This window comes from Mycolicibacterium vinylchloridicum, from assembly GCF_013404075.1.
Lineage (GTDB): Bacteria > Actinomycetota > Actinomycetes > Mycobacteriales > Mycobacteriaceae > Mycobacterium > Mycobacterium vinylchloridicum.
This window is the reverse complement of sequence record NZ_JACBJQ010000010.1, coordinates 113,675-160,535: the sequence shown is the minus strand read 5'-3', so window position 1 is coordinate 160,535 and position 46,861 is coordinate 113,675. Positions and strand designations below refer to the sequence as shown.

The following is a 46,861-nucleotide window of genomic DNA, read 5'->3' as shown; positions in this document are numbered from 1 at the left end:
CAGCAAATCCCGAGCCGATCAGAGCTCACCGACCGAACAGGAGGCCACCCCCGCGGCACTGACCGCCTGAACCATCACATCGAAGAATCACACGACGACGTCGTACACCACGCCCCTGGACTTGACCGCAACGAACTCGGTGTGCTTCATGCGGGTCTATGGCGGGCAGTTCCTGAAGACACACAGCTACTGGTACGACTATCTGGCCAAGCATCCAAAGGCGGGCCGCCCCAATCATCAGGGCATCCCCGAGGGGCCGTCACGCGGCCATTGGGACAACGAGTACGCCCGCAGCGTCGGGGTGCCCGCGGCCTATGACTACGGTCCTGAGCGGATCGCATGGCTGTGCACGCTCGCGACGTACTGGGCTGGTGACCACGGCACCTTGCGGAAGCTGAACGTGACGCTGCGCCGGTTCAATCTGCAAGGCGATCTGACCACATTAGCCGGACACGTCACCAGCAAGGCCGAGGTGGACGGCAAATCGGTGGTGAGGGCTGAGATATCCGCGACCGATCAACGCGGCATTGTCACCGCCGCCGGTGAGGTCGAGATCGAACTACCGCGAAAGACCGACGGAGAGAAGCCGCGATGACCGACACTTCTGTAGAACCAACCACCAACGGCGCCGGCGAACTCGCCGGACCACTGTCCGGAATCCGGATTCTCGATTTCACCCGTGTGCTTGCGGGTCCGTTCGCGACGATGATGCTGGGCGACCTGGGCGCCGAGATCATCAAGATCGAGCGCCCCGGTAAGGGTGATGACTCGCGCTACAGCGGGCCGAAGGCCAACGGGGAGAGCACCCACTTCATCACCGCCAACCGCAATAAGAAGAGCGTCGTTCTCGATCTGAAGAATCCCGAAGGCGTTCGGGTCGCGCGCGAACTGGCGGCCAAGTGCGATGTCGTCATCGAGAACTTCCGTCCCGGCGTGATGGCGAGGCTGGGCCTGGACTACGAAGCGTTGCGTGAGGTGAATCCCGGCATCGTGGTCGCCTCGATCTCCGGCTTCGGTGCGTATGGCCCGCTTCGGGATCGGCCCGCCTTTGACGTGATCGCGCAGGCGATGACCGGCGCCATGTCAGTCACCGGTCATCCGGACCAGCCGCCGTCACGGCTTGGCGTCGCGATGGGAGACCTGGCAGGCGGGCTCTACGCCATCATCGCCATCCTGGCCGCGGTTCGCGAACGGTCGGTCACCGGCCGCGGCGCCGCCATCGATATCGCGATGTACGACTCGATGCTGGGGTTGATGCACTACTACCTGACCGACTATTTCCTGACGGGGAAAGACCCGGGTCCGGTGGGGTCCGGTAATCCCAGCATCGTGCCCTACGGGGCCTATCACGCCAAGGACGGCGACATCATCATCGCCGCGTTCCAGACGCAGTTCTGGCGGCGGCTGTGTGACGTCATCGGGCGCCCGGAGCTGTCGCGGGATGAGCGGTTTGCGACCAACGATCTGCGCGTCGCCAACAAGGCGGAACTCACAGAGATCCTCGAAGAGGTTCTGATCACCAAGACTCGTGCCGAGTGGTCCGCGGCGCTCGATGAGGCGGATATCCCCAACGCGTCGGTGCAGAAGGTCAGCGAGGTGGTGGTGGCACCCCACACTGAAGCCCGGGGGATGATCGAACAGGTCGAGCACCCGATTGCCGGTACCGTCAAGATGACCGGACGTCCGATCAAATTCGTTGGGCGGGAACGGGAACCGCTGCGTCCTTCGCCGATGCTCGGCGAGCACACCGTAGAGGTACTGCACGAGCTGCTCGCGTACACGAATAAGGACATCGACAATCTGGTCGCCTCCGGCGCGACGGAACTCGGCGCAGTCCCGGCGGAGGTCTGAGCCCGCACCGTGGCAGACCAGATGGAAGCGAGTTGGCCCAGAACCGACTGGCGCGACCTGTACCGCAGCCGTGCGGTGGATGCTCGCACGGCGGCAACCAAGGTGCCCGCAGGCAGTCTCCTCGTGTTCACGTCCTATGAGGGAGAGCCAACGGTCCTGATCGATGCCATGATCGCCGAGGGCGTGCTGGGCACGTGCCGGGGTTTCCAATCGGTGCGGGGCACCCGTGGGCTGCTGGCCGATCCGGAGGTGACGGGCGGGTTTCGCCTGCTGACATATTCCCCCGGAGGCTCGGCCAGCAAGGCCGTCGCCAGCGGCGCCGCGAGCTACATGCCCGGATCGATCCACACCATCTGCCGCCTCTTGGAAGACGGCGACATTGCACCCGACGTCGCCGTGCTGAACCTGTCCATGCCCGACGAAGGCGGTTACTGTTCGTTCGGTACTAGTACTGATTTCGCCGCAATGGCGGCCTACCAAGCCCCCGTCGTCATCGCCCAGACCAACGCCGCAATGCCTCGGGTGTGGTCCGAGGCGCGTCTGCACGTTTCAGAGATCGACTGGTTTGTCGAGGTCAACGAGCCGTTGGCGGTCGCCTCGCCGGCAATCGTCGACGAGGTGGCCGAACGCATCGGCGCGTACGTGGCGGAGTTGGTGCCGGACGGGGCGTGTATCGAGGTCGGCATCGGGGCAATTCCGGATGCTGCACTCGGAGCACTCAGCGGCCGTCGTGAACTCGGCATGCACTCGGGACTGTTGACCGATGGGATGCGGCGGCTGCATGAAAAAGGAGTGCTCACCGGTGAACGTAAGGAGATCGATCAGGGGCTGCTGGTAGCCAACCAGCTGCACGGATCCGAGGAACTGTATCGCTTTGCGGCAACGTCTCCCGCGGTCAGCATGCGATTGGCGTCCTACACCCATGACGTCCGGATCATCGGTGCTCTCAGCAACTTCTACGCGCTCAACTCCGCTATCGCGGTGGATCTGCGCGGTCAGGTCAATTCCGAGTTCCTGCGCGGGAGACAGGTCGCCGGCACCGGCGGTTCGCTCGACTTCGCTATTGGAGCATCGGTGTCCCGTGGTGGACGATGCATCGTCGCGCTGCCGTCTACAGCGGGGGGTGGCAAGTACTCGCGAATAGTGCCGACCCTCGAAACTGGAAGTGTCGTAACGCTACCGGCGGTGCTGGTTGATTTCGTAGTCACGGAGTACGGAATCGCGCGGCTGACTGGTCGCACGCTGGAGGAACGCGCCCGCGAACTTATTGCCGTGTGTCATCCCGACTTTCGTGACCGAATGCGTGCGGGATCATGACGGCGTCGTTGTGTGTTACGGCGCCCTCAGCCGGATTTGCCGGCATCGTTACCGTGGGTGGTGGCGTCGAAATCGTGGCTGGCACACAGGTGCGCTTGCATTTGCTTCTCGGCCCGCTCAACGTCGCCGTCGCGAATCGCGCTGACGATTGCCACGTGCTCTTCGATGGTGCGACGCAGGCGCGCAGAGCTGCGTTGGCTGGAGTTGTAGAACCGGTACTGGTCGACGCGGTTATAGACTTGGTCGAGGAATCGCGTCAGCATTTTGTTATGGGTCGCCTCGAAGATCGCCTGATGGAATGCGCGCGCAGACGACAGCGCCATCGCCGTGTCGCCACTCTTGATCTCGTAACGCATTTCGGAGATCGTTCTCTCGAGCTGCGGGACGATCGTGTCGACCGGCTGGCGGGCAATCACCTGACGAACCGCCAGCGTTTCCAGGGCAACCCGGATTTCGTGAACATCTTCGGCCTCGGCAGCCGACAGGCTGGCCACCAAGATTCGTCGGTGATGGCGGGTCAGCAGACCCTGTATCTCAAGCTCGCGCAGGGCTTCCCGCACGGGCGTGCGGCTGACCCCGAGCTGAGTGGCGATCTCGCTTTCGGTGATCGTCTGCCCTGGCGCAAAAGCCCCGGAGAGGATCCCGTCGCGGACCGCGACAAATACATCGCCGACGGCCGACGACGAGCGGTGCTGCGCGGCCGAAGTGGTCGCGAACGGATTCGGTTGCACCGAAGGAGTCCTCTCTCTCGTCCTCCGAGAGGTGGCCGCACGATCAGCCTTCTCGGGCCGCCGGCCCAGTCGGGCCAGGCCTGGTGGCCTGGTGCATGCTTGTATGCGAATGTCCAGCTGGTAGCCCAGAGTAGCAACTCCAGACCCCGAATCAGAAGAGCGGCACACGATGGTGCCATGGCGGAAGGGCGACAGTGTCTGACGAGTTAGCGAATATCTTCTCTGCGGCCGAACGGTTGATCGACCAGCTCGACAACCCTCTGCACATCGCGATCATGGAGAACTACCGCATGCACGCGATGCTGGAGTACTGCGGTCGTTTCGAGGAACTCCTCGCCCCCACGATGACCGTTGAGCATCCGGTGTATCGAATCTGCACTCCCCAGACGGGATATCGCGTCTACGACGGCATGGACGAGGTCAAGAACGACTTCTACGCGCCCCTTGTCGAAAATGGGCAGACCGTGCAGACCAAGGAGCAAGAGCTCATCTCCGTCAACGATTGGGGATTCTCCCAGGAGCAGTTCGTCCACCAGCACCTGCGCGGTCGTGCGGCACGAGCCAAGGGGCACGATATCGCCGATCGGGAACTCGACGGATATTTCATCGAGGATCACTGGACGTCGATGTACTTCGTCTACAACGAGGAGCCGCGGCTCGTCGGCGAACATATTTATCACTCGCCGGCCACCGATCTCCGGGAGATCACTGCTGACGAGTTCTATGAACTCGAACAGCTTCGCGCGGTGCTTGAACCCAAGATTGCAGCGGGACCGCACCGGCGGCTCTCGGTGGGGGGCGCGTCGTGAGCGAAACCACTCTGTCCGACATCCCGACCTTCTTCTCCGACGAAGTCGCTGCTGACCCGTACGCGTTCTATCGAAGGCTGCGTGCCGAGGAGCCTGCGCACTACGACCCCGATCTGAACGGGTATCTGATCAGTCGGCACGCCGACGTGGCGAAGGCCTACCGGGATCCGATCTTCAGCTCACGCAGCTACGAGCGGATTATCGAGCCGGTGTTCGGGCGCTCGCTTCTCCAGATGGACGGCAAAGAGCACGCGCGCAAGCGTGCGCTGGTGACCCCCTACTTCCGCGGTAAGGGCCTGGAGGCGTGGCACGGCGTAATTACACGGAATGCCGTGGCCATCCTGGGGGATGCCACCGCCGGCGCCGCCGAACATCTTGCCAGCCGGTTCGAGCCGGGCCAGACGATCGACATCGTCGAGGAGTTCTGTAACTACCTTCCCGTGTTTGTCATTACCGAGATGCTCGGGCTGCCGCGGTCGGATTACCCGCGCTTCAAAGGGTGGTACACGGCCCATACCAATTTCGTCGGTGCATTCGGCTCTGATCCCGAGATCGATCGGATCGGGCGGGCTGCGACTGCCGAGTTGTGGGAATACCTGACGCCGATCATCGCCGAGCGACGCGCGAATCCCGCTTCCGACCTCATCTCTACCCTGGTGACCGCCGAAGTCGACGGCGAGATGTTCGACGATATCGAGGTCAAGACCCACATCACTCAGCTTCTCAATGCCGGCTCGGAGACCACGGGTAAGGCGCTGGCGAGCATGATCGCATTGGTACTCGAGCGGCGCGAGTATTTCGAGGAGATGCGCCAAGATCGCTCCAAGGTCACCGCGGCGATCAGCGAGGCGCTGCGCTACATCCCGCCGTCGCAGATGAACAGCCGGCAGGTCACCGAGGATGTCGAGCTCCACGGTCAGTTCATTCCGGCTGGGTCATTGGTGGTATTGCTTATCGCGAGCGCGAATCGGGATGAACGGCGTTTCGACCATGCCGACGTATTCGATCCTCGGCGAACGGATTTGGATCACGAGAAGGTATTCAACAACACCGGAGAGCACTTTGCGTTCGGCGGCGGGCGGCACTTCTGCCTCGGCGCGATGCTCGCCCGCAGCGAGATCGAGGTCGGGATGAACCTGTTGATGGACAGGTTCCCCAATATGCGTGTAGCCGAAGGGTTTACGCCGAGCTGGACTGGAGTGAAGGCGCGTTATCAGCCCAAGCTCCTCTTGACTCTCTAGCTGCTGATGGCGGATTCCTACTACGAGCGTATCGACCAAAACGACTTGTTCGGTGAGCGATTCAGCGCGACCGAGTACGTCCGCGGTGGGTGGGATCCGACGATCCAGAACGCAGCGCCGGTGTCGGCGTTACTCGTACGCGCCATGGAGCGATGCAGTCCCCGCCAGGACGTTCGTCTGACCAGGGTGGTGGTAGATCTGCTCGGTCCGGTGCCGATTTCTGACGAGCTGTGGGTGATCGCGCAATTGGAGCGGACGGGTTCGAAGATCGAATTAGTGAGCGCCGAAATGCTCGCTCCGGCCCCCGGTGGTGGATTTCGCACTGTCGCTAAAGCCGCCGCCTGGCGGTTCGCCCGGTTTGATACCGAGGCGCTGACGTTCGCGGCGGATCTGCCGCTGCGCCCGGTCACGGAGGCCGCCCGGTTCGAGGTCGACGGGACCGCCGCACAGAGCTACATCACCAGCCTGGAGTGGCGCATGCTCACTGAGCTGCACGATATTCCCGCCGAATCGTGGGCCAGACCCATCGTCAATCTGGTTGCGGGAGAGGTGATGACGCCACTGGAGCGGCTGTTCACCATGGCCGATATGGCCAATGGGCTGGGTACCCGGATCGAGATGCTCGACTGGATGTTCATGAACACCGATCTGGCAGTGCACATCCACCGGGTTCCTGACGGCGACTGGATCGGTGTGCGGGCCGAAACGAATTATGGTCCCGATGGTGTCGGAGTCTCGGTGGGCACGCTGTTCGATCAGCGCGGCGCGATCGCCAAGATCCAACAGGCACAGCTGCTACGCCCCCGGGTGGCAACGTGAGCGAGCTCCGGTTCGACGACGAGGTAGTTGTCGTCACCGGCGCCGGCCGAGGAGTCGGCCGCAGCCACGCGCTGTCGTTCGCGGCCCGCGGAGCCCGCGTTGTGGTCGCCGACCTTGGCGTCCAGGTCGACGGAAGCGCGCCCTCCTCTGACCCTGCAGATGAGGTGGTGGGGGAGATCAGGGCGCATGGTGGGGAGGCGATCGCGTGCTACGGCTCGGTGGCCGACGAGGAATCAGCCGCCGCGATCGTCGCTGCGGCCGTGGACACCTACGGCCGGATCGATGCGGTGGTGAACAACGCTGGACTCGGTCTCGGCGGCTTATTCGCGGACACCGATCCTGGGCAATTCCGCACTCTGATGGACGTGCACTACTTCGGCACCATCAACGTCACCCGCGCGGCGTGGCCCCACTTCGTGCGGGCGAATCACGGCCGGGTCGTGAACACCGTCTCCGAGGTGATGCTGGGTGGACTGCCCGGGGTCACCCCATACGGATCGGCGAAATGCGCGATATTCGGGTTCACCCGCACCCTGGCGGTGGAAGCCGTCGCACACGGCATCGCCGTGAATGCGATCGCTCCGCGCGCCTACACCCGGATGTCGGCTTCGCAGGCTGACCAGATGGCCGCGAACCTTGCGCCGCCCGACGGTGCGACGGCGAACCTCGCTTCGGCCATGGTTCCGGACCAGTGCGCTCCTGCGGCTGTATTCCTGGCGCACCGCACGTGCCCGCTCAACGGCGAAGTGCTGCAGGTGGGTCTTGGCGGGATCGCACGCATCGCGGTGGTTCGGAGTCCGGGTATTTGGCGGTCGTCGCTGACCGCGGAAGACATTGCCGCCAATCTCGATGAGATTGGCGGGATCGGCGATGCGCAGGAGCTGCCTGCCGTCCCCACCTGGTGAGTCGTCCTACCGCCTGTTGTTCAGCCGGGTGGCCCATGCCATCAATCCGGTATACCGCACGCCGATCAACCGCGGCAGCGCGGCGGCCACCCAGCCGTCGGGCCCGATGACGATTCTCGGCCGGTTTCTGTCGGCCCCGCGCAGGATCAGCTCGGCCGTCTTGTCCGGCGATGTCCGGGCCGCGCGTTCGTACTGCTGCACGGCTTTGCCGCGGTCCTCGGTGTCGGCTGTACGCATGTTCATCCCGAAATTGCTGTGCACGACGCCGGGGTGCACGCTGTGCACGGTCACTGGATGGCGCTCGACGAGCATTTCCTGATGAACGGCTTCGGTGAAGCCCCGCACGGCGAATTTCGAAGCGCTGTAGGCGCTTTGATAGGCGAACGCGATCAGCCCGAACGCGCTGGAGATGTTGACGAGACGCGCGGGCCGCTGCGGGGATCCGGCCTCGATCAGCTGTGGCAGAAATGCCTTGGTGCCGTTGACCACACCGCCGACATTGATCGCCATGAGCCAGTCGAAGTCGGCGAAGGACATGTCTGCTGCGCTGGCGTAGAGGTCGACTCCGGCGTTGTTGAACACCAGTGACGCGCATCCGAGGTCTCGGCGCACGTCGTGTGCGAACGACAGGACTGCCGCCCGGTCGGTGACGTCGAGTGGATAGGCGCTCACCCGATCGGAGCCGGACAGGGCCTGGGTGTCGGCTAGTCCTGAGGAGTCGATATCGGCGGCCGCGACGCGTGCGCCCTCACGCGCGAGGGCGCACGTGAGCGCGCGGCCGATGCCGGAACCTGCACCGGTGACGACGGCGACTCGGTTGAGGTACCGCACGCGATTCCTGCCGTATCAGTCGATTACGAGCGGCAGCTTCGCCCAGCCGCGCACGCTCTGGGTATGTGCCTTTTCGGCGTTGTCGTAGTCGACGCTCCAGTCGGGCCACCGCTTGAGCACTTCCTCGAGTGCCACGCGGGCTTCCATCCGCGCCAACGAGGATCCCAGGCAGAAGTGCAGGCCGACCCCGAAGCTCAAATGGCTCCCCTTGCGATGGACGTCGAAGCGATCAGGATCCGGGTAATGGCGTTCATCTCGATTGGCCGAACCGTTGATCAGCAACATTGCGGACCCTTCCGGCACCTGCTGTCCATAGAATTCGGCGTCACGGGCGACGTAGCGCGCCTGCACCGGCGAGGGTGCTTCGTAACGCAGGACCTCCTCGACAGCGCCGCCGAGGAGAGCCGGGTTGGCCGCGAGTTCGTGGCGCTGGTCGTCGTGGTCGGCGAGCAGCTGCCCGGCGAAACCGATCAGGCGGGTGGTGGTTTCGTTCCCGGCGCCGGCGATCATCACGCTGTAAGCGAGTGCCTCGTCACGGGTCAGCCGACGGACGGTGCCGTCCGCCTCCTCGACATCGGTGTGCAGCAGATCGGTCATCAGATCGTCGGACGGATTGTCAGCGCGCCAGTCGATGTAGTCGGCGAACAGCTGGAACATGTTCGCGAACGGGTCGTCTTTGAACTCGCCGAATCCCTCTTCGGAGATGGCGAGGAAGTCGTCGGCGCCGTCGCGGATGGTGGCCTGACTGCTTTCCGGAATGCCGAGCAACGCCCCGATGACACGCATCGGCATGTGCTTGGCCAGCACGGTCATCAAGTCGAATCCGGACTCACCGACGAGTGGCTCGAGTGCTTCCACGCAGAAGCTGCGCGCCAACGGTTCGATGGCGTTCATCCGTCGCGGAGTGAACACCCGCGACAGCATCTTCCGGTGCAGGTCGTGGATCGGCGGATCTTCGAAGAGCAGGATGCCGGGAGGCACCTCGATGTTGTTGACCAAGAAATCCAGGATCGTGCCCTTGCCCGACCGAAAGGTCTCCCAGTTGTGGAGTTCACGCTGCACGTCGTCGTAACGGGTCAGCGCATAGAAGCCGTATTTTTCGTTGTGGTAGAGCGGCGCCTCGTCGCGCAGGCGCTTCCAATACGGATAGGGATCTGAGTCGATGTCGAAATCGTATGGGTCGTAATAGACGTCGCTCGCTGTGGCTTCAACCATGGCGTAACTCCTGTTCCCGGGTGATCACTGGGGCTGGACTAGGGGTGGCGCGCCGAGTCACGATTGACGGGCCTGACAACGGAACCTTGATGATGCCGGGCGCGGCGGCAACGACGGCCGGTATGGCGTTGACGACCGCCATGGCCGTGGCGGTGACGCCGGGGTTGACGATGTCGCCGATTTCGGCCTCGTCGAATTCGAAGTCGAACCGAAAGCTTGGGCGGCCCGAGATGTGGAACGACATCCCGCCCGTCAGCCGGCCCGGGTCGGGCCAGTGAGACGGCCATGGTGCGTTCGACACCGCGGCGAAGTACTGCACTGCGACGATGGGTTGCTTGTCTATTGTCCCGGCGAGCCGCCACCGGTGCGCACAGATCGTGCCGGCCGGAACCACCCCGATAGCGGTGTCAAGGTCAGTCGGAGTCAGTACTGTCTCCCAGTCGACTTCGAGGCCATCGAGAGTGAGTCCGAGGATGTCGGCGACGTAGCGGACAACGGTTGACCAGTCGGCTTCGACCTTGCCATAGGCGATGCGCGCCGGCACATAACCGTCGGGCTTACCGAAACCCATCGACTCGTGCAAGACATCCCAAATGGGATATTGCTCATCGAGCCGGATGGCGTAGAGGTCCATTCGGTACGCATCGACCCGCCCAGCGCCGGCAAGCAGAGCGGTGGGGACGTTCAGGCTGATGAAGCCCGGCTCGCTGCCCGTCGCGTAAAACGTCGCCCCACCTTGGTCAGCTGCGGACCCGATGGTGTCGAGCCACTCCTGTGGGGCCGCGGGCGGGTAGACCAGCGGGATGGTCGAGATCGCCACGACGTCGATGCCGGATCGCAGGTAACGGGCGATGTCCTCGACCGCCTGCGCCTCGCGCCGGACCGCAGTGGCGCAATAACACACGCAGTCCGGTCGCAATGCGATGACCGCGTCCACGTCGTCGGTTGCCCTCACGCCGACGTCGGCGCGGCCGCAGAGGCTACCGGCGTCGACCCCGGCCTTCTCCGGTGTCGTAACTGCGACGCCGACGAGCTCGAGTGCGGGATCGTCGATGATCGCCCCCAACGCCTCCCGTCCGGTGAGCCCGGTGCCCACGTGCACGACACGAAGTCTGGGCCTCGTGGTACCAGTCATCGTCGTCCCGACCTCAGAGGGCCAACAACGCCGCGGTGCGATCCCACAATTCGCGCGCGGCTTCGCGGTCGCGGGTGATCTTGTGGTTCTTGCCGACCTTCCGTTTGACGTAGTACTCACCGGACGTCCAGCCGCGGCCGGCCGCGGTCGTGGCCAGCCAGACGAGCTGGTCGCATCCCTGCTCGGGTGTCGTGCCGATGAGTCGGCCGATGCCGGTGGCCTGGAAGAGTGCGATCCCACGCGAACTCGACCCCGGCGCAAAGTTGGAGACCACCCAGCCCGGATGGAACGCCGCGCTGGTGAGGCCCTCAGACCGATAGCGCCGATCCAGTTCCAAGATGAACATGTTGATCGCGATCTTGGACAGCGCATAACCTTTCATGCCGCTGGTCCGGCCGTCGTGAAGCAGGTCGTCGACACTGACCTTCCGAATCAGCGGCTGATACGCGCTCGAGGTGTTGACCACTTTGGCGCGCGACTCGATCAGACGATCCAGCAACAGGTTCGTCAGCAGGAATGGCGCGAGGTAGTTGACCTGCAGGACGTTCTCGTGGCCATCCACCGTCGGCCGGTCAGACTCCACCATGCCGCCGGCGTTGTTGGCCAGGACGTCGATGCGCTCATAGCGCTCCTTGAGGTCGTCGGCAAGCTGACGTACCTGGTCGAGCTCGGAGAAGTCGGCGACGAAGAAGTCGGCTCCCGTCTCGGTGGCGACCGCTTTGGTCTTCTGCGGTGAGCGGCCCACAATGACGACGTTCTCGCCATCGGCGATCAGACGGTGGGCCGCCGCTGCTCCAACGCCGTCGCTGGCGCCGGTTATGACGATGGTCTTGCCCGCCACGTCATCAATCCTCTCGTCCCGTCCCGACTGCACGGGCGAACTACACACTATCCATTCTTGGAAGTGAGAATTCTGCTTATCGGCTGAGCAGCCGCGCGGCCCCCGCGGCCGACTGCATTGTTAGCGCAGCTGCTGAGTCGCCGCCTGCAGGACGTCCGCGCCAGCGCCGGTCTTCTCCCGGGTGGACAGGGCTTTGACGGAGACGTCGTGGCCTTCGGCGGCCTTGCGCAACGCGCCGACGGTCGCTTGCTCCTTGGGGACGTGGGTGAACGGGTCCCAGTGATACCAGCGCAAGGCGTTCTCGTAGGTCATCTTGTTGATGTCGTCGTCTGAGACGTTGTGGGCTTTGAGCCCTTCATCGAGCTCTTCGGGCGCAGAGGGCCACATCGAGTCGCTGTGCGGATAGTCGGCTTCCCAGCAGATGTTGTCGATACCGATGTGATGACGCAGTTCCAACCCGATCGGATCGGAGATAAAGCACGTCAGGAAGTGGTCACGGAACACCTCCGAGGGCTTTTGCTTTCCGAAATCCTGGCCCGTCCACGTGGAGTGAAGATCGTAGGTGCGGTCGGCGCGGTCGAGGAAGTAGGGAATCCAGCCGGTGCCGCCCTCGCTCAGTCCGATCTTGAGGTCCTTGTACTCCTTGATGGGCTTGGACCACAACAGATCCGCGGCGGCCTGGACGATGTTCATCGGCTGTAGCGTGATCATCACGTCAAGCGGTGCATCGGCGGCGGTGATGGCCAGCTTGCCGGACGACCCGATGTGCACGTTCATCACGGTGTCGGTGTCGACCAAGGCTTCCCAGACCGGTCGCCAGTAGTCGTCGTGGAACGACGGGTAGCCCATGGCCGCCGGGTTTTCGGTGAACGTCAACGCGTGCACACCGCGGGCGGCGTTGCGCCGGATCTCCTTGGCGCAGGCTTCGGCATCCCAGATGACCGGCAGGCACATGGGGATGAAGCGCGCCGGGTAGGCCCCGCACCATTCCTCGACATGCCAGTCGTTGTAAGCCTGCACGAGTGCGAGAGAAAACTCAGGATCCTCGGTGGCGAACAGGCGGCCGGCGAAGCCGGGGAACGACGGAAAGCAGATCGACCCGAAGATGCCACCGGCGTTCATGTCCTTGATTCGCTCGTCGACTTGGTAGCACCCCGGCCGGATCTCGTCGAGCCCCTGCGGCTCCAGGCCGAATTCCTCCTTGGGGCGCCCTGCCACCGCATTCAGTGCCACGTTCGGAATCGACACGTTGCGGAACTGCCAGCTGTCACTGCCATCGGGATTGTGAACCAGCCGCGGCGCCTCATCGAGGTATTTCTTGGGCAGGTGATTGCGGAACATGTCGGGCGGCTCGACGAGGTGGTCGTCAACGCTGACCAGAATCATGTCGTCTTTGTTCACATCAGACCTTCCTGTTCGCCAGTCAACTGTATGTGAGTATACCGGCATACAAACGGTGGTCCATAGCGGTTGACGATCTCATCTACCGCATCCAATAGGAGACGATGGCAGTCATGGCAGCGGAATCGTCCGAAGCGGCCGACAACACTTACTGGAACCTGGTGGATGACGCCGCGCGGTCGCGACCCAGTCATGTTGTGCTGTCAGACGACTATGGCCGGGAACTCACGACCCGCGACCTACGCGACGCTGGCCTGCAGACCGCGGCGGCGCTCGCCGAACGGGGCGTCACCGGGGGAACTGTCGTCTCGTGGCAGCTGCCCACCACATTGGAGACCATGGTCGTGATGGTTGCATTGTCACGGCTGGGCGCAGTTCAGAACCCCATCCTTCCGATTTGGCGGAAGAACGAAGTCACGCACGCGTTATCGCAGATCGGCGCACAGGTGTACATCGTCCCGCGCGCGTGGCGGGGGTACGACCACGCCGCCCTCGCCCAACAGATGTCGCAATCGCACGGAACACGCGCGGTGGTGCTGGACTTCGATGGGCCGCCGGCCAACCTGAATTTGCGTCTACCCACGGGCGAACCCGACCAGCTAGGCCCCGTCCCGACGTCGTCTCGGGTGGTGCGGTGGATCTACTACTCATCAGGTACTACCTCGGCGCCCAAGGGAATTCAGCACAGCGACGCCACAATCATTGCGGGTACCTCGGGAATCCTGAATCTGGTGGGGACAGTCAGTGACGACATCTATCCGATTGCCTTTCCCGTCTCTCACATCGGGGGCGCGGCGACGTTGGCGGCGGCGTTGATCACCGGAATGCGGCTGGTGCTCTTCGACGCGTTCGATCCGGCAACGACACCGTTTGCGATGGCGGCTCATCGTCCGACACTGTTGGGGTCGGCAACCCCGTTCTTCGCCGCCTATCTGGCCGCGCAGGACCGGCACGGCACACAACCGTTGTTTGGAGAACTTCGCGGCTGTACGGGAGGCGGCGCGCCGATCACTGCCGAACTGGCGCAGCGGGTCCGGGATGGCCTCGGCGTGCCAGGCATCGCGAACGCCTGGGGGCTGACCGAATTCCCGGTCGCGACAACGCCTTCTGCGACGGCGGGTCCGGAGGTGCTCGACCACACAGTCGGACACCCGGTGGCCGGCGTCCACGTGAGAGTGGTCGGTCAGGGAGAATCTGACGCCGAACCCGGTGCGCTGGGCGAGTTGCGGCTCAAGGGTCCGCAGTGCTTCCTTGGCTACGTCGATTCCACCCTTGACACTGATGCATTCGATGCCGACGGTTGGTTCCGAACCGGGGATCAGGGGTGTGTGGATGTTGACGGAAATGTGCGGGTGACCGGAAGGCTCAAGGACGCCATCATCCGCAATGCGGAGAACATCTCGGCGCAGGAGGTGGAAGAGGCCGTGGCGACGCACGCACACGTCGACGACGTCGCCGTCATCGGAGTTCCCGACGAGCGGACTGGCGAGCGGGTGTGCGCGATCGTGGTGCCCACTGCCGGTGCGACGGTCGCGGTCGCGGACCTCGCCGCGCACTGCGATGCGCAGGGTTTGAGCAGGTACAAATGGCCAGAACGCGTCGAGTTGGTTGACGCGCTGCCGCGCAATCTCACCGGAAAGGTATTGAAGGCCGAACTGCGACAGCGCTTCTCCTAGCAAGTGCTCATTCCTGTGGGCGAGAGGAAGACTGCAATGACTGCCACTCCGCCGGACGGTGACTGGTTGGGTACGCCCTACCTCCGGTTCACCCGGCAGGGACCCTTCGGCGTCTGCACAATTGACCGGCCGCGGGCGCGCAACGCGATGACAGGGGCCATGTACTTCGGCGTCCGTTACGCAATCAGGCTCGTCGACGATGATCCCGACCTGGCAGGGTTGCTCATCACGGGTACCGGTGACGTGTTCGCGCCGGGTGGTGACATGGGCGGCGCGGCCGGCAACGACGACGATTGGATAGGTTTCGGCACAATTTTGGGCTTCGACGTCACCCCCTTCGATGCCTTACGCCAATCGGTGAAACCTGTCGTCGCCGCCGTCAACGGCCTCTGCCAGGGTGGTGGGCTTCAAATGGCGCTGTGCGCTGACATGGCCGTGATCAGCGATCGAGCCAGCTTCCGAGTTCCCGAGTTATACCGCGGGATCGCAGACACCTATTACAGCCAGATGCTCGCGCGGCTCATCGGTCCGGCTCGCACACGTGACCTGATGTTCACCGGACGAACGCTCAGTGCCCTTGAGGCACAGGAGTGGGGAATGTTCAGCCGGGTCGTGGCGCACGAGGACCTACTCGAGGGCGCTTACGACGTACTCGCCCAATGCTGTCGGACGGCGCCGAACGCACGGGCATCGATCAAATCTAGTCTCGATGACTTCCTCGGGCTATGTGACCGGATCGGCATGCAGGCCAGTCTCCAAGGTCTGGAGGCTGTCGAAGGATTTCGAGCGTTCAAGGATCGACGCTCACCTCAATGGGTTCATCCCGCGCTTCGCATAGCGGGGCGACTGTAGTCAACGCACGGGGGCGCGGGTCAGCATGAACCGTGTTCACAGAGAATGCCTGTTCTCATCCGACCGCTGACGCCGTACGTTTATCTTATGGCTTGCGATCTGATTATCCGCAACGGCACGATCGTGGACGGCACTGGCGGTGAGCCGTTCGTCGGAGACGTTGCGATCTCGGCGGGAATCATTGTCGGCATCGGGTCGGTTGAGGATGAGGCGTCGCGTGAGATCGACGCCACTGGATTGCTTGTGACTCCGGGCTTTATCGATCTTCACACCCACTACGACGGACAGGCGATCTGGTCTGACCGTCTCACGCCCTCCTCGGCGCACGGTGTGACGACTGCGGTGATGGGGAATTGTGGTGTGGGTTTCGCCCCCTGCCGCGCTGAGGACCACGAGACGCTGGTCGATGTGATGGCCGGCGTGGAGGATATTCCGGGTGTGGTGATGGCCGACGGCCTACCGTGGACGTGGGAGACCTTTCCCGAGTTTCTTGATGCACTCGACGTTCGCGCGCGTGACATCGATGTGGCGGCGTTCTTGCCGCACTCACCGTTGCGCGTCTATGTGATGGGTCAGCGGGGAGTCGACCGTGAACCCGCTACCGCCGGTGACCTTGAGCTCATGAGCACGCTGGCGGCCGAAGCGATGACCGCTGGCGCGCTGGGCTTCGCATCGTCCCAGATGATGGTGCACCGCAGCGAAAGTGGAGTCCCGATACCCAGCTACGGGGCGGCCTATGCCGAGTACGAGGCGATTGCGCGTGGCATCAAAGCCGCGGGCGGTGGACTGCTTCAGTTCGTCCCCGACCTGGTCACCGACGCCTACGAGCCGGTGCTGAAGACGGTGTTCGACGTCGCGGCCGACGTTGGCCTGCCGGTGACGTTCACACTCGTCATCGGCAATGCGGGCGACCCGCAGTTCATCGATGCGCTGGAGATCGTCGACAAGGCCAACGCGGCGGGAGGACAGATCAGCGCGCAGATCTTTCCGCGCCCAATCGGGCTGGTACTGAGTCTGGAATTATCGGGCAATCCGTTCATCTTGTATCCGAGTTACCAGGAACTTGCTGCTTTGCCGCTGGCCGAGCGGGTCGCTGAGATGCGTAAACCCGCGGTGCGCGAACGGATCCTCAATGACGCGCCGACGGCTGAGGGACATCCACTCATGTTGGCCGCCCAGGCGTTCGACTGGATGTTCCCGATGGGCGATCCACCCAACTACGAGCCCGAGCCCGGTGACAGCATTGCGCAGCGGGCGCGCGCGCGTGGCGTGAGCCCGCTGGAGGAGGCTTACGACAGACTGCTCGATGACGACGGTCGCGCCATGCTGCTGGTCGCAATGGCCAATTTCCGCGGCGGATCCCTGGATACGGTCGCCGAGCTGATCCGGCGTCGGGACGTCGTCCTTGGACTCGGCGACGGTGGAGCACACTACGGAATGATCTGCGATGCCAGCTTTCCCACCTACGTGATGACGCACTGGGTCCGTGATCGGCCAGCTGGTCGGATGTCCGTGGCCGAGGCGGTTCGCGAGCTGACGTCGGTGCCGGCCGGGGTTGTCGGGCTGGGTGACCGCGGCCGAATCGCCTTGGGCTTCAAAGCAGACCTGAACGTCATCGACCACGATGCGCTTCGGTTGCGCAGGCCCGTAGTCGCCCACGACCTTCCTTCGGGCGGACGACGGCTTGACCAGACCGCCGACGGCTACGTTCTGACCGTGGTCAGCGGCGAGGTCATCGCCGAATGCGGTGTGCCCACCGCCGCCCGCCCGGGCAAGCTGGTTCGCGGCCGTCAGCCGGCACCCGTTTGATCATTCAGCGGCTGTCGTCGGGCGAATTGGCGGAATAGCCGAAGAGCCTCTCGAAATCGGCACCGTCGGTGCGGTATTCACTGATCCGCTGCGCGGCCTTCTGGAGCGCCGCAAGTCGGGCCTGTGCACGATCGAGGTCCGTGGTGTTGTCGGTCTGCTGCAGTTCAGCCACCAATGTCGCGGCGCGGTGGATCTCGTTCTGCAACCGGCCGCCGGCCTCGTCGAAAGTCAGCAGGTCATGGTCGTTCTCACCGAGGTCTCCGACAGCCTTGCGCAGTATCGGCACTCTCTCATTCTCGGAAATAATCGTTCTCCTAATCGTGCATCTTGGCCGCGCCAACTGTCTAGTCTGTCAAACAGACGCCGAGTATCGGCCACTTGTCACGATTCTCAGCTTAGGAGCGCGCGATGCCCTTGCAAGACGATATGCAGATCGTCTCGGTTGACGACCACCTCGTTGAGCATCCCCGGGTGTGGCAGGACCGGCTTCCGGACAAGTTCAAGGAAGCCGGTCCGCAGATTATCGAGCATGACGGTAAACACATGTGGCGGTACGAGGGACAGGTGTATCCCAACATCGGACTGAATGCGGTAGCCGGCAAGCCGCCCGCGGAATGGGGGCTCGATCCCGTCCGGTACGAGGACATGCTGCCGGGCTGCTATGACCCCACGGCGCGCGTCCCCGACATGGATATCGACGGCATTCAGTCGGCGATGTGCTTCCCGTCGTTCCCGGGATTCGCCGGTGGAATGTTCTTCCGCGGCCAGGACAAAGAGTTGTCGGTGCTGTGCATCAAGGCGTGGAACGACTTCTACATCGACGAGTGGTGCGCCACAGCTCCGGATCGCTTCATCCCCATGGCGCTGGTGCCGTTCTGGAACATCAACGATGCGGTGGCTGAGGCGGAGCGGGCAGCGACCAAGGGCGCTCGTTCGATCAGCTTCCCCGACAGTCCCGTCCCGCTGGGTCTTCCGTCGTTCCACTCGAAGTACTGGGACCCGCTGTGGGCGGTCTGCTCGGAGGCGGAGATGCCGGTGTCGCTGCACTTCGGATCGGGCGGGTTTGTCCCTGGCTTCTCGTTCTCGTCGTTCAATCCCGATCCTCGCCAGCTGGTCTCGGACCTGGACAGCGATATGCCCCCGGTGGCGATGGATTCGCCGTTCGCGGTCGCCTTCACGTTGTTCAATTCGAATCTCGCCTGGACGACTGTCGACCTGCTGCTGTCAGGCAAGCTTCAGCAGTTTCCCAAGCTGCAGATCGCGCTGTCAGAGGGCGGGATCGGTTGGGTGCCCTACATCTTGGAGCGCACTGACTTCGTGTGGGAGCGCCACCGCTACTACCAGCCGATCGACTTTGACACCCGGCCGTCGGACCTGTGGCGGGATCACTTCTGGGGCTGCTTCATCGACGATGAACACGGCGTCGAGAACCGTTACAAGATCGGAGTCGACCGCATCACCCTGGAGATCGACTACCCGCACTCAGACTCCAACTGGCCGAACTCGCGAAAGAGGGCGGGCGAGGTGCTGGCCAAGGTGCCCGACGAGGAATGCCAGCTCATCGTCGAGGACAACGCCCGCCGGATGCTGAACTTTCCACGATCGAGAGCATCATTGATTCGTTGAAAGCAGGGAGCACTGTCGTGTAAACGTATGGGTCCTCGCATCTCTAAGCGATGCCGCCATGATCATCGAGAATAGATATTTACGATCTACGGTAAGGTAGTTTCTCAATTGTCGTTGACCGGCCAGCATCAGAGGAGAGCATGGCGGATCCAGCTCTGCGAGAGGTGCCGAAGACCGTCGGAGACATCACCCCGCCATGGCTCACCCAGGTATTCCGGTCCCAGCTCGGTGAGGGGGTCCTGGTGACCGACGTGTGCGCCGAACAGATCGCGGAAGACACCGGGTTCGCTTCTCGGATCTACCGATTGCACCTTGTCGGCAGCGCTGGTGTCCCCGCGACCGTGGTTGCCAAACTCCCGGCGAAACCGGAAGTGCGAGCGGCGATCAGTGTGCTCGGCGGCTACGAACGGGAACTGCTGTTCTATCAGCGTTTCGCCAACAGCGTGCCGATCTCCACTCCGCGCGTGTACGCCGCCGACATCGCGTGCTCCAGTGACGACTTCGTCCTGATCCTCGAAGACCTCGAATCCTGGGAAAGCGGCGACCATCTTGTCGGCCTGACGATCGACCGGGCCAGGCTATGTCTCGAGGAGTTGGCAGCCTTGCACGCGTGGTCACGGCAACCGGCCAATGCAGGCGTCCCGATGCTTTTTCCGAGCATCGATGGACCGGTCGCGCGCGACTTGTTCGTTCCCATGTTCGCGTCGGGTTGGCAGGTCTATCGCGAGCGCTCGGAGACGGTGGTGTCTGGTGCGGTGACCCGATACGCGGAGGGCTTCGCCGCACATGCGCCGACTGCGCTGACTGTCATGGCCGAACAGCCGGTGCTATTGCACGGTGACATCCGGGCCGACAACATGTTCTTCGACGGAGCGCGGCTGAAGGTCATCGACCTGCAGTTCATGGCCCATGGCGCCGGTGCCGTCGATGTCGCCTACCTGATCAGTCAGAGTCTGCCGACGGAGGTGCGCCGCGATGCGGGCGACGAAGCGCTGGTGCGCGAATACCTCGACCGCTTCCGGACGTCAGGCGGTGATGACTACGCCTTTGACGACGCGTGGCGACAGTACCGCGCCGCTACCGCGTATTGGATCGTGATACCCACGATTCTGTTAACTGGCTGGGACACCATGGCGCCACGATCTCAGGCCCTGTGCCTGGCCCTCGTCGACCGCGCCGTGGCCGCAATCGACGACACCGCCGCATACGAGGTGGTGGCGTGACGAGCACAAGCCGGTCCGCACGCGAGGTCGTGGAGCTGTACAACCACGTTGTCTGGGGGCAGCGGGATTTCGCGCTGGCCGACGAGCTTATGGGCGACACCGTGATACGCCACGAGGTGGGTGAAGCAGTCGTGCAGACCCACGAGCAGGCGGTCCAGCGCATCGTGGACTCACTGGCGATGTTCGAGGAGATGAGCTTCACCCTCAAGGTCGTCGTCGACGATGGTGAATATGTCGCCGTCGTCTACGAGTCACCCATGCGCTTCAGCGATGGCACGGACATGACGATCAGCAGCATTGAAGTGTTTCGCGTAGTCCTCGGTCGGATCACCGAGGTGTGGAACAGCGATTACAAGCAAGGCACGTGGCACTGAGAGGTGTGGCATGGTCGAACAGCACACAACGTACTGCCGGATCTGCGAACCGCTGTGCGGCATGGTCGCGACCGTGGACGACGGCCGACTCGTGGCACTACGGCCGGACAAGGAGCACCCGCTGTCGAGCGGTTTCGCGTGCCAGAAGGGCATCGCGTTCACCGAGGTGCAGAACGATCCGGACCGGGTGACGACGCCGCTACGCCGCACGGCGGCGGGCTTCGAGCCGGTGTCCTGGGACGAGGCGATGTCGGACATCGCCGACCGTCTCGGGGCGATCCTGCGAGCGCACGGACCGGGGGCGATCGGTTGCTATATGGGCAATCCTGCCGCGTTCAGCTACGCACACCTGATGTGGCTGACAATGTTCGTCAAAGGGCTCGGCGGCCGGCGGGGCGCGAAGTGTCACAACTTCAGCGCTTCGACCCAGGACACGAGCAGCCGGCTTCTGGCAAGCCAATTCCTCTACGGTACACCAACTTCAGTTCCGATCCCCGACCTGCAACGCATCGAATTGTTGGTGATCGTGGGCGCCAACCCGGTTGTATCGCATGGTAGCTTTCTGACCGCACCGCGGATCCACGACCGTCTGCGCGACATCGTCAAGGACGGCGGCCGAGTCGTCGTCGTCGACCCCCGCAGGACCGAGACGGCAACACAATTCGAGTGGCTGGGCATACGTCCGGGCAGTGACCCCTACTTCCTGCTCTCGTTGCTGCATGTGCTTTTCGAGGACGGCCTGGTCGACCGCGGCCGAGCCGACCGCCAGGCCGACGGACTGGACTGGCTTCGCGGACTCGCGCAACCGTGGTCTCCTGAACATACGGTCGCTCGTACTGGGATCGAGCCCGATGCGGTGCGCGCCCTCGCCCACGAACTTTCTGGTGCGCGGCGCGCGGCTCTGTACGGTCGGCTGGGTACCTGTGTGGGGGAGTTCGGCACCCTCACGTCGTACCTCTTGGATGCGGTCAACCTCGCGGCGGGAAACCTCGACGTACCCGGCGGATCGGTCTTCAGCGGATTGCAGATCCCGGGCATGAAATGGACCAACACCGTACTAGGCAGCAGGCTGCGCAGTGCCTACCGCAAGAAGCGAACCCGCGTCGGAAGCTTCCCGCTCGTCACCGGCTACGAGCCGGCGGCGTTGATGGCCAAAGAGATCACCACTCCCGGGAACGGGCAGATCAAGGCGCTGTTAGTCAGCGCCGGCAACCCGGTGTTGACGGTGCCCAACGGCAACGAACTCGCCTCCGCAATAGCCGAACTCGAGCTGTCGGTCGCACTGGATCTCTATGTCACCGAGACGACTGGGCTGTGCGATTACATCCTGCCCGTCACCACGATGTACGAACGCGACGACTTCGCGCTCACTTTTCAGGGCTTCCAGGCGACCGCGTTCCGGCAGACAACCGAGGCGGTGGTGCCCCCGCGAGGTGATGCGCGCGGCGAGTGGGAGATCTTCGACGACCTGATGCAACGCCTCGCCAGGCACACACCGATGTTCGCGGTTTTGGCGGTCATCCGACGAGCGCTCCGGCTGGGGGGCAAGCGGATGAATCCCCGCGTGCTCGCCGACGCGATTGTCCGCCTGTCCGAGGGCGGGGATCGCTTCGGGCTGAAGAAGTCTGGGCTTACGTTCGGCCGCCTCACCAAGGAGCATCCACACGGAAAGGTGCTTTCGGATTATCTGCCGACCGGTGTACTCCCGTCGATGGTGGCGTATCGAAGCCGGCGAATGAAGCTGGAGCACGACGAGATCCGCGGTGAGGTCGACAAGCTGTCGCGGGACGATAGCCCTGACGACTACCCGATGCAGCTCATCGGCATGCGTGAGCCGAAGTCGGAGAACTCATGGATGCACAACACGTCATCGCTGATGCGCGGCGAACGCCGGCATCGTGCGCTGATGCACGAACTCGATGCCGACCCGCTGGGGATCCGCGACGGCGACCGGATCACGGTGGCATCGCGAACCGGGGAGATCGAGGTCGACGTCGAGATCACCAAAGACATCGTGGTCGGTGTGATCGCGATCCCACATGGATGGGGGCACAACGGATCCGGCACATGGCAGCTCGCCAATCGTGCCCGTGGCGCCAACGTCAACGAACTGATGTCGAGCGACGTCGCCGATGTCGAGTCACTTTCCGGCATGTCTCGACTCACCGGAATTCCGGTACGGGTGGCGCGTGCGCAACTCAACAGCGAAAGCCGGTGAAATGACCGACCGGCCACGCGACATCCGCGCACTGGTCAATGATCAGGATGCGTACCGCGACGAGCTGTACAAGCGCTGGACCGGACTGCTGAGTTACCGCTACATCGGCCGGAACCACTCGGCAATGAACACCGGCGATGTCGACGACACGGTGGTCATCCGTCGCGATATGCGCAACGAGGCCGGTGGAATCATGGCCGCCCCGTTGGCGATTGCGTCTCCGGAGGGGTGCCAGACCGACATGGTCGCGGTGCCCAACCCGGTCATCGGGTCGGTGCAGATCGTCGATCCCGGCTTCGACGTGAACAAGGTTCAGATCGTCGGATCAGGCATCGTGCACCAGGGTCGCACGATGGGTTATGGGCGCTGTGTGATCGTCGACGCCGACAACCCGCAGCGGATCATCGCGTTCAACGAGGGCCAGGGCGCAGTCATCGGGATTCCGCCCGATGGGCTCGACCGGATGGACGTTTCGGGGACCGAACTGGTCATCGCTGATTCGCCGGACCTGCCTCCGCTGTGGCAGGCGTTCGGGGCATCGCGGCGCGACGACGGGTACTGGATGTTACCGTCGCTGAGTACCGAGTTGGCATCGCCCGACGCAGCGCTGCACATCGGCCCGCAGCACGTGGTTCTGGAGACGGCGGCAATCGATTTCGCAGCCGATCGTGCGGGCACCCGCAGGCTGCAGACTGTCAGTTGGCACGTGATGTTCATGGCGCGTGGCAAAGTTGGCCCGTTCCGTGTCGAGGGTGGCGCGTACGTCGGGGGCCCGAACAAGGTCGGAGTGCGTATGCTGCTCCACGATGAAGGCAACGGCGACAAGGCGATCACCTCTGCGGCCGCACTCTTCGACATCCTCTGAATCCGGAGCACGAAAGAGAACTACCGCGCTATCCGGTGGTCGACTGGCGGAGTCGGTAGGGAAATCCTCGCCGGATGCCTCGACCTGCCCGAACCGCGGCTGGTCGGTGTGCGGGTGAGGGGGGCGTTCCCACCGCCGCCGTCGTTCCCGCCCCGATGATCGAACCCACCCTCGGGTTGGACCGGCCCCCGAAGCGTTGGAGTTGGTGCGCACCGGGCAGTGAAGGGGCGAGTGCTTCCGCCCGCGGGCGTGTCGATCATCGCTGAAGTCCAGCTGTGACCGAGGGTGCGGCGAATCGCCTCACTAGTTCGCGTTCGGCTCGTGGGTCCTTCAGCGGCCAGTACCACAGTGAGAAGGTGATGCGGAACAGCCATTGCGCGGCCAGTGGATCGTGGTGTCCGATCATGCCTTCGGAGATCTTGCTCACCAGTGGTGAGGCGCTGACCGTGCCGCCGTCGCGTCCTGGACGCAGGTCGCCCATGATGAGTTGACCAAGTGGTTCGGCGCGCATGTGTTCCAATCCGACCAAGATCGCCCCGACGATCCGGTCGGTGCCGCGCAGGTCGGCGATCGCCTCGTTCACCGCGTGCGCGATCCGTTCGGAGAATCGCGAGATGAGGGCCTCGGAGATGGCTGCCTTGCCGCCCGCGTGGCGGTACACCGTGGCCGGCGAGCAGTGCAGCTGGGTGGCCAACGCAGCGATGGTGAGTGCCTCGAAGCCGTCCCGCGACACTAGATCCGAGGCCATGGAGAGGATGCGTTCGCGCGCAACGGCATTGCGGTCTGTTCCCAACGCCCAGTCCTGACCCGTCATCCCGAAACCTCTCCCGAATCGCATGAAAATATTCTTTCTCACTTACGAGAAACATCTGCACATTTTCTCACCCAGCGCTGCAGCTGACGGGCTTTCTGTCGCGCAAAGTCAAGTGTTCAGGTCATGGTGGGGGCTTGCAGGTTGCGCTGAGAACGTTGACGGTGCCCTTCCGCTGAGCTGATTCTTAGTCAGTAAGACCGGCACGGACGTCCGGAACCCCCGGGGTGTGCACGGCGAGATGGTCACCGACAGCGAACCCCGCTGTCGCTGCCTGGCGGAAGAAGAGGACAAGTATCTGTGAGCACCATTTCATTCACCGACCGCGTGGTGATCGTCACCGGTGGCGGTCGCGGGTTGGGGGCGGCCTACAGCCGCGAGCTCGCGCGCCGCGGCGCCGTCGTCGTGGTCGCCGACAACGGCTGCGACCTCGATGGCAATGGACATGATCCGGCACCCGCGCAAGACGTCGTGAAGGCCATCGTGGCCGACGGGGGACGGGCGGTGGCGTCCACCGAGGACCTCAGTACCGAGAAAGGCGGCCAGCTGGCGGTTGATCTGGCAGAGGGTGAGTATGGTCGCCTCGACGCTATCGTCGCCAACGCGGGCAACGTGTTTAACGCTTCGATCGAGGACTGGCCGACAGACCGCTTCGAGTCGCTGCTTCGGCACCACCTCGTGGCGGCCTTCAACGTGGTTCGCCCGGGTTTCGCGGTAATGAAACGCGCCCGCTACGGCCGCGTGGTCCTAGTGTCTTCTTCCGCAGGCGTTTTCGGTCAGCACGGCATGCTCGGTTACTCCGCGGCCAAGACCGGCATGCTCGGTCTGATGAACATCCTGTCGCTCGAGGGTGCGGAGTTCGGCATCGTCGCGAACGCGATCATGCCCATGGCCCGCACTCGCATGGCCGACGCCGTCACCGGGGTGGGCGCAGAAGATCCCGACGGCAGCGCATTCCTGGATACCTTGCGCCAGGACCAGGTGGCCCCAGTCGTTGCCTACCTCGCCAGCGAGGCGTGTACGGCGAACCAGACGGTGTTCAGCGCCTTCATGGGCCGCGTGGCGGCACTCCAGATTGGGATCACCCGCGGCTGGACGGCTCCGGACGGTTCTTTCAGCGCAGAAGACGTCGCAGCGCACCTACCTGAGATCCTGGATACGACGGGGCTTCTCGTTCCTCGCACGCTGTACGACGAAATGGGGTACGTCACGACACCCGACCAATGACAACTCAACGCACCGCATCAAATCACTAGCGACGATTCGCGGCAGATCCGGCTGGCCTGGACGCGGGAGCCCCTGAGGGAGTCACTGCGGCTCGGTGAGCTCGTAGCGGATCGGCAGGTGCTTGATGCCGCCGACGAACGTCGTGGCCATCCACTCGGGTTGGGAGGTCATTTCGATCGACGTCAGGCGCGAGACCAATTCGGTGAAGAAGCTGTTGAGCTCTAGTCGGGCGAGAGCGGCACCTAGACAGAAGTGGACACCGAAGCCGAAAGCGACGTGCTTGTTGGGTGCCCGGCTGATGTCGAACTTCATAGGATTGTCGAAGACGTCTTCGTCGCGATTGCCCGACGGGTAAGCCAGCAGCAATGATTCGCCGGCGGCGATCGTTGTGTCGCGAACGACAGCGTCATGCTGGGCGGTCCGCATGAAGTGCTTGACCGGGGTGACCCACCTGATCATTTCTTCGGTGGCTGCCGGAATCAGCGACGGGTCCTGCTGCAGACGATGCAGCTGATCTGGATTCTCGATCAGGGCGTGCAGACCACCGGCGATCGTCGCACTGGTCGTGTCATGGCCCGCGGTCGCGACGATGAGGTAATACGACACCGTCTCGATGTCGGACAGCGGCTCGCCGTCGATCCTGGCGTTGGCGATTGCCGAGATCAGATCCTCGGTGGGCTTCTTTCGCCGCGCCGCGGTGTGGTCATTGAAATAGGCGAACATCTCCATCAGCGACGCCAGGACGTCGTCGCCGCCGCGCTGCATCTCCGCGTCGGCGTTGCCGAACATCTCCTGTGTCAACCGCAGCATCAGCGGGAAGTCGGCCTCCGGTACGCCGAGCAGAGACATGATCATGTACAGCGGATAGTTGACCGCGATTTCTTGGGCAAAATCGCATTCGTTGCCGACGGCGAGCATCTTGTCGACATGTTCTTTCGCCAACTCGTCGGCACGGACCTTCAACGCGCGCATGGCCTTGGGGCGAAACCAATCGGCACCGATCGCGCGGACTTTGCGGTGCTCAGGGTCGTCCATGTGAATCAAGGTATTGACGCCCAGCTGAGCGGACTGTTCGTCCTGCTCGGCGGTGGCCAGCACGGGCCGGGGCGAATTCGTGAAGGTGTCGTTGGCCCGCTCGACGGCCATGATGTCGTCGTACTTGGTGATCGCCCAGAACGGGTTGTAGCCCGATGCTTCGACCCATGCCACCGGATCATTGGCACGCAGGTGCGCGAATGCCGCGTGTAGACGGGTCTCGTCGGTGTAGGCCTGCGGGTCGACGAACACCAGCGCGGCGTCGTCGGTAACTCGGCTCATGTCTTCGCTTCCTCCACAAGTGCAGACGGCTACGCAATCCCGGATCATGGCGTTTTCAGATGTTCTCGAAATCGAGAGTAGAGGTTCTGGATCGAGAATACGAACACATCCAGCATCGCTGAAACCCGGCTTCGATGAGATCGCCCGGCCGAAGATGCATACTTGTATGCACGAGGAGTGACCCGCGTGCACCGTCGCCCGTGTAAGGAGTAGCTGTCGATGGCCCAAGTCCTGAGTGATCCCGAAACCATCAGTGCCGACTGGGTGCGACGCGCACTGCAGAAGTCGGCTATCACGCGTGGGGCCGACCTGATCGATGCGCACTTCATTGGCTACGTCGGAACCGGACAGGCTGGGCGGGTAGCACGGATCGGACTCACGTGGGACGTGCCCGACGGCCATCCGAAGACGTTGATGGCCAAGGTGCCGTGCGTCGATCCGATGCCGCGGGCAGCCCTGTTTGGTTCCGGCACTTACCTGCGAGAACACGTGTTCTACGACCAGGTGGCCGCGCTCGTCGAAGTACGAACGCCGCGGTGCTACTACGCCGCGTACGACGGAGAGGCACAGGACTTCGTCTTGCTGCTCGAAGACATTGTGGATGCGGTTGCTGGCGACCAAGTGGCGGGCCTGTCAGCCGATCAGATCGCGATCGCCATCGCGCAAGCCGTCAAGTTGCACGCGCCCCGGTGGGGTGACCCGTCGATCGAGGCGATCGTCACAGCCGGGCAGCCGCTGACCTCTCTCGTTGACATCGCGGCCCTGACCCAGGCCGTCTTCGAAGCCGCGCTGCCGGACTTCCTCGATCGATTCGGCAACCAGCTCGATGCCGACGTCATTCATTTGATCGAACAGTTCGCGCCGAGCGCTGGCCGACTACCGGTCGGTCTCGGTACTCCAAGGACCCTGGTGCACAACGATTTCCGTGCCGACAACTTGCTCTTTGGTGCCGGGCCGGATGCACCGCCGGTGACAGTGGTCGACTTTCAGGCGCTGAATATTGGTTTCGCAGCCGGCGATATCGCGTACCTGATCGGGGGGAGCTTTGCCGACCAGACCGGGCGCGCAAGTGTTGAGCGTGATCTCGTGGCGGAGTATCACGCCCAACTTACGTCCGCCGGGGTTTCGGTTGCGGCGGACACCACATGGCGCGACTACCGTCTCGGTTCGTTGTGGGGTGTGTTCAACTCCGTCTCCGCATCTTTGATGGCCGAAAAGACCGAACGAGGAGAGAGGTTGCTGGCCTCGATGATCCAACGTCACGGACGGCAGGCGCTTGAACTCGATGCGCTCGAACTCCTTGAGTGACCCGCTCCGCACGCCGTGGTCACGCTGGCTGATCGCGGTTTGCGTGACCCTGACTCCGGCTGTAATCGCTTTCGGGTGCGGTCACCCCGGTGTGCACGCTGCGCGCAGCTTCCTGATTCCGGGGGCCGGAATGCTCGAAGCACGGCCAGTGCTTGCGGTGGTTTTCATGGTCTGCGCTGCCGCAGGGACCACCGCGTGGCTGTTGTGGGGAACGGACTGGCTTGTCGCACTGATCGTGATCGCCTCGATGGTCGCCTCCGCGAAGTGGGGGAGTACGACGCACGAGGCGTCTGATGCGGCTGCGGCAGTGGTGACATACACGCAGTCGCATGAGTTTCCTCTAGTGCTGCTTTTCTTGGCGATGGCGGGTTGGGCTCGTGCGACTCTGGCGGGGGTGCCTGGATTCCGCTGGCTCGCCGGGCGGCGGTCGCGATCTCAACCGCGGACCCTGACCGAGTTGTCGGTACCCGAGCGCTGTCGAGCGATTGCCCTCTTGTCCATGGCGCGAGCCGTCGACGACGCCACGCTAGACGTCCTGGGCTCGCCGGAGGTACGTCGACGGGCGCGCCGGGTCGGTGCGGTCGCACGGTGGCGCTTTACCGGTGATCCGCTGCGCGCCGATCATGCCCACACCAGGGCCGCAATGATGATGTGCGGGCTCCTCGACGCAACCGGGATCGAGCAGTTGACCGCAGACGCGCGCCGTTGCCGGGTGGGCGTGCCGTGCAGCGAACCGACCTGGGTGCGCCCGCTCGATGCAACCCTGGTCGCGGTGGCATTGGAAGACGCCCAGGACAGCGCGGCGGCCCAGCGGTGGCGCCTCGCTCTGGCCGGCCCTTTCGCCATACGTCGCGGCCACCGACCAGCGTGGTGGTGGAGTCCGCTGGGACTCTCGGCCGGCAAATGTCGCGACTGGGAACACGCGCTGGTTACGGCGATCGCGCACTCCCGTGGTTGGACCGATCAGCAGGACTGGCCCGCTCTGCGTCAGCGCGTGCTCGGCGCCGCGGCGCGGGGCAGCGAACGTAGCGACGACGAACGACTCGTCGCGGCAGGCCGGGTGTGGCTCAACTTCGTCGACGACCCGGCCGCCGCCGCGGTCCTCTACCGTCCGACTGTCGAACACGATCCGCTGGCCGCGGCCATCGACCGGCTGGCGGAGCACCTTCGCGCTGGCAGCGCATCGCACGTCATCGAGGAGCCTGGAAGCACATGACCCAAACAGTTCCCGCACAAGCCGATTCGCCGGCACCCATTCCCCTGCTTGAGCCGCGACCTGTCCGATTCGGTCCCGTGACGCGCCGCCTGTTGGCCCGCACCGCGGTCGGTGTCGGCCTGGTCGAATTATTCGCAGCAGTGCTGGTTTTCGGTGTCGCAACGGACTCCGCGCGGGCTTTCGGGCTCTCTTTGGTCTTTCCCGGCGGAGGTTTGCTCTATACAGCGCACCCCATCGCCTTCCTGTTCAGCGTCGTGCTACTTGTGGTGGCGCTGGTGTTGTGGTGGGGGATCAGCGCGCATCTGGCGATTCCCCTGGTGTGGTTGGGCAGCGCGATTATTGCCTGGTCGCTGGTGGATTCGCCGCGGCTGTTTCTCGAGCAGGGCACCACCTGGCCGTGGAGCGTACCGGTGGTCTACCTGCTCGCGGTGATGGTTGCAGGCACGGGACTCTGGAAGCTGGAGAGCCGATTTCGTGCCAAGCGTGCCAAAGTCGGTGAACTGAACGAATACCTCGCATCGGTCGAGTTGCCTAGTGGGCATCCGGGACCGCGCGAGCCTGACGCGGTCGACGCCGAGCTGGTCCGGTGGTGCTACGACCTGGCGCAGCAGCCGCACGACGGATTGAAGGGCTTTGACTGGGGCGAACAATTCCACGGTGGCACCCAGCTTCGCTATCAGGTGTTCTCCTACTGCTGGGCAATGTGCATCTTCGCTGCGAACTACGTACCTAACGGGCAGCGCCAAGCGCGAGAAGCGCTGACCCGGATGGTGTTGAAGAACACCGACTTACGGGTCTGGGGCTATTGGCGCACACTGAATCTGTTGGGTAACTTCAGTGCCGACCCGGACCCGATCAAGAAAGACAACATCATGTTCTCCGGGTTCCTCGGCGACGTGTTGGGTAACTTCGAAGCGGCGACCGGCTCGGCGTACTTCGACCAGCCGGGGTCGCTGAACTTCGTGTGGAAAGACGGCCGAGAGTTCCCGTATGACCACCACTCGATCATCGAGGCGGTGCAGCGAAATTTCGAGAACAGCCGTCTGGGCTTCTTTCCCTGCGAGCCCGGATGGTCGTTCACGGTCTGCAATATCTTCGCCGCCCAGGGGATGTACGGCCACGACAAGTTGCACGGAACCACCAAGTGGGCAGACTACAAAGACAGGTGGCGACGAACGCTCGACGAGGAATACCTCACTCCTGACGGCAGCTATTCGCACATCCGGAGCAATTTGACTGGATTATCTTGGGACACAGGAGAGATGCCGGGTGGTGCATACCATGCTCACGCCAGCGGCCGCTTCATCGACATTCTGCCGGGTCACTACCGGCGGGCGCTGGCGCTGGACCTCAAGGAGGCCAGACCGATGATGGACGCGTTGTCGAGCATGGTCGTCGACGGCAAGCTGGACTTGGAATTGCCTCGAGAACCTGATCGACACCGTCAGACGTCGACTGCCGTCACGACATGGACGAAGTTGATCGGCGGAGCGGCATTGGTCGGCGACGAGACGCTTGCCCGCGCCGCAATCGCAGGGGCTGATGCCCAATTGGCCACCGGTGCCCGTTGGCCCGAACGTCCGCTCGACGGAAGCGCAGCAAGCATTGGGGGATTCCTGGTGGCCCGGTGGTCGGCGCCGCTGAGCCTGGGCGAGTTGAACATTCGGGGGTATGTTCCCCCTACCGGACCGCTGCTGATCGATACGGCGTGGGATGACGTTCTCGTCGTACTTGCCCGATCGACTGACGGTCGGTCACTGGATCTGGCGCTCACGCCGAGCGGGGAGCATGACCTGCCCGATGTTGGTCTCACGCTGGAGGCACTCGAGCCGCATCGGTGCTACACGGTCACCAACCTCAGCGGTGACTCGGAACGTGAAGTCGCCGAGTTCATCGCCGACGCGGACGGTCGAGCCGTCACGTCGGTTGCCGTCACCGGGTTCACCCGGCTGCGGCTGGAGCCTACCGACTCCGGGAAGGCGTGATGATCCTCAACTGCGACCGCATCTGGACTGAGATGGTCACCCTGATCTACCGCGTGCGACGCAAGCCGCGGGTGACTAGCGATCCCCCGCCGATCAGAGCGGCGACACCAAGGCGGGGGTGACCATTCGGCCGGCGTCGGCCTCAGGGCTCGAGGAGTACCGGGCCGTTGTCTATGACCTTCTCGTTGAATCCCTTGGCGGCCAGAGCGAAACAGATTCCGGCTAGTACTTGCGCGACAGGTACGATGATCAACGCCCGGCCCAACGATGCGACGCCGATGTCATCTCTAAGCGTGTCACTGATGAGACCGGTCACGAAGGGTCCGGATGCGCCGATGATGGCGGCCGCGGAAAGGAAAATTGCCGACGCCGTGGCCCGCAGCTCCGTCGGGACCAGCAGCTGAATGGCCGCTACCGACGGTGCCATATAAGCGGCTCCCACGATGTAGCTCATCGCGATGAAAAAGACCGCGAGACCCGCTTGAGTCACGATGAACGCGAGGATCGAAAATGGTAGGGCCACTGCGATGATCGCGATGACCAGCCACAGCAGCCAGCGGCGATCCTTGTTCGACAAGATGTCGGCCAAGCGCCCGACGACGAGAAGGCCCAGCACTCCGATCGCGCCGCTGGCGATGCCGTACTGCACTCCGACCTCTGACAGCGACATATCGCGTACCCGCATGAGGTAGGCCGGGGCGAAGGTCGAGAGCGAGTATCCGGCGATGGAGATGCACGCAACACCCGCCACGATGGCGACGTAGTTCGGGATGCGGAGAAGCTCCCACCATTTGATGACTACCGCCCGCGCAGGTGCGGGGGTGGGGGGCATGGCTTGGCGTGGGCCGAGTACCGCCAACAGTAGCGGGGCGGCGGCCACACTCAGTCCGCCCAGAATCGCGAATGCCGCACGCCAGCCGAGATATTCAGCGAGCATACCCCCGGCGAGCAAGCCGGCGGCGCTGGATATCGGTATCGCGAGGGTGGTCACGGCAAGCGGCGCTGCCCGGCGTTCCGGGGCGAAGTTGCGGGCCACGTAGGCGTGCGCAGCCGGGTTGCTGCCGGCCTCTCCGATCGCCACACCCACCCGCGTGGCCGCGAGTTGGTACCCGGATTGGACCACTCCGCCGAGCATCGTCATCGCGCCCCACAGGGTCAGGCAGCCGGCGATCACCAGTCCGAATGCACCCTTGTCGGAGATCCGAGCGATCGGGATGCCGACGACGGCGTAGACGATCAGGAAGCCGAACCCGTTGATGACTCCGATCGCCGTGTCGGACAGGTGCAGTTCGGCTTTGATTGGTTCAGCGAGGATCGCGGGCAGGAAGCGGTCGGCGTAGTTCAGCACACCAACTCCGGTGAGCAGCAGTACGGCTGACCACGCGCGAAGCGGTCGATGAATCTGATGAGCTGGACTGCTGACAAGAGCGAATTCGGTCATTGCACCCGGCCTGGCATCTGGATGTTGCGATTAACAGTGGTTCTTTGGAATGAGGATAGGCGGTTGGCGATCCGCGCGGACGACCGGGAAAAATTATTGTTCTTCGATGTGAGAATCAATATTTCGCATACTTGAGATATATGGGGCGTCAGCGGACTCTTGCGGCCGTCAACAGCTCGCGGTGGCCAGCGAGGTGTGGGCCGCCCGTCAAGGACGCGTCGAACGACAAAGGAGACGTGATGCTTGTCAACACGGTGCTCGACATGCCCATGATCGTCGTCCGAGGGGCGATCACGCTCTGATCGCAAAATGTTCTCTCACAGAAGGGATCGCAGCGTGAGTCGCGAGATTCCCGTGATTCTGCTCGCGATGGAGTTCTCGATCCCAGAGCCAGACCGGGTGCGGACAGTCCTGGATCGCAACCGGGACACCCTCGGCGCGCTCGGTGCCCATCAGGTCGTCGTTCACCATTCAGACGTTGAACCAACCCGGGTACTGACGACGATCGGCTTCAGGTCGCGACAACCGATGCGGCAACTTCTTGGGTCTCACTACCTTCTCGATTGGTTCGACGCGGTTGGCTTGGACGAGGTACCCGCTGTCTTCGCAGGTGACATTGTCTTCCACAACGACACCGCCGACCCGTCGCCGCTGAGCCGTGAATTCATCGTCGCCGCAATCTTTCCCGTACCAGAACCGGAGGCGTTCGTTGTGCAGGTCAAGGCTTCGCTAGCCCGATTTCGCCGATACGGTATCCGCAAGGTGCGGGTATACCAAGCATTCGACGACCGTCGCGAGCTGATGCTCCTCTTGACAGTCGACAACCAGGCCCATGCACATCTGTGGCTGTCCAAGTCCGATGCGGCGGCCGCCTGGCTCACCTCCGCCGGGGTAGGCATATACCCGCCCGTCTTCCTCGGGTCGGCTGATTTCGCCATTCACTTTCCCGCCCAACGCCCGGGGAGGTAAGCCCTCATGTATGTCTGCCTCTGTCTGGGAGTGACCAGTCAAGACGTCAAGGACGCGATCAAGGCGGGCGCCATCACCTCCAAGCAGGTTGCCGCGGAAACCGGAGCGAGCTCGCAGTGCGGCCGATGTCGGCGCAATAGCACAGCGATTATCGATGCGGCGTCCGACGGCTCTCGCCCTGTGAGCGGCACTCAATCGGGTTCATGAGGCCGGAAACTCCCAGAGCGCGTGGACTTCCTATCCCACATCTGTTGGCGCTACAGCCGAGGCTTTGCGCACTACCCGGCGGTGCTACTGTAACCCTGCCGATAGGCGTCGTGGCCACGATTGGGAAGGTGCGTCGATGGAGTTGGGTGCATGTTTCGCTCGTGAAGGCGGGGGCTTTGTTCCCGGCTCGACAGCACGGGGTGGGTGGGGCGAGTCTGTCAGCGGTCATGCGGTCGGCGGCCTATTGGCATGGGCGCTCGAACGCGTCGTCGGCGACAGCGATATGCAACCGGCCAGGCTGACCGTCGACTTGCCGAAGCCCATGGCCCTCGAACCCGTTGAACTGCACACCGAAATACTGCGCGACGGTCGACGACTCCGACTCGTCGAAGCCTCCTTGGCGCAGCGCGGCGCGATCGTCGCCAGGGCGAGTGGGCTGTTTCTCCGGCGATGCGTGCAGCCTGGCGGCGACGTATGGTCGCCGCAGGTTGTGATGCCGCCGTTACCCTCGGACGACGATGTGGCTGCTGCGGCACTTTTCATTCACACCTACGGTTGGGGCGCGCCGATACAGAACCCGGACCAGGACTGGTCCGGCGAGGCCGGCCGGAAGTACGCGTGGCTCAATATGACTCAACCTGCGGTCGAAGGCGAAGAACTCACACCGTTCGTGCGCGCGGCGATGGCCGGGGATATCACAGCCTCGCTGTCCAATTGGGGAACTGCGGGCTTGCAATTCATCAATGCCGACTACACCGTGACGCTGAGTCGCCTACCGCAAGGACCGGTGCTCGGGCTTGCGGCCGAAGCGCACCACAGCTCCGAGGGCGTGGCGACGGGCTCGGCGACACTCGTTGACACACAAGGCCCGGTAGGGACCTGTGTCGCGGTTGCCCTCGCGCACGGCGGCTTCCGGCCTCCTTCGCAGAACTAGCGGCGGCACATCCCTTCGGACTCGAGTGAATTCAGTATCCGGAAGCTCGGGAACGGCGTCGTCAGTCGTGAAATGAGTTTCTGCGAAGCCGATTTCGCCGACTTGCCCACGGACTTCACGTATCTCCTGCACCTCGCGCTCCCTTTCGAACCGTTGCAGCGGGGCCGAGTCGGCACCCGTGATGCCGAGCGGCCTACTTGAGTGATGTCGGCCGATGTACCCATGACTGTGTGGTGAGCGACCAGAACCATCCGCCACCGGCCCTGGTGCCGCCGTCCACCGGAATGTTGTGCCCGGTGACGTATGCGGACTGATCTGAGGCCAGGAACAGCGCGACGCGCGCTTGGTCCTCCGGCCAGCCGAGCCTGCCTACCGGCGCCCATGTCGGCCAGAGATGTTGATGCTCCTCAAAGCCCGCGAAGTAGTCCACTGCGGGAGTTTGAGTGAAGTCGGTCCCGATCCCGTTGACCCGGATGCCGAGGTGCCCGAGTGAAACCGCCAGGCAGGTGGTGAAGTGCGCGATGGCCGCCTTCATCGACCCGTAGACCGGATCTTGTGGGTATCCCCGCATCCCCTCGACGGAATGGATGTTGACGATCGATCCGCGCCGGGCACTGATCATCGAGTCCGTGAAAGCGCGGGTGACCGCGTAGACGTGTCGTTGGTTGTATTGATACATCTGTTCCCACGAGTCCGGGCCGGACCGTTCAAAGGGAACGATGGGCCGGTAGTCGCCCACGTTGTTCACCAATACGTCAATGTGCCCATGCTTTTCGAGGACGGCTGCCGCCAGCCGCTCCACATGGTCATCGTTACGCACGTCGACAATGTGTGATCGTGCGACTCCACCCGTGCGCTCGATTTCTTTCTGTATCAGCGATGCACGTTCTGGGTCGATTTCGGCGATTTCGATCAATGCGCCGTGCGCGGCGAATAACCGCGAGATCGCCCCGCCGATCCCGTCGCCGCCTCCTGTGATGACGGCAACGCGTCCCTCCAGCAATCGATTCCAGTCGCCGATCGGCGGGACGTTGTCGGGGGCTTGGATGCTCATCGCGCCCTAGGCTCTAGCCTCGACGCCGAGGACCCCAGCGTAGTTGGCCCCCATGAACTTCTCGACGGTTGTCGCCGGCAGCCCGGCTAGCCGGTCGGCGAACGCCAAGGGGTTGGCGACGCCCTCCGGGTGGGGGAAGTCCGAGCCGAACAGCACGTGGTCCTCGCCGACGAGTCCGAGGATCTCGCCGAAGTCATCTTCGAGGAACGGGTGAACCCAGATGTTCCGGCGGAACACCTCGACCGGAGGCTCAGCGAATTCCTGCGGCATCATTCCGTAGGCCTTGTCGAGCTGATCGAGAAGGCCACGTACCCAGCTGGACCCGTTCTCGACGCTGAGCACCTTCAGCTCGGGAAAGCGGGACAGCGCGCCGTGGCAGATCAGCGCAGACATGGTGTCCTCGATCGCGCGGTGGCCGATCACAATCTGGTGCAGCGCACCATGACGGCCGAAGGACCCCTGCTCGTCGCCGCCCTCCCACTCCGCGAGGTGTTTCGCGTAGCCGCTGTCGGATCCGTGGAACGTCACGGGCACTCCCGCGTCGACGACTGCCTGCCAGAACGGATCGAATTCGGGCAGCCCCGGCGACCGCGTCTTACCCGTGATGCTCGGAACCGGGGCGGGCCGGACCAGGAATGTCTTCATGCCGCGTTCGAGGCACCAGTGCAGTTCCTCGATCGCCTTCTCGACGATCGCCAGCGAGATCACCGGAGTGGCGAAGATGCGACCCTGGTAGTCGAACGTCCAGTGCTCGTACATCCACTGATTGAGCGCGTGCAGGATCGCGTGGGTCAGGTGCACGTCGTCGGCGGTGCGCTCTTCCACCAGGCTCGCCAGGGTTGGGTACATCACCGCGGCGGTGAGGCCCTGCTCGTCCATCAGCTCGAGTCTCGCGCCTGGCTCCTGAAAGGCCGGTAGGACGTCCATCGCCTCGCCGATGAACTCCCGGAAGGATTTTCCTTCGGGATTGCGACCGTGAAACCATTCCTCGGCGCTGCCGGGCCGCGCGACGCGCGCGAATGTGGGATTGGGGATCATGTCGCTGAGGTGGTTCTTGAACATGATTTTCGTGCGGCCATCGATTTCGACGTATCGCACTGCTCCGGCGTACTCCTTGGGGAGGTACTTCAGCAGCGCATCACGGGTTTCGTACATGTGGTTGTCGGCGTCGTATACCGGATAACCAGCGGACTTCGTCATGCTGCGCTTCCTCGTGGATAGAGAGAACGGCACTTCTCAATATGGAGAACAAAAGTATCACGCAGTGCTATCGCGCGCAGACGACATGGCCGCACGGGCTGGCCGCGGACTCGCTCCTTGGCGGCCAGATAGGCACATTGCTACAGTTGTCCAGCCGATTGCGCAGCAGAAGCGCCTCGGCGATCTAGACGCGGCTCAACCCCGAGCAAGTGCTCGCGCCGGGTCGAGTGGTTCACCGCGAGATGCTTGCTCGCGCAAGGGAACAGCACGAACTTTGGCCGTGCGAGAGCGGGCCCTCAGGCGTGACCGAAGTGTTGTCAGCAGCGCGAAAGGGAGTGCCTCTGTGACTGCCGGTACTCGAGCGTGCAGCGTCTTCGACGCGGGCCTGCCTGTGCTGGACTACGACCTGTATGCCACGCCGGGGCAGGCCTATCCCGAGATTCGCGAAGCTCAGCGACTCGCCCCGGTCGCGATCGGACCGGTCGGGCCGGAAATTCTCTCTTACGAGTTGACCCGAGCGATCCTGCGTGATGAACGGTTTGTCATGCCGCCGGGTATGAACCTGATGGCACAGGGGGTGACGTCAGGGCCGATGTGGGACAAGGTGTGTAGCAACATCATTTGCCTAGAAGGTCCCCCTCACCGCCGCCTGCGCAGCCTGGTGTCCAAGGCTTTCACTCCGCGGTCGACCGCGCGGCTCGACGAGACGATCGATGGGATCGTCAACGAACTCATCGACGGCGTCATCAGCGACGAGCTGTGCGAATTCGTCGACGCAATCGCTCGGCCCTACCCGGTACCGATCATCTGTGCGCTGATCGGGGCCCCGCGGCAAGACTGGCAGCAGATCTCAGCCTGGACCGACGCTGTCTTCAAAGCGTTCGGTATGGCGTCGAACGCCCCGCGTGACGAACCGATCATTATGGCGGCCTGGGCGGAACTCGATGCGTATGTAGATGAGATGGTGGCGCGCCGACGCCGCCACCTGACCGAGGACCTGCTCTCCGAACTCATCCGCGCCCAGGACGACGGCGACAAGCTCAATGGAGCGGAGCTGCGCATGTTGGTGACGGGGCTGTTGATGGCCGGGACCGATACCACGCGCAACCAGCTGGCCGCCTCCATCGATGTGCTGGCCGACCACCCGGAATCGTGGGCATTACTCGGCCGGCGGCCGGATTTGGCGGCGTCTGCCGTTGAGGAGACCATGCGACACTCGCCCGCCATCTGCGGTTCGGCCCGAATGGCCCTCGAGGACACTGAATTCGGCGGCTATGTGTTTCCGCGGGGCGCCCTCATCATCATCAACACGTTCGCAGCAAACCGGGATCCGGCGGTCTACGAAGTTCCTGATCGCTTCGACATCGGCCGCGCGGACGCGCCGGCCATCCTGACTTTCGGTGGTGGAGTGCACTACTGCCTGGGAGCGAACCTCGCCAGGCGTGAACTTGCTGGGGCAGTGCGGATCTTGGCAGCGCGCCTACCGAACCTGCGCCGGGTCGCTCCGACGCACTGGAAGCCGATACTCGGCGTGAGCGGCCCAGTAGCGCTGCATCTCACGTTCGACGAGGACCCGGCTGTCGCGAACGCCTGCTCCAAACAGGTGTGAGCGTCCCCGGTCGACGTCTCGCGAACACCAGCACCACGCCCGCGCCCCAGAACCGACATTACGTTCTCCAGTAACTCGTTGGGCCCTGCACCATCCGCGGGAAGGCCTTTTGAGACTCTGCCGAGACGATCGCACCATTTGCCGTTGAAAGACACTATGCTCGGCGATCAGAATGCGTGTTCTCACCTGAGATGGCGCGAGCACCCGAGCGTGCCGAAGGGTTCCGTCGCCAGGCGGGGCGAGGCAAGGAGGCGAAAGTGAATGTTGCAGCAGCAATCAGCAGTGACCGCACACTATCGGTGATCGAGGTCGAGGAACAGCCTCTGAGTGCCGATGAGGTGCGGGTCGACGTCGCGTTCTGCGGACTCTGCGGTTCGGATTTACTGATCTTTTTCGGGGCGCCTGAGCCGCTGGCCGGACACGTCATGGGCCACGAGTTCTCCGGAGTGGTGCGCGAAACGGGTTCCGGTGTTTCTGGCTGGAGCGCGGGCGATCGCGTGGTGGTTCGGCCGATCAAGTCCTGCGGGTCGTGCCGGGAGTGCCGAGGCGACGACAACGCCGTCTGCATCGCCGGAATCATGGGTGGGCCTGGGTTGGGATGCCCTGGCGGCCTGGGGGATTCGGTGGTGGTGCCGGCCTATATGCTCCACCGCGTACCCGACCATCTCAGCCTCGAGCACGCTGCACTGGCCGAACCGCTCGCGGTCGCCGTGCGCGGCGTCCGGCACGCCCGAGTGTCCGGTGGCGACAGCGTGGTGATCACGGGCGCAGGCCCGATCGGGGCGTTGACTCTCGAGGTCCTCAAGGCCTACGGGCACGAGCGAATCCTCGTCGTCGAGCCCAACCCCGAGCGTCGGGCGATGGCGGCGCGACGGGGAGTGCTGACGGCGGAACCGGCCGACGTCGCGGCAATGGTGGCCGAACACTTCCCCGAGGGTGTGGCCGCCATCCTCGACTGCACGGGTCGCGCCGACTGCCTTCAGCACAACGTCGATGTTGCCGGATACGGCACGCGCATTGTCATTCTCGGGATCGCCTCAGCGCCGGCTGAAGTTCAGCTGATGGCGGTCGCGCTGAAGGAAGTCGTCATCATCGGCTCGACGGGTTACAGCCGCAACGACTTCACCGAAGCGCTGGAGCTGCTGGCCTTGGGAAAGGTAAAGGCCGAAGCGCTGGTCACCTCGGTCGTCGAACTCGGCAAGGCCGACGCCAAGCTTCGGGAGCTGCATTCAGGGTCGACCGCAGACATCAAGGTGCTCGTCCGTCACATGACCCATTCCGGTTAGGGCCTCGTCAGTCGGGCCGATGCAGAAAGCCGTGCAGGATCGCGCGGATGAGCTCGCTGACTATCGTGTCGCGCGACGGCTGGCCGGCGCCGAAAAAGGACGATCGCAATGCCGCCATACCCGCGATCGTCGCGACGGTGGAATGTACGGGCAGATCTTCGTCGCTGGGATGCACGCCGCTCAAACGCATGGCTTCGACCGCGATCTGTCCGAGAACTTCGAGCGATTCTCTGACGTCAGCGATGCCGATGTCGGTCATCTCTGCCTCGGTCAGCGTGTCCGAATTCATCAGGGTCACAAGCAGTCCCTTGTGCTCGACGAAGACGTCGTAGAGTCGGCCGACGAACAGCTGTGCGAGCGAATCGTCGTCGTTCGCATGCTCGGGGGCGACCGATTGCCAGGTGTCACCGAACTCGGCGACGAAGTCAGTGAACGGCTTCACGAGGGATTCACGGAACAATGCAGCCTTCGAGCCGAAGTGTCGGAACAAGAGATGTTCGGCGATGCCAGAGGCCTGCGCGATCTCACGCGTCGTCGTGCTGCGGTAGTCCTGGCGGGCGAACAGGTCGCGCGCCGCATCGAGAATGAGTCGCCGCGGGGCGCCGCGGGGCCGGCGCTTGGCCGAGGGCTGATCTCGGGCAGAGCGTGGCGCGGACGTAGTCATCGATGGGCACCTGGGTGGTTGACATTCTTCAAGGAAGTACCCACTATCTTAACTTGAAAAGTGGCCGGTATCTAAGCGGTGCAGTCGGAAGGTTACTCGCATGGGCGCCTTGATAATGCTCGGGACTTTGTTCGGCCTGATCGCCCTGATATGGGCATTGGTGTATTTCTTTGACCCCGAGGCTCGTGGTGCCGCACCCGAGAAGGTTGAGTAGTGAGCACCGCGACACTGATCACCGTCATCTTCGCGTGGGCAGGCGGTGTCTTCTTCCTTTTACTCGGCGCACTCCTGAGCTATCGACAGAGGCGGCTGAATCCCGTTCTGTTGCTGTCGGTCTGCGCGTTGTCGTTCTCGTGGATGGAGGCACCATACGACTGGGCGTGCTACGCCAACTTCGATCCGTCGTGGCCCCGGATGCCTTCGTGGTGGCCGTTCAACTACACCTGGGGTGGCCTGCCCGCCTCGGTACCGCTGGGCTACATCCCTTACTTCGTCTTGCCGGCCGTTATAGGGGCCCCGATCGGTCGATGGCTGGCCGCGAAGTTCCACTGGCGGCGGCCATGGACGCTGCTCACGGTGGGCCTCGTTGTGGGCTGTGCCTGGGCGTTCCTGTTCAACGCGATTCTGGGGGCACGTGGCGGCTCAACCCAGTACGGCTACGTGATAGGCGGGCTCGCGCTGTGGGAAGGCGAGAAATGGCAGTACCCGCTCTATGACACGCTGGCGATGGGTGTGCAGATGATGCTGTTCACCTACTTGATGGGCCGAACGGACTCGAAGGGCCGCACAGTGCTCGAGTCGTGGGCGGCCAAGCGTACGTCGACGAGGGGCAAGACGATCGCGTTGGCGATCGCCGCGGTGATCGTCGTCGGCCATGTGACCTACGCGGCGGTCTTCCTGCCGCACCTCATCACCAAGCTGGCCGGATATCAAAACGTCGGTCCGACCGAAGAGATATTCCCGGGCTATCCCAACCAGCCACTGCACGGCGGCCTGGGCGGAACGCAGCGCTACCCAGGCTTCGATGGGCCGGGGAAGCCGCCGGCCTAAACTCAATGGGGGCCAAGGGCGCCCACCCGATGTTCGATGTCGAGTGGAGTGCTCACGGTAGGGGAGTGGCTCACACCAGTTACCGCTTTCCGGTGTTACGACTCCGATAACGCGGCACGTCCACGGGGCCCAGCAGGACCTGCCGAGCTTGGCACACCGCGGGGATCGCGTTGACCACAGGCATCGGTCTGAGGGCATTGCCGTCATCGCCGAGGGACAGCTCGACCTCGAGACTCGGGTCTCCCTGAACCTCGATACGGAACGACAACTCACACTGTGTTACCGAAGTAGGTCAGGCGATCTGCCGTCAGCGCGACCAAATCGGCCCAGTTGTCGGTCGCGGTGACGCCCACCGGGTCCATACTGACGACCTCACCCGAATCGCACGCCACCTTCTCGGGTGTGCTGAGGTAGCGACCAACGAGTTCCAAGTCGGGATGGTCAATTATCTGCCGGAGTGCAAACGAGCCGACATTGCCTGTGCCGCAATGCACTACTTTGAAGGACACAGCTCAAGCTGCCACCCCGAGGACACTTTGCGTGAGGTGTCCAGACGACCTGTTTGTCGTACGGGGTGGGCGATCCTCGTCTGGATGTCCCGCTGTGTCATCTACTGCTCGGTAGCAAGGGAACTACGTCTAAGGCCGTACCAACCGAAGGGCATCGTGATGTTGCGTTCCTCCACGAACGTCATGCTTATGCGGAATCATGAGTGCGTAAACGCGGTTCGAAGTCGCCACAGTCGAGTCTTCCAGCCATGGTCCCGCAGACCGGTTGAAACCGCATCCGTAGCAGGCGTGCCATGACCAGCGAAGCACCAGGAGGCCGACGTGGACATCCGTTCTGCGGTATGCGTACCGGAACTCGAGGTGTTGTCACGGCGCTACGCCTCGGCCATCGACCACCGCGACCACGAGGCGCTGCTCAGCGTGTTCGGCTCCGACGCCATGATGCGTATCGAGCAGCCCGGTTCTGAGCCCGTCGTACTTGCCGGCCACGATCAACTGGCCACCGTTGTTCAGATGGTTGCCGGCTGGGCCCGTACCGCACATCTGGTCTCGCCGGGTCTGTACGAACTCAACGGCGAGCGGGCCGGCGGCGAAGTGCACTGCACAGCACATCATTTCACAACGCTTGCCGACGGCAAAGGCCACGACCTCGTCATGCATATCCGCTACCAGGACCAATACCGGATTGGCCCCGACGATCACTGGCGGATCATCAGCAGGACGGTGTTGATCGACGCGACCGAAGATCGAATCGTGCAGATGGGCGGTGCTGCGCGATGAGCCCGAATGTGCAGATCTCCTCGGCGCTGCCCTCGTTCGAGGCGAGCGATCCCGGCAGCTGGAATCACCTCGTCGAACACGCGCAGATGCTCGAGTCGCTGGGTGTCGATCGGATCGTCGTATCCGATCACGTGGCGTTCGGCCGTGATCTGACGTCGTATGCGCGTCCCGAGCTCGGGGGGCGTGAAGGCGGGGTTCAGCCGACGAGCCCGGACGGGCTCTGGCTTGAGCCGCTCACCACGTTGAGTTATCTGGCGGCGCGCACTGATCGGATTCGGTTGGGCACCAACATTCTGTTGGCTGCGCTGCGACCTGCTGCTCTGTTGGCCAAAACGGCGGCTACCCTCGATGTGCTCTCCGGTGGGCGGCTCGACCTCGGGGTTGGTGTCGGCTGGCAGCGTGCCGAATACGACGCTGTCGGTGTTGACTTCGACGGCCGCGGGCGGCTGCTGGATCGCACCCTCGAGGTGTGCCAATTGCTCTGGCGTGGGGACGAGGCCAGTTTCACCTCGCCGGGTCTGAACTTTGACCGGATTCATCAAATGCCCAAACCGCTTCAGCCGGAAGGTATCCCGATCTGGGTCAGTGGAACGGTCAATCGCGCATCGGCGCGCAGGCTGGCCCGCTTTGGCTCAGGGTGGATCCCGTGGGGCCCCGCCGCCGACGATGTGGCGAGCGCGATAGGGGTGATGCGTGCGGCTGTGGCCGACGCCGGTGGAGATCCGCATGGCTTCGGCGTGGTGGGCCAAATACCCCGCATCGTCGACGCCGGTGGCAGAGCAGATATCGGGGCGATGGCGCGATATGCCCACGGAATGGCACAATCCGGCGTGACAGATCTTCGAGTCACCTGGTGGCCGCGGAACGCACCCGGCGATCCGAACGAGGTCATGGCGGCATTGGTCGCGGCGATACGATCCTGGTGACGCGGATGTGCCCAGCTGAGCGCTAACTGAACGTCAGGGGGAGCTTGGCCCATCCCCGCACTATCGAGGTGTGAGCCTTTTCGGCGTTTGCGTAGTCGATGTCCCAGTCCTGCCAGCGCTTAAGAATTTCCTCGATGGCGACGCGGGTCTGAGGCGCGCTAACGCAGCACCCAAGCAGAAGTGAAGACCCTGCCCGAAGCTCAGATCGGTTGCCCGCCGGTGGATATTGAAGCGATCCGGCTCATCGAAGTGGCGTTCGTCGCGATTCGCGGATCCGTTGATCAGCAGCATCGCCGAGCCTTCAGGCACAGTCTGGCCGTAGAGCTCGACATCGTGCGCCACACAGCGCGCCTGCACCGGTGAGGGTGCCTCGTAGCGCAAGACCTCTTCAATGGCGCCTGGGATCAGTGCACGATCGTCAGCGAGTTCACGGCGCGAAACCGGGTGGTCGGCGAGCAACTGGCCGGCGAAACCGATCAGGCGAGTGGTGGTTTCGTGGCCGGCGCCTGCAACCATGACGCTGATTACGACCATGGTTGTGGGCAGATTACATACTTGTATACAAGTTACATAGTCGTATACAAAATGGCTACGCGGCCCCCGACGCGGACTCCTTTGCTACTCGCGCCTCCATAACAGCAAAGCTGAGGGTCGCCCTGGCTGCAAGCCGACCACGCCCAACGTCGTGGACGTCGACATCGACGACGATCAGCCGTTTCCCGGCACGCACGAGCGTCGCCGTTGCTCGGGCTGGACCTTCAGTCACCGGTGCCAGGAAGTGGATTGACATATCCGCTGTGCCCGCACCCGCTCGAGGGTCGCAGAACTTGAACGCCAGCCGACCGGCGGCGACGTCGATCAGAGTGGCGATCAGTCCGCCCTGCATGGCGCCGCGGGTGTTTACCAGATCCGACCTATGGTGAAGATCAACCACCACTGCATCGTCCGATTCGGCCACGTCGTAGAACGGCAACTGGGCGAATAAGTGGCCGGGGATGTTCACCTGCATTGGTCTTGGCCCGCCGTCCGCTCTTTCGCCCTGTGTCACTTCTTGCCTCTCGCGTCGTGTCCATGTTCGGGTCGCTGGTTGTCACGAAATGTTCATACGCCGCCGGCATATCTCCCTCTTCCCAGTCGGAAACCATTAATTCTCGCATACGAGAATTACTCGTTTCGTAGGATTCCGGGTGGCCGCTAGCTCGGGGTGGAATGCGGGAGTCGTGGCCACGACCATCGCTCAGTACTCGGCATTGGTGAGGCTCGTCTCTAACACCCACGGCTTACCGGGCCCGACATCGGCCTGGACAATGGGGGAGTGCACGTACGGGTCGTGACTATAGTCGGCAAAGGTCACGGGGTGCATATCGCGGTGGTAGATCTCGGCAAGAAGCTGGCTGGCGCCGACGGTGTAACGCACATGATGGAGCGTAGGCTCATCAGCGTGGACGAGAGTTGTGGCCACGCCGCACCTGCTGCGGCGGCGACTAGAGCGACAGCGAACCGCCAGATGCAATGGAAAGAGGTTGCCACTGTGAGAATGTGCATTTCCCTGCACTGGTGTTCGCTCTTGCCCGTGGTTTCACACCGGTCTACCCTCAATGCGATGGCTCCTATTCGTTCTAGTTGAAAGTGGGCTTGGCGTTCGTGATCTGCTGCCTAACTGTGACGATGGTGATGGCGATGCTCATCGGCACCGTTCGACGGATGTTCAAGTCTGAGGATACGTTTGAGCAGATGATCGCCAAGCTGGCACAGGAACGCATGCGGGAGCGCTCAGAATTTGTTCGCGAGATGAAGTAGCTAACTAGCAGCGATCGCTCGGCTTTGGTACGCCATGTTCGGCGGTCCTTAGCCGCACGGCGCGCGACCCTAACCCCTAATCAAGTTACCGTCTGAGAGAGATTGTTCTCAAAAACATCAAGCCGCTATTGTCGGTACGCAACATTGCGCGTGTCCGCCGACCAAAGCGGCGCTCCCGTGAGGGACTACGGGCGACGCGGGACCTCAACGAAGGGAGTTGAAGCGTGACCAGACTAGCGCAAACGGTCGGACTCACCGAGACACAGTACGAGATCGTCGATGCCGTCCGGGTCTTCGTCGACAAGGAGATCATCCCGCACGCGCAAGAGCTTGAGCGTGCGGATGCCTATCCCACGAAGATCGTCGAGGCGATGCGTGAAATGGGCCTGTTCGGGTTGATGATTCCCGAGGAATATGGCGGTCTGGGCGAATCGCTACTGACCTACGCGCTCTGCGTCGAAGAGCTTGCTCGTGGATGGATGAGTGTTTCTGGGGTGATCAACACCCATTTCATCGTTGCGTACATGCTGTGCCGACACGGCAGCGCCGAGCAAAAGCAACGGTTTCTGCCGGCGATGGCGACGGGTGACATTCGTGGAGCGTTCTCCATGTCGGAGCCCGAACTCGGATCTGATGTCGCAGCCATCCGCACCAGAGCCGTCCGCGACTCCGCTGGTGCGTATCGCATCAGTGGGCAGAAGATGTGGCTCACCAACGGAGCGACATCCACGCTGGTGGCGACCCTTGTCAGGACCGAAGAGGGTTCCGACAGCAGGCACCGCAACCTGTCGACCTTCCTGATTGAGAAGCCGGCCGGCTTCGGCGAAGT

At 63.3% G+C, this 46,861-nt stretch carries 45 protein-coding genes and 1 pseudogene (1 of these 46 only partly in view); 29 read left to right on the top strand and 17 right to left on the bottom strand.

Going from position 1 to position 46,861, the window contains the following annotated elements:
• Positions 1 to 121 precede the first annotated feature (121 nt).
• The 3 genes from HPC46_RS11380 to HPC46_RS11370 are packed head-to-tail and all read left to right on the top strand — an operon-like array spanning position 122 to position 3,168.
• Positions 122 to 595 (top strand): hotdog family protein, encoded by a 474-nt coding sequence (locus tag HPC46_RS11380; protein WP_179469792.1) that lies wholly within the window; start codon positions 122 to 124, stop codon positions 593 to 595.
• On the top strand, positions 592 to 1,851 hold the full coding sequence (locus tag HPC46_RS11375; protein ID WP_179469790.1) for a CaiB/BaiF CoA transferase family protein: 1,260 nt from the start codon (positions 592 to 594) through the stop codon (positions 1,849 to 1,851). Before HPC46_RS11380 ends, HPC46_RS11375 begins: the two co-directional genes overlap by 4 nt.
• 9 nt (positions 1,852 to 1,860) lie before the next feature.
• Positions 1,861 to 3,168 (top strand): acetyl-CoA hydrolase/transferase family protein, encoded by a 1,308-nt coding sequence (locus HPC46_RS11370; RefSeq protein ID WP_179469788.1) that lies wholly within the window; start codon positions 1,861 to 1,863, stop codon positions 3,166 to 3,168.
• Positions 3,169 to 3,194: 26 nt separating this feature from the next.
• On the opposite strand, the gene HPC46_RS11365 is transcribed toward HPC46_RS11370, so the two are convergent.
• A complete protein-coding gene (locus HPC46_RS11365; RefSeq protein WP_179469786.1) occupies positions 3,195 to 3,899 on the bottom strand; it encodes a GntR family transcriptional regulator in 705 nt (234 codons plus the stop codon).
• 194 nt (positions 3,900 to 4,093) lie between these two features.
• On the opposite strand from HPC46_RS11365, the gene HPC46_RS11360 reads away from it, so the two are divergent.
• The 4 genes from HPC46_RS11360 to HPC46_RS11345 all read left to right on the top strand — a co-directional run bounded on the left by HPC46_RS11360 (position 4,094) and on the right by HPC46_RS11345 (position 7,673).
• Entirely contained in the window at positions 4,094 to 4,708 is a 615-nt protein-coding gene (locus tag HPC46_RS11360) for a hypothetical protein (RefSeq protein ID WP_179469784.1), read from the top strand.
• A 146-nt stretch (positions 4,709 to 4,854) separates the two neighbouring features.
• A complete protein-coding gene (locus HPC46_RS11355; RefSeq protein ID WP_179469782.1) occupies positions 4,855 to 5,949 on the top strand; it encodes a cytochrome P450 in 1,095 nt (364 codons plus the stop codon).
• 6 nt (positions 5,950 to 5,955) lie between these two features.
• Positions 5,956 to 6,768, top strand: coding sequence for a thioesterase family protein (locus HPC46_RS11350; RefSeq protein ID WP_179469780.1), 813 nt, complete (start codon positions 5,956 to 5,958; stop codon positions 6,766 to 6,768).
• Positions 6,765 to 7,673: an SDR family NAD(P)-dependent oxidoreductase gene (locus tag HPC46_RS11345; RefSeq protein ID WP_179469778.1), complete on the top strand. Its 909-nt coding sequence runs from the start codon at positions 6,765 to 6,767 to the stop codon at positions 7,671 to 7,673. Before HPC46_RS11350 ends, HPC46_RS11345 begins: the two co-directional genes overlap by 4 nt.
• A gap of 6 nt (positions 7,674 to 7,679) precedes the next feature.
• Here HPC46_RS11345 and HPC46_RS11340 read toward each other — a convergent pair whose 3' ends face one another.
• The 5 genes from HPC46_RS11340 to HPC46_RS11320 all read right to left on the bottom strand — a co-directional run bounded on the left by HPC46_RS11340 (position 7,680) and on the right by HPC46_RS11320 (position 13,096).
• Positions 7,680 to 8,504 (bottom strand): SDR family NAD(P)-dependent oxidoreductase, encoded by an 825-nt coding sequence (locus HPC46_RS11340; RefSeq protein WP_179469776.1) that lies wholly within the window; start codon positions 8,502 to 8,504, stop codon positions 7,680 to 7,682.
• Between the two features lie 15 nt (positions 8,505 to 8,519).
• Positions 8,520 to 9,719 (bottom strand): cytochrome P450, encoded by a 1,200-nt coding sequence (locus tag HPC46_RS11335; protein WP_179469774.1) that lies wholly within the window; start codon positions 9,717 to 9,719, stop codon positions 8,520 to 8,522.
• The gene (locus tag HPC46_RS11330) at positions 9,712 to 10,821 is read right to left on the bottom strand and encodes a dihydrodipicolinate reductase (protein WP_325096629.1); all 1,110 of its coding nucleotides are present in this window, start codon (positions 10,819 to 10,821) and stop codon (positions 9,712 to 9,714) included. Before HPC46_RS11330 ends, HPC46_RS11335 begins: the two co-directional genes overlap by 8 nt.
• 46 nt (positions 10,822 to 10,867) lie before the next feature.
• Complete coding sequence (locus HPC46_RS11325; protein ID WP_179469772.1) at positions 10,868 to 11,695, bottom strand: SDR family NAD(P)-dependent oxidoreductase; 828 nt, start codon at positions 11,693 to 11,695, stop codon at positions 10,868 to 10,870.
• Positions 11,696 to 11,815: 120 nt separating this feature from the next.
• The gene (locus HPC46_RS11320; protein ID WP_179469770.1) at positions 11,816 to 13,096 is read right to left on the bottom strand and encodes an amidohydrolase family protein; all 1,281 of its coding nucleotides are present in this window, start codon (positions 13,094 to 13,096) and stop codon (positions 11,816 to 11,818) included.
• 113 nt (positions 13,097 to 13,209) lie between these two features.
• On the opposite strand from HPC46_RS11320, the gene HPC46_RS11315 reads away from it, so the two are divergent.
• From HPC46_RS11315 to HPC46_RS11305, 3 genes are all read left to right on the top strand, one after another.
• Positions 13,210 to 14,772: a class I adenylate-forming enzyme family protein gene (locus tag HPC46_RS11315; protein ID WP_179469768.1), complete on the top strand. Its 1,563-nt coding sequence runs from the start codon at positions 13,210 to 13,212 to the stop codon at positions 14,770 to 14,772.
• A gap of 36 nt (positions 14,773 to 14,808) precedes the next feature.
• Complete coding sequence (locus HPC46_RS11310; RefSeq protein WP_179469766.1) at positions 14,809 to 15,624, top strand: enoyl-CoA hydratase/isomerase family protein; 816 nt, start codon at positions 14,809 to 14,811, stop codon at positions 15,622 to 15,624.
• A gap of 87 nt (positions 15,625 to 15,711) precedes the next feature.
• Positions 15,712 to 17,433 (top strand): N-acyl-D-amino-acid deacylase family protein, encoded by a 1,722-nt coding sequence (locus HPC46_RS11305; RefSeq protein WP_179469764.1) that lies wholly within the window; start codon positions 15,712 to 15,714, stop codon positions 17,431 to 17,433.
• Between the two features lie 4 nt (positions 17,434 to 17,437).
• Here HPC46_RS11305 and HPC46_RS11300 read toward each other — a convergent pair whose 3' ends face one another.
• Positions 17,438 to 17,719 (bottom strand): acyl-CoA synthetase, encoded by a 282-nt coding sequence (locus HPC46_RS11300; protein WP_179469762.1) that lies wholly within the window; start codon positions 17,717 to 17,719, stop codon positions 17,438 to 17,440.
• Between the two features lie 122 nt (positions 17,720 to 17,841).
• On the opposite strand from HPC46_RS11300, the gene HPC46_RS11295 reads away from it, so the two are divergent.
• The 5 genes from HPC46_RS11295 (at position 17,842) to HPC46_RS11275 (ending at position 23,739) form a co-directional block, all read left to right on the top strand.
• Positions 17,842 to 19,059: an amidohydrolase family protein gene (locus HPC46_RS11295; protein WP_179469760.1), complete on the top strand. Its 1,218-nt coding sequence runs from the start codon at positions 17,842 to 17,844 to the stop codon at positions 19,057 to 19,059.
• 140 nt (positions 19,060 to 19,199) lie between these two features.
• The gene (locus tag HPC46_RS11290; protein ID WP_179469758.1) at positions 19,200 to 20,282 is read left to right on the top strand and encodes a phosphotransferase; all 1,083 of its coding nucleotides are present in this window, start codon (positions 19,200 to 19,202) and stop codon (positions 20,280 to 20,282) included.
• Positions 20,279 to 20,656 carry a nuclear transport factor 2 family protein gene (locus HPC46_RS11285; protein WP_179469756.1) on the top strand — a complete coding sequence of 126 codons (378 nt, stop codon included), beginning with the start codon at positions 20,279 to 20,281 and terminating at the stop codon, positions 20,654 to 20,656. Before HPC46_RS11290 ends, HPC46_RS11285 begins: the two co-directional genes overlap by 4 nt.
• Before the next feature lie 10 nt (positions 20,657 to 20,666).
• The gene (locus HPC46_RS11280; protein ID WP_179469754.1) at positions 20,667 to 22,874 is read left to right on the top strand and encodes a molybdopterin-containing oxidoreductase family protein; all 2,208 of its coding nucleotides are present in this window, start codon (positions 20,667 to 20,669) and stop codon (positions 22,872 to 22,874) included.
• 1 nt (position 22,875) lies between these two features.
• Complete coding sequence (locus tag HPC46_RS11275) at positions 22,876 to 23,739, top strand: hypothetical protein (RefSeq protein ID WP_179469752.1); 864 nt, start codon at positions 22,876 to 22,878, stop codon at positions 23,737 to 23,739.
• A 256-nt stretch (positions 23,740 to 23,995) separates the two neighbouring features.
• On the opposite strand, the gene HPC46_RS11270 is transcribed toward HPC46_RS11275, so the two are convergent.
• Complete coding sequence (locus HPC46_RS11270) at positions 23,996 to 24,553, bottom strand: TetR/AcrR family transcriptional regulator (protein ID WP_179469750.1); 558 nt, start codon at positions 24,551 to 24,553, stop codon at positions 23,996 to 23,998.
• 297 nt (positions 24,554 to 24,850) lie between these two features.
• Between HPC46_RS11270 and HPC46_RS11265 the strand changes: the two genes are divergently transcribed.
• Positions 24,851 to 25,777, top strand: a complete 927-nt coding sequence (locus HPC46_RS11265; protein WP_179469748.1) for an SDR family NAD(P)-dependent oxidoreductase — start codon at positions 24,851 to 24,853, stop codon at positions 25,775 to 25,777.
• A gap of 81 nt (positions 25,778 to 25,858) precedes the next feature.
• Here HPC46_RS11265 and HPC46_RS11260 read toward each other — a convergent pair whose 3' ends face one another.
• On the bottom strand, positions 25,859 to 27,094 hold the full coding sequence (locus HPC46_RS11260; protein WP_179469746.1) for a cytochrome P450: 1,236 nt from the start codon (positions 27,092 to 27,094) through the stop codon (positions 25,859 to 25,861).
• Positions 27,095 to 27,313: 219 nt separating this feature from the next.
• Between HPC46_RS11260 and HPC46_RS11255 the strand changes: the two genes are divergently transcribed.
• The 3 genes from HPC46_RS11255 (at position 27,314) to HPC46_RS11245 (ending at position 31,603) form a co-directional block, all read left to right on the top strand.
• Positions 27,314 to 28,402, top strand: a complete 1,089-nt coding sequence (locus tag HPC46_RS11255; RefSeq protein ID WP_179469744.1) for a phosphotransferase — start codon at positions 27,314 to 27,316, stop codon at positions 28,400 to 28,402.
• Between the two features lie 499 nt (positions 28,403 to 28,901).
• Entirely contained in the window at positions 28,902 to 29,618 is a 717-nt protein-coding gene (locus HPC46_RS11250) for a hypothetical protein (protein ID WP_179469742.1), read from the top strand.
• 77 nt (positions 29,619 to 29,695) lie between these two features.
• On the top strand, positions 29,696 to 31,603 hold the full coding sequence (locus HPC46_RS11245; RefSeq protein WP_179469740.1) for a linalool dehydratase/isomerase domain-containing protein: 1,908 nt from the start codon (positions 29,696 to 29,698) through the stop codon (positions 31,601 to 31,603).
• 142 nt (positions 31,604 to 31,745) lie between these two features.
• Here the strand turns inward: HPC46_RS11245 and HPC46_RS11240 are convergent, their stop codons facing one another.
• Positions 31,746 to 33,044, bottom strand: a complete 1,299-nt coding sequence (locus tag HPC46_RS11240; RefSeq protein ID WP_179469738.1) for a spinster family MFS transporter — start codon at positions 33,042 to 33,044, stop codon at positions 31,746 to 31,748.
• A gap of 336 nt (positions 33,045 to 33,380) precedes the next feature.
• Between HPC46_RS11240 and HPC46_RS11235 the strand changes: the two genes are divergently transcribed.
• The 3 genes from HPC46_RS11235 to HPC46_RS11225 all read left to right on the top strand — a co-directional run bounded on the left by HPC46_RS11235 (position 33,381) and on the right by HPC46_RS11225 (position 35,154).
• A complete protein-coding gene (locus HPC46_RS11235; RefSeq protein ID WP_179469736.1) occupies positions 33,381 to 34,013 on the top strand; it encodes a fatty-acid--CoA ligase in 633 nt (210 codons plus the stop codon).
• A gap of 6 nt (positions 34,014 to 34,019) precedes the next feature.
• Positions 34,020 to 34,220 carry a (2Fe-2S)-binding protein gene (locus tag HPC46_RS11230; protein WP_179469734.1) on the top strand — a complete coding sequence of 67 codons (201 nt, stop codon included), beginning with the start codon at positions 34,020 to 34,022 and terminating at the stop codon, positions 34,218 to 34,220.
• Between the two features lie 136 nt (positions 34,221 to 34,356).
• Complete coding sequence (locus HPC46_RS11225; protein WP_179469732.1) at positions 34,357 to 35,154, top strand: thioesterase family protein; 798 nt, start codon at positions 34,357 to 34,359, stop codon at positions 35,152 to 35,154.
• A 193-nt stretch (positions 35,155 to 35,347) separates the two neighbouring features.
• Here HPC46_RS11225 and HPC46_RS11220 read toward each other — a convergent pair whose 3' ends face one another.
• Together HPC46_RS11220 and HPC46_RS11215 are read right to left on the bottom strand one after the other, a co-directional pair.
• Positions 35,348 to 36,208, bottom strand: a complete 861-nt coding sequence (locus HPC46_RS11220; protein ID WP_179469730.1) for an SDR family NAD(P)-dependent oxidoreductase — start codon at positions 36,206 to 36,208, stop codon at positions 35,348 to 35,350.
• Between the two features lie 6 nt (positions 36,209 to 36,214).
• On the bottom strand, positions 36,215 to 37,408 hold the full coding sequence (locus HPC46_RS11215; protein ID WP_179469728.1) for an amidohydrolase family protein: 1,194 nt from the start codon (positions 37,406 to 37,408) through the stop codon (positions 36,215 to 36,217).
• A 343-nt stretch (positions 37,409 to 37,751) separates the two neighbouring features.
• On the opposite strand from HPC46_RS11215, the gene HPC46_RS11210 reads away from it, so the two are divergent.
• On the top strand, positions 37,752 to 39,017 hold the full coding sequence (locus HPC46_RS11210) for a cytochrome P450 (protein WP_325096627.1): 1,266 nt from the start codon (positions 37,752 to 37,754) through the stop codon (positions 39,015 to 39,017).
• Positions 39,018 to 39,274: 257 nt separating this feature from the next.
• Positions 39,275 to 40,303 (top strand): zinc-dependent alcohol dehydrogenase, encoded by a 1,029-nt coding sequence (locus HPC46_RS11205; RefSeq protein ID WP_179469726.1) that lies wholly within the window; start codon positions 39,275 to 39,277, stop codon positions 40,301 to 40,303.
• Between the two features lie 7 nt (positions 40,304 to 40,310).
• Here the strand turns inward: HPC46_RS11205 and HPC46_RS11200 are convergent, their stop codons facing one another.
• Positions 40,311 to 40,967 carry a TetR/AcrR family transcriptional regulator gene (locus HPC46_RS11200; RefSeq protein WP_179469724.1) on the bottom strand — a complete coding sequence of 219 codons (657 nt, stop codon included), beginning with the start codon at positions 40,965 to 40,967 and terminating at the stop codon, positions 40,311 to 40,313.
• A gap of 213 nt (positions 40,968 to 41,180) precedes the next feature.
• On the opposite strand from HPC46_RS11200, the gene HPC46_RS11195 reads away from it, so the two are divergent.
• Positions 41,181 to 42,017 carry a spirocyclase AveC family protein gene (locus tag HPC46_RS11195; protein ID WP_179469722.1) on the top strand — a complete coding sequence of 279 codons (837 nt, stop codon included), beginning with the start codon at positions 41,181 to 41,183 and terminating at the stop codon, positions 42,015 to 42,017.
• 269 nt (positions 42,018 to 42,286) lie between these two features.
• On the opposite strand, the gene HPC46_RS11190 is transcribed toward HPC46_RS11195, so the two are convergent.
• Positions 42,287 to 42,448 carry a hypothetical protein gene (locus tag HPC46_RS11190; RefSeq protein WP_179469720.1) on the bottom strand — a complete coding sequence of 54 codons (162 nt, stop codon included), beginning with the start codon at positions 42,446 to 42,448 and terminating at the stop codon, positions 42,287 to 42,289.
• A gap of 399 nt (positions 42,449 to 42,847) precedes the next feature.
• Here HPC46_RS11190 and HPC46_RS11185 point away from each other — a divergent pair, with 399 nt between their 5' ends.
• On the top strand, positions 42,848 to 43,306 hold the full coding sequence (locus tag HPC46_RS11185; protein WP_179469718.1) for a nuclear transport factor 2 family protein: 459 nt from the start codon (positions 42,848 to 42,850) through the stop codon (positions 43,304 to 43,306).
• Positions 43,303 to 44,232, top strand: coding sequence for a TIGR03619 family F420-dependent LLM class oxidoreductase (locus HPC46_RS11180; RefSeq protein WP_179469715.1), 930 nt, complete (start codon positions 43,303 to 43,305; stop codon positions 44,230 to 44,232). The genes HPC46_RS11185 and HPC46_RS11180 overlap by 4 nt, the downstream gene beginning before the upstream one ends.
• 22 nt (positions 44,233 to 44,254) lie before the next feature.
• Here the strand turns inward: HPC46_RS11180 and HPC46_RS11175 are convergent.
• The 3 genes and pseudogenes from HPC46_RS11175 to HPC46_RS11165 all read right to left on the bottom strand — a co-directional run.
• Positions 44,255 to 44,748: pseudogene (locus HPC46_RS11175) on the bottom strand (cytochrome P450); the annotation flags it as partial.
• A gap of 73 nt (positions 44,749 to 44,821) precedes the next feature.
• Positions 44,822 to 45,241 (bottom strand): PaaI family thioesterase, encoded by a 420-nt coding sequence (locus HPC46_RS11170; RefSeq protein ID WP_179469713.1) that lies wholly within the window; start codon positions 45,239 to 45,241, stop codon positions 44,822 to 44,824.
• Positions 45,242 to 45,469: 228 nt separating this feature from the next.
• Positions 45,470 to 45,649: an Rv2576c family protein gene (locus HPC46_RS11165; RefSeq protein ID WP_179469711.1), complete on the bottom strand. Its 180-nt coding sequence runs from the start codon at positions 45,647 to 45,649 to the stop codon at positions 45,470 to 45,472.
• Between the two features lie 245 nt (positions 45,650 to 45,894).
• Here HPC46_RS11165 and HPC46_RS11160 point away from each other — a divergent pair, with 245 nt between their 5' ends.
• Together HPC46_RS11160 and HPC46_RS11155 are read left to right on the top strand one after the other, a co-directional pair.
• Positions 45,895 to 46,032, top strand: coding sequence for a hypothetical protein (locus tag HPC46_RS11160; protein WP_179469709.1), 138 nt, complete (start codon positions 45,895 to 45,897; stop codon positions 46,030 to 46,032).
• Positions 46,033 to 46,256: 224 nt separating this feature from the next.
• Positions 46,257 to 46,861, top strand: the 5' portion of a protein-coding gene (locus tag HPC46_RS11155; RefSeq protein WP_179469707.1) for an acyl-CoA dehydrogenase family protein. Its footprint extends 589 nt past the window's final position; only the first 605 of its 1,194 coding nucleotides appear in the window; it begins with the start codon at positions 46,257 to 46,259; its stop codon lies beyond the right edge, outside the window.

Coding starts and splice junctions, on each gene's coding strand:
- HPC46_RS11375 (WP_179469790.1), top strand. CDS start 592: ATGACCGACACTTCTGTAGAACCAACCACCAACGGCGCCGGCGAACTC.
- HPC46_RS11350 (WP_179469780.1), top strand. CDS start 5,956: ATGGCGGATTCCTACTACGAGCGTATCGACCAAAACGACTTGTTCGGT.
- HPC46_RS11335 (WP_179469774.1), bottom strand. CDS start 9,719: ATGGTTGAAGCCACAGCGAGCGACGTCTATTACGACCCATACGATTTC.
- HPC46_RS11315 (WP_179469768.1), top strand. CDS start 13,210: ATGGCAGCGGAATCGTCCGAAGCGGCCGACAACACTTACTGGAACCTG.
- HPC46_RS11310 (WP_179469766.1), top strand. CDS start 14,809: ATGACTGCCACTCCGCCGGACGGTGACTGGTTGGGTACGCCCTACCTC.
- HPC46_RS11305 (WP_179469764.1), top strand. CDS start 15,712: ATGGCTTGCGATCTGATTATCCGCAACGGCACGATCGTGGACGGCACT.
- HPC46_RS11295 (WP_179469760.1), top strand. CDS start 17,842: ATGCCCTTGCAAGACGATATGCAGATCGTCTCGGTTGACGACCACCTC.
- HPC46_RS11290 (WP_179469758.1), top strand. CDS start 19,200: ATGGCGGATCCAGCTCTGCGAGAGGTGCCGAAGACCGTCGGAGACATC.
- HPC46_RS11280 (WP_179469754.1), top strand. CDS start 20,667: ATGGTCGAACAGCACACAACGTACTGCCGGATCTGCGAACCGCTGTGC.
- HPC46_RS11275 (WP_179469752.1), top strand. CDS start 22,876: ATGACCGACCGGCCACGCGACATCCGCGCACTGGTCAATGATCAGGAT.
- HPC46_RS11270 (WP_179469750.1), bottom strand. CDS start 24,553: ATGACGGGTCAGGACTGGGCGTTGGGAACAGACCGCAATGCCGTTGCG.
- HPC46_RS11260 (WP_179469746.1), bottom strand. CDS start 27,094: ATGAGCCGAGTTACCGACGACGCCGCGCTGGTGTTCGTCGACCCGCAG.
- HPC46_RS11255 (WP_179469744.1), top strand. CDS start 27,314: ATGGCCCAAGTCCTGAGTGATCCCGAAACCATCAGTGCCGACTGGGTG.
- HPC46_RS11250 (WP_179469742.1), top strand. CDS start 28,902: ATGGCGCGAGCCGTCGACGACGCCACGCTAGACGTCCTGGGCTCGCCG.
- HPC46_RS11240 (WP_179469738.1), bottom strand. CDS start 33,044: ATGACCGAATTCGCTCTTGTCAGCAGTCCAGCTCATCAGATTCATCGA.
- HPC46_RS11230 (WP_179469734.1), top strand. CDS start 34,020: ATGTATGTCTGCCTCTGTCTGGGAGTGACCAGTCAAGACGTCAAGGAC.
- HPC46_RS11225 (WP_179469732.1), top strand. CDS start 34,357: ATGGAGTTGGGTGCATGTTTCGCTCGTGAAGGCGGGGGCTTTGTTCCC.
- HPC46_RS11220 (WP_179469730.1), bottom strand. CDS start 36,208: ATGAGCATCCAAGCCCCCGACAACGTCCCGCCGATCGGCGACTGGAAT.
- HPC46_RS11215 (WP_179469728.1), bottom strand. CDS start 37,408: ATGACGAAGTCCGCTGGTTATCCGGTATACGACGCCGACAACCACATG.
- HPC46_RS11200 (WP_179469724.1), bottom strand. CDS start 40,967: ATGACTACGTCCGCGCCACGCTCTGCCCGAGATCAGCCCTCGGCCAAG.
- HPC46_RS11180 (WP_179469715.1), top strand. CDS start 43,303: ATGAGCCCGAATGTGCAGATCTCCTCGGCGCTGCCCTCGTTCGAGGCG.
- HPC46_RS11170 (WP_179469713.1), bottom strand. CDS start 45,241: ATGCAGGTGAACATCCCCGGCCACTTATTCGCCCAGTTGCCGTTCTAC.